The sequence below is a fragment of the Microcoleus sp. S36a_B3 genome, assembly GCF_036700745.1.
In the GTDB taxonomy this organism is placed as follows: Bacteria; Cyanobacteriota; Cyanobacteriia; order Cyanobacteriales; family Microcoleaceae; genus Microcoleus.
In genome coordinates this window covers 215,685-262,555 of sequence record NZ_JAUBPN010000006.1, presented here as the reverse complement: position 1 = coordinate 262,555, position 46,871 = coordinate 215,685, and the positions used below count along the sequence as shown (strand labels likewise).

Here is a 46,871-nt window from a genome sequence, read left to right as displayed (position 1 = left end):
ACTTGATGTCTCACTACCCATCCATGATGATGACTCTAAACGGAAACCATAGTGACAAAGTTGTGGTAAGAGCTGTTACCACCTGTCAAGGTACTTTTAAGGCTTTTTCCGTCCATTGCCATCAATTCTCCTTCGTCTATTGACAATGTTTGTTTACACCACACATTAAAAACAACTGCTAAAATCTCAAAATCTAATGCTTGAATTATATTTCTAAACCTTGAATCTGATCGAAAGCGAATATCCGGCGGGAGAGCCAATAATTTTATGAGGGTTTTTCGATGATTTTTTGTAAATTCTACCAAGGGCTTATACCCCCAATATCCCGTGCAACTACCCAACAAAATTATGGTGAGCATAAGCCAGAGTGGATGTCTAATTCCTCGGTTTTTTCGATGGTCTGGAACTAATTTAATCGCTTCTAATAAATTCATTAATTCTTTGTCCTATAGTGATAGTTTTACCCGATGGTAATATCTGATTGCCTCTTCTATGATACATTATTGCGTTGACAATTAATCCACCCTGCCGAAGAGATTTGCGAAAGGGGGGAAGGTTGACCGTTATTGTGCTTGGTTGACGGATTTCGGTTTTATTGAGATGAAACTGGAATTTTTGGGGGTTCAAGCGTTAATTGATGATTATGATTTGGCGAGGGTTTCTGATGTTTTGTTGTCGGAGGGGCAAAGTCAAACTCTGAGATTGATTCAAGGGGCAATTCGTAAGTCGGCGCAGGTTTTGGATGGGGATAAAACGCAGTTGGCTGGGCAATTGTTGGGGAGGTTGCTGGATTTTGAGGTGCCTGAGATTCAGGGGATGTTGGAACAGGCAAAGCAGTGGAAAGATAGTGTTTGGTTGCGGCCTTTGAAGGCTAATTTAGAGCAACCTGGAGAAGGATGTCTGCGAACTCTCACCGGTCATACTGGCAAGGTAGATGCAGTTGCGATCGCACCAGACGGTAAAACAGCGATTTTCGCTTCACGGAATGAACTGAAAATCTGGGACACCGAGACAGGTACCGAACTTAGAACTCTCACCGGTCATACTGACGGCGTAAATGCAGTGGCGATCGCACCCGACGGCAAAACCGCGATTTCCGCTTCCGGGGATAATACGCTGAAAATCTGGGACACCGAGACAGGCCGGGAACTGAAAACTCTCACCGGTCATAGTTACTCGGTAACAGCAGTGGCGATCGCACCCAACGGTAAAACCGCGATTTCCGCTTCATGGGATAAAACCCTGAAACTCTGGAACACCAAGACAGGTCGGGAACTGAAAACTCTCACGGGTCATAGTAGCGGGGTAACAGCAGTGGCGATCGCACCCAACGGTAAAACCGCGATTTCCGCTTCATGCGATGAAACCCTGAAAATCTGGGACATCGAGACAGGCTGGGAATTGACAACTCTCATCGGTCATACTTTCGGTGTAAACGCAGTAGCGATCGCACCCGACGGCAAGACCGTGATTTCTTCTTCAAGTGATAGCACGCTGAAAATCTGGGACACAGACAGCGGTTGGGAATTGAAAACTCTCACCGGTCATACTGGCTATGTAACGGCAGTAGCGATCGCACCAGACGGCCTAACAGCGATTTCGGCTGCATGGGATAAAACCTTGAAAATCTGGGATACAGACAGCGGCTGGGAACTGAAAAAGCTCACGGGTCATACTAGCGAGGTAAGAGCAGTATTGATCGCACCCGACGGCCAGAGAGCGATTTCCGCTTCAGACGATAAAACCCTGAAAATCTGGGATTTGCTTAATGGCAAAGAAATTGCTAGTTTCAGCGGAGATGCTGAGTTTAATTGCTGTGCAATTTTGCCTGATGGAGTGACAGTTGTAGCGGGGGATTCGTTGGGCAGGGTGCATTTCCTGCGATTGGAGGGAGTTAGCGGCGGGCGATAATCCAAGAAACCGGGTTTTTGCCCGAATCTGTGGGTTGTAGGGAAGTATTTCGGAAAAAACCCGGTTTCTGAACCCCCGCGATCGCATTTTTTGTTGATGGGCGATCGCATTTGATTTGTTAGTCCGTTAGTTAGTCCGCGCAGTCGGGGCTAATTGGTTCGTCGCCGAGTCCGCCAGGGGTTGAAACCCCTGTCTCATAGCGAAAGTCCTCCGAAAGAAGACTGAAGAGTTAGTTGATGTGTATCGGTTTCCTGCGAATCTTTAGTCGGTTTCAACTGAGATCTTGCACCATTCTCAATTAGCCCTGGCATTTTGTGCCAAAATATGAAAAACAGGACGTATAAACAATGTGATAAGTTAATGTCAACCCTTCTTAATTATGCTCAAGCATTAGTCTATACCTTCATGGATTTAATGCCAAGCAAATATCAACGAAAAAGTCTGCGAGCCTTGCTAGGTCTATTTCTGGAAGCAACATGACAAAGTTTACCCGACTCACTCTCAAACAGTAAGTGCCAGCGCGATTAGTCGCTTCCTCAATCATTACCAATGGTCAGTGCGGGCAGTAATTCGAGTTGTGCGAACCAAAATTATCAGGCAAGTCAAAGCCGAAAGACGGGTTGGGAGGCGACCAATTTTGACGGTAATTTTGGATATGACCACCCTCGAAAAAATTGGTAAGTTCTCAGGGTTAGGGAAACTAATTATAGTTTATAATGGTAAATGAGGATTGCACCTGTTAGTCCTCTACATACTTGTGGGAAGAAGTCGAGTACGCTGGGGGTTCCGAGTCTATCGGGGCAAGGGAGAGTTGGTGCCAATAAAACTCGGTCAAAGATTGCTAAAAACTCTGCCAAAAACCTTAACAGCACATTATGAAATCCGAGTATTAGGTGATAGCGCATTTGGCAGTATAGAAATGCTCAACTGGGTAAAAAAACAACCACGTACAAGTGGTATTTTTGGGATTAGGAGCGATCGGAGGTTGGCAGATGCACGGCAGGTAAACCAAGGACTGCAAAGAGGTCAGTAAGTAGTGCTGCAAGGATTAAACTTTCCAGTCACCCTGTCTTGGTATTGGCTCAAACGGGATGATGGCAGTCTCGAAAAATGCTTTGTAATTTCGACAAAACCTTTATCTGCTGTCTACATTACTCGACTCGGTAGAAGACGTTGGCAGATGGAAGGATTCTTTAAAACAGTGAAAAATTGGTTTGGTTTGCATCGGTTTGGACAAAGCACTTTATTGGGAGTTTATCGCTGGCTAGTATTATCTTTTATTGCCTACTTTCTCGCCTTCTGGGCATATCTAGCATCGGGAAAAACTACCTTGCCATATTGGGGAGAGGCGGCGCTACTGGCGAGAGAAACTTTGTTGGCATCTCTAGTAGTTTTGGGGCTGTTAATTAATATCGATCGCACCCAGAGTTTAGATCGTCAGCAGGGTTTTGACATCACTGTTAGTGGTTGGCAGTATGGCTAATTGAGAATGGTGCAAGATCTCAGTTTCAACCGACTTTAGCTATGAGACGGGGGTTTCAACCCCCGGCGGACTGTGCCACAAAGCAGACAAATTTTCGGTCGGTTTCAGGGCGATCGGGTTTTTTTGTGGATGGGCGATCGCACTTTTGGATTGATGGGCGATCGCACGGCTCTCCTGAACTTATGGTTATAAGTTTATCTAATCAGAAAAGCAAGCTAATACGCGATTCCTAAAATTATTAAAATTAGAAAAACCATACCCTTGCCGCATTATCAACTTAATCCGATTGTTGATTCCTTCCATGACTCCACTTGTTATGCGATGAAGAAAGTAGTTGCAAATACCCTCAAAATGATTCTCAATTGTTGATGCAGCTTCTCTAAAAAATACTTGTGCATGATTTAGCCATACTTTGATTTTCTTCTGCCCTTTTTGTACCGTCAAATTAGTCTCATATATTTCTCTAAATTTTTCTTTCATCTCATACGCAATTCGAAAACATTCGGATTTTTCTAGTGTCATTTATGATTTATCAATCTGGTCTTGATTTAATTTTAGTCGACTACATAATAATAAATATTTACTTTACCTATCTGTTATTTCGGCTGCTCTACGTAACTTATTTAAGTCTTTATTAACTACTTCCATCACATGAAAACGATCAATAATAACTTTGGCATTTGGGAATACTTTTTTGATAACTTTAGGGAATCCTCCCCACATATCAACACTGACTTCCTCAACTTGTTCACGAACCTCAATTGCTTGTTGCATCAGGACTTCAATGATTTCTTCACAGCGATCAGAATCAATCATCTCAATTAAATTACCTTCGCCCAGGTCACTCACAACAGTCACAAAATTTCCTTGACATTTTCGCATACTTATCTCATCCAGACCAATTCGTTTAACCCGTTGCCAATTCGTTTTTTTTTAGGGTGTTTACCTGCTCAAATATTCCTTTTATTTCGTCATAACTCAGTCCTTATTCTCTACCAATTTGCTCCAGGCTCGATTGTTTAACACGCTCATAAATATTTTGTTCGTATCGTTGAGTATGCCGTCTTTTAACGTCCAAAAAATCTAATTTTTCTGTTGGATACCGTTGAGTAAGTTAGGACAGTAAAACTGCCGTCGTGGGATTTTTAGATATACAGGACGACCAAAAACCGACAAATTTCTTACTAAAATTGGTCGATTTTGATGCAGTTTTTTGGTAGGATTGTTACAATGATGACAAACAATTCCTTCTGATAAAATGCTCAGTCCCAAGAAAATTTTTCCCTCAACTTGAGTACAAGTTTCAACCCTGACTCCAGGCAAGGCTAATAGATAATCTAGATGGAAGCTCATAACGGTAAATGTATTAGTAGGTACATTTTACACCACAAACTCAGGAGAGCCGATCGCACTTTTGGATTGATGGGCGATCGGGCTATAATACAGAAAACTTGACAACAAATATAACTGTCATGAGAGAGTTAATCCAACAAGAATTAGAAAAGTTCGATCGAGAACAACTCCAACAAGTAGTTGAATTTATTAGCTTCCTGAAATTCCGTGCCAGATTAGTGAGTATTCCTGCGATCGATGAAACTAACTTAGCTGAACTCTACAGCGAATTTGCCGAAGAAGACCGACAGCTTGCGGAACTCGGAATCAGCCAATATTCAGAACTCCTCAAACATGAGGATTTGGCATGACAATCAGAGGTGAAATCTGGATTGCCAACCTCTTTGAGATAAATGTGCGATCGCCTGTAAAATAACACTAAAAACATAGGAGTAATCGCCGTGAGCGTCACAACTGTAAAATGGACGGTTGCAGACTACCACCGCATCATTGAAGCCGGCATTCTGGAAGGGCGAAAAGTTGAACTAATAGGTGGAGAAATCATCGAAATAGCTCCCGAAGGAGAATCTCATGCTTACTGTAGCGATGAGGCTGGAGAGTACCTAATGTACTTGCTGGGCGATCGGGCTAAAGTGCGGCAAGGTAAGCCGATTACCTTGCCACTTAACAACTCCGAACCCGAACCAGATATCGCTGTAATTCAACGTTTGGGACAAAATTATCGAGAACATCATCCCTATCCAGAAAACATCTTTTGGCTGATAGAATACTCCAATTCTACCCTAACTAAAGACTTGGGAATTAAAAGCAAAATTTACGCAGCAGCCGGGATTGCCGAGTATTGGGTTGTCAATTTGCGAACTATGGAATTAATCGTGTTTCGAGATCCTACCGATGAAGGCTATCAATTCAGAGAAACTCTGACTCACGGTAATATTAACCCCCTGGCTTTTCCCGATGTTTCAATTGCGATCGAGCGTTTATTAGGTAATTAGGTAAATGAGTCTGATTAAACCGAAGCATTTGGCTCGATTGCAAAAACGTAAGGATTCAGGTCATGCCAAAAGTAGTAAAACCTATAGGGCATAAGCATTTGATCGAATTATCGTAAAATCTTTATTCTTATTAAGAAACCATGAAAGCTTTTATTTTCGTATTTATTGAGAATCAAGCTATTGATTTAGCGAATTTTTGAATTTTACAAGTCCCTCTGTGACTACGTTTCAGATACCTGAATCCTTACGAAACCGCCAGAAAGTCAAACGATGTCCACTCCAAGCCGACGAAGAGAGTATTCGGAAATGTGAAAATCATCGCCTAAAATCTTCAACCCGCGCAGGCGCGTGAGTGTCTGTGTAGACGTGGTTTCAACCGCCGGGTTTTTTGGGTTTCTTAAGTCAAAATCGAGCCGCTCATCATCCGCTGATATCTCCTCTCCAACTCATCCCGCACCACAGGCCACTGATTCAAACTTTCATCATTCTCAATCACCATTTGTGCGGCAGCCCTCGCCAACTCCAAAACCTCCTGATCTTCCACCAAACTCGCCAAAGCAAAATCCGGCAAACCCGACTGCCGAGTTCCCAAAACCTGACCCGGCCCCCGCAATCTCATATCCATTTCCGCAATAAAAAAACCATCCTGAGATTGTTCTAAAACCTTCATTCTCTGCATAGCTTCCGCCGTCTTAGAACCCGGCATTAACAAACAATAAGAACGGTTGCTGCCCCGGCCGACACGACCCCGCAATTGGTGCAATTGCGACAGTCCAAAACGCTCCGAATTTTCAATCAGCATTACCGTAGCATTCGGCACATCTACTCCCACCTCCACCACAGTTGTAGATACTAAAATATCAGTTTCTTTGTCTCGAAACTTCGTAATTGCCTCATCTTTGTCCGCACTGCTCATCCTGCCGTGGAGCAAACCCACCTTAAACTCAGGAAATACACTGCTTTGAAGTTTTTCTTTTTCTTCAATTGCCGATCGCACATCCAACTTTTCCGACTCTTCCACCAGTGGCAGCACCACATAAACTTGACGGCCGCTCGCCACTTCCCGGCGAATCAAATCGTAAGCCTGGATGCGTTCTTTTGCCGACAGAACCGTCGTTTGAATTGCCTGCCTACCGGGGGGAAGTTCATCAATTTGACTCACATCTAAATCGCCGTGCAGCGTCAGCGCCAGCGTCCGGGGAATGGGAGTTGCCGTCATCGTCAAAACGTGCGGAGATTCGCCTTTTTGCTGCAATTTAGCCCGCTGCTGCACCCCAAATCTGTGCTGTTCGTCAATTACCGCCAAACCTAATTTGTGGAAATTTACTGTATCTTGAATCAGCGCGTGAGTTCCCACTAAAACAGGCAATTCTCCCGTTTCTAACTGGCTGTGAATTTCTCGGCGCTTGGCTACTTTTGTCGAACCAGTTAACAGTTCCACAGACAAGTGCATCAAATTAAACCAACCTACCAATTTACGGTAATGCTGTTCTGCTAAAACTTCTGTCGGTGCCATTAAAGCGGCTTGATAACCCGATTGAATTGCTGCTAGCATTGCGACTACGGCGACTACGGTTTTGCCCGCGCCGACATCGCCTTGTACTAATCGGTTCATCGGTTGCGACGAAGCCAAATCGTTGAGGATGTCATTAATTACTCTTTCCTGGGCATTTGTCAAGGCAAAAGGCAAGATTTCATAGAAATGTTCGATCAATTTGCCGCTAGGAAGAATGACTGCGCTAGCTTGGGCTTTTCTTTGGGTTTGGCGGCGCTTCAAAAGTCCTAATTGCAGGTAGAAAAATTCGTCAAAAACTAGGCGTCGGCGGGCGGCGGACAAGCAATCGCGATCGAGCGGAAAGTGAATATTTGCCACCGCATCGGCTAAACCCATTAAACCGTAACGCTCGCGCAAATCATCCGGTAGCGATTCCGGTAATAGTTTCGCCGCCGGCATCGCAGCCAAAATCGATCGCCTCACCGAACCCGCGTCTACCCCTTCCGTCAGCGGATAAACAGGTATCAGGCGGCCGACTTTCATAGATTCGATCGCACCGCCGGAGTCGTCTAATACTTCCAACTCAGGATTATCTAAAGTAATGCCATATTTACCCTGCTTCACCAACCCCGAAGCAGCCAACACCGCACCAGTACAATACTCGCGCTTTTTGAATTCTTGCCAGCCGCGATTGCTGTAGCGAGGCCCGGCAAAAAAGCGACTAATTTTTATTTCTCCCGTGCGGTCTTTTAAAATTACTTCTAATATCGTTAATTTCTTATTCTTCGGGCTAGAAAAGCAATTGCACCGCTTTACTTCGGCGATTAAAGTCACAGTTTCCCCTGCTACCAACTCGCGAATTTGTACTTGCTTTGCATAGTCGATGTGGTTGCGGGGATAGTAGTAAAGCAAGTCGTATACAGTGTTTAAACCGAGTTTTAACAAGCGGTTGCCGTTGGCGGGGCCGATGCCGGTGACGCGGGTTAAGGGTTGGTCGAGGGTCAAGCTGGGCGGTGGCGGTGCCGCACTCAGCGGTGCTGTTCGGGGAACGGAAACGGCTGGGGCGACCGACTCGGCGGCGTTTGCGGGTCTGACTTGTGTGGTTTGTTCTTCCCAAACTTGCTCCATTTGTCTGAGGAAACTCACTGTAATGGCGATCGAATGCTGGCGCTGTTCGAGATCCTTCTGCGGGTAGATGTCAAATTCCACAGCTAGTTGTCTGGCACGATCGCGCGCAGAAGCCGCCACAACACCGGCTAACTGTCTCAAACTCAAGCCGAGAAACTCGCTGAAGCGGTATTGGGTGCCCTGGATGTCGTTAAATCCGCGATCGGCTTCTACTGAAAGAGCTTTTTGCAATCGCTGCCATTCTGGTTGGTTGTTAGTCATCAGTCATTAGTTATTAGTCATTAGTCATCAGTCATCAGTCATTAGTTGTTAGTCATTAGTTGTTAGTCATTAGTCATTAGTCATTAATCATAGCTCAAGAATCCCAGACAACAACCAACTGCCAACAACCAACTGCCAACTGTCAACGGCCAACTGCCAACAACCAACTGACTAATCTTCAAACCAACTCGATCGCCAAGCCGACTCAGCCTCCACCACAGCAAGTTCCCGCTGCTTTTTCTGGTAATCCCGGCCTAGGGAGTTTAACTTCACAGAGAGGTTGCGAACTTGCTGGCGCCAAGCCGAAGTTCCCGCATCGGCAAACTCTATTTCTGACAACCGCAGTTTAATTGCTGTAATGTGCACGGCCATAGTAACCTGTGCTTGTGCTAAGTTTGGCGGTGCCGAAGAGCTATCGGCTTGAACGATTAAGTTTAATAAGTTAGGCGGCCCAGCAACGCTGTCGCCCGAAGCTTCAGCAGCATAAGCAGCTTCTAGAATAGGTTCTGGCAATTGATTGGGCAAGATTCCCGACTGTTGCAGCAAGCGGTTGGTGTCACGAGAAAGCAGTTTGAGAATCAGGACGATCGACTTTTCAATACTATTTTGCCAGCGCGCCAAACTTTCGGGAGAATTAGCATTTGGCACATGATAATTTGCCACTGAAAATAGATAGTTAATGGCTGAAAGTTGTTTCTTTTCCTCTTCCTCTTCCTCTTCCTCTTCCTCTTCCTCTTCCTCTTCCTCTTCCTCTTCCTCTTCCTCTTCTTCTTCCTCTTCCTCTTCTTCTTCCTCTTCCTCCTCTTCTTCCTCTTCCTCTTCCTCTTCTTCGTTTTTGTCGAAGTCCTCTTCCTCTTCCTCTTCCTCTTCCTCTGCCTCTGCTTCAGTCACTAGCGATCGCAATTTTTCCTCCGACGCAGCAGCCAAAAGCCTTACAGACTGCTGCATTTTTTGCCGCCCATCGAAGGACAACTTGAGAAACGACTCCGGCGCGGATTGAGTGCAAAGGTGATAGCAAGCCAAAATTAACTGCTGCCGCACCGCTTGTCCCAAGGAAGTTAAATAACTGTCGTATGTACTGCGAAACTCCACATTCAAGGCTGCTAAACTCTCTTCTAGTCCTGCCAAATCTTGCTCTATGCGTTCTCTTGCTCCCACCATATCTCCCGTATAAAATTAAAATAGGACATCGTATAAAACTAAAAATTCCTAGGGTGTGTCGCCGTAAACAATCTCTAAATTCAATCGACAATATGAAGGCGACTACCTGACACTTCCGATCCGTGGAAACAAAGCCAACAATTGTTTTCTAGTACAATTTTCGATAAATTATCTTACGTGCGTCACTGTAAGATTGTCGATATTTGTTTTGTATTTTTTGAGGACGACGCACCCTACGACTACTTTAAACCCATTTTGTCATTAAAAATTAAAAATGTGAAAAGCTAATTTTCACATTTTTAATTTCAATTCCCAATCTTAATTGTGAATTACTGAGCACCCATTTGGGCTGCTACTTCATCGGCAAAGTTAGCTTCTACCTTCTCAATGCCTTCGCCTAACACAAAGCGCACGAAGCGGCGCACTTGGACATTTTCTCCGATTTGGGAGATGGTTTGTTTCACCAACTCTTCCACCGAGATATTTTGATCTCGAATAAAAGGCTGATCCATCAAACATAACTCTTTCATGCGCTTGTCAATCCGCCCTTGAACAATCTTTTCTTTGATATTGTCCGGCTTGTTGCCCAAGTCATCCTTGCCCATTTCTATTGCCTTTTCTCTTTCGACAATTTCGGCAGGAATATCTTCAAGGTTCACGTATTCCACATTCGGGCAAGCTGCAATTTGCATCGCAATATTGCGTACTAAACTTTGGAATTCTTCGCGGCGTGCCACAAAATCAGTTTCGCAGTTAACTTCCACCAGCACTCCCACGCGGCCGCCCGTGTGAATGTAGCTGCCTACGAGTCCTTCTGAGGCAACCCGTCCGGCTTTTTTGTCAGCCCCAGCCAGACCTTTTTTCCGCAACCACTCAATTGATGTTTCGATATCGCCTTCGTTTGCAATGAGGGCTTTTTTGCAGTCCATCATGCCAGCGCCAGTCTTGTCGCGCAATTCTTTAACAAGTTTTGCAGATATATCCGCCATCTTCCTTAAGTTCCCAATCAAAATTAGTTATTAGTCATTAGTCATTAGTCATTAGTCAGTAGGGGCGGTGGATGGTGCGTGTCCGCCCTCTTAGTTGTCATTAGTCATTAGTCATTAGTCATTAGTTACTAATCTTAATGTTAATGATTGGACAGGAGTGAAGAAATACCTAGTCGGCATTAGGGCGGACTTTGTACGTGTAGCACCCCAATTAATTTTGGTGCTAACACTAACACAATGAATGCTTTTGCCAGAACTCTACTAATGACTTAGACTCGTGCCATGTACAATTAAAAATCAAAAATATCAAACTAAAAATAATTATTATTTTTAATTTTCAATCTTTAATTTTTAATTGCCTGGTGTCAAATTCCGATCGCAATATTAGCTTTCGGTCTCTTCGCCCTCGGCCTCAGCGGCTTCGTCGGGGTCTACATAATTGGGGTCATCCAATTCTTCGATTTCGCCATCATATTCAGCGCCTTCGTAGCCACCTTCGTAGTCGTCGTCGTAGTCACCGTCGCCACCGGGCTGACCGTGACGACCTTCGTAAATGGCATCAGCCAACTTACCGACAATCAGCTTGATCGATCGAATAGCATCGTCATTTGCCGGAATCGCAATGTCAACCAAATCCGGGTCGCAATTGGTGTCCAACAGAGAGACGATGGGAATTCCCAACTTTTGGCATTCCAACACAGCATTATACTCGCGGCGTTGGTCTACCAGCACCACTCCGTCGGGAATCTTACGCATAGTTTTGATCCCGCCCAGATACTTCTGGAGTTTTGCCATTTCTCGGCGCAGCACCGAAGCTTCTTTTTTCGGCAACAAATCTAGGGCACCGATTTCCTCGCGGCGCTCCAAATCCTTGAGGCGCTCCACGCGGGACTTAATCGTCGTCCAGTTGGTGAGCATTCCCCCCAGCCAGCGCTGGTTGACGTAGTAAGCGCCGCAGCGTTGAGCTTCTTGCGCTACAATCCCGGCAGCTTGGCGCTTTGTACCCACGAACAAAAACTTTTTGCCTTTTTCTGAGGCCACTCTCATGTACTCGTAGGCATCTTCCATAAGCTGAGCGGTTTGCACTAGGTCGATGATGTGAACCCCGTTGCGCTCTGTAAAAATGTAGGGAGACATTTTCGGGTTCCACCGGCGGGTTTGGTGTCCGAAGTGAACTCCTGACTCTAGCATTTGAGCCAAACTGACTACTGGCATTGTATTTTAAACTCCTGTATTCGGGTTAATCCTCCACCCGGTAGTATTTCTCAAGATTTGCACCTTGGAAACACCCGAAAACCCGGATGTGCGAACTTAAACAACTTGTCTAGTTTATCACAGGACACACCAGTTTTGCTGACAATCCGATCGCCATTTGGTTGGGTTATCCGTAGGGTGCGCGCCCCAGGGAGCCAGATGCGGCCTGGCTTGGTGCGTGGGGCGTACCCTACGGTTGCGAGTTACTCGCAAGCGCTGCTTACAAAAACAAAAAATCCATATAACAAGGTTGTCAAAGCCTTAGTTAGGTTGTGAGACAATGGCGTTGTTGGTGCGTGTCTTGCGCCTTCTTTAGTTCGATCGAGCTTTGAGCCATTTTGTTTGATCGGCAATTCTACTGGCTTTACGAGTTCCCTCTGGCACCGCAAAAATCCCAAAGCTAAAAACGCCATGCCCATCCCCATTCTCGTCTTGCTTGAAGTTCTAATTGTGATCGCACTTTCGAGACTTGTCGGTTTAGCATTTCGATCGATCAAACAACCTCAAGTCATTGGAGAAATTGTAGCAGGAATTATGCTCGGGCCTTCTCTGTTTGGCTTAGTTGCACCAGATTTAGCAACAGCACTTTTTCCAGCCGAAGCCGTTCCCTTCCTCAACGTGCTGTCTGAGGTAGGGCTGATATTTTTCATGTTCTTGATTGGTTTAGAACTGAACCCTAAGTATCTCAAAAACAATTTAGATGTAGCGATCTTAACTTCCCACGTCAGCATTTTAGTGCCGTTTTCCCTGGGAAGCATCCTAGCAATGCTGCTGTATCCGATTGTTTCAAATAATACCGTTTCATTTACAGCCTTTGCCCTGTTTTTGGGCGCTGCGATGTCAATTACTGCCTTTCCGGTGCTAGCCCGAATTATTACAGAACACAACTTGCAGAATACAAAATTGGGGACGCTGGCCCTGACTTGCGCTGCAGTAGATGATGTGACGGCGTGGTGTTTGTTAGCGGTGGCGATCGCAGTTACTCGAACTAATTCGATGCTGGGCGCTTTGCCGACCATTATTGAATCTTTAATTTACATTGGTTTCATGATGACTGTAGTCCGCTGGTTCTTGCAGCGGCTTTCCAAGCACTACAACCGCACGGGCAGATTAACGCAGTTAGTGCTGGCGGGAATTTACATGGGAGTTGTAGCTTCTGCCTTAATTACTGAATTGATCGGCATTCATTTAATCTTCGGTGCATTTTTGCTTGGTGCTGCAATGCCAAAAAATGCCGGACTCACCAGAGAATTAGCTGAAAAAACCGAAGATTTTGTCCTAATATTTCTGCTGCCCATCTTTTTTGCTTACAGCGGTTTGCGTACTCAAATCGGCCTGCTCAACAGTCCCGAATTGTGGCTGCTGTGCGCCGCAGTTTTGGGAGTAGCAATTATTGGAAAATATGTCGGCACTTATACGGCTGCTAGAGTCTGCGGTATTAGCAACCGCGAAGCTTCTGCGCTTGGTTGGATGATGAACACTCGCGGTTTGACTGAACTAATTGTATTGAATATCGGTCTTTCTCTGGGTGTGATTTCGCCGGTGCTATTTACAATGTTAGTTATTATGGCATTAGTCACAACTTTTATGACTTCGCCGCTGCTGGAGTGGACTTATCCCAAACGGTTAATTCGGTTAGATATTTCAGAAGTTAGCTCTGAGGATTCAGAATTAGAAGATTTACCAATTGCTAGTAGCAGCGAAGAAACAGTTAACAACTTGCTGAAAACTTATCGAATTTTAGTACCAGTTGCTAATCCTAGCACGCAGAAAGGTTTGCTGCAACTAGCAGTAGGGCTGGCGCTGCCGGCTGCGGGTACGGGCGGTAACGATTTGCAGTCGGCGGCGGTTCATCCTCTGAGTTTGATCGAATTCAATGAGGATTATGCTTTTCAAAGTACGCCTGCGGAAGCCGATCGCATTATTCAAGAGCGCCGCTTGAAATTATCAGAATTAATTGATAGTTTGGAACTGCCGGAGGCGAGAAAATTCGTGCATCCGATCATTCGGGTTACTAAGGATGTGGCGCGGGAAACGGCGCAAATTGCGGAACTAGATCGCGCGGATTTGATTTTGGTAGGATGGCACAGGCCGACTTTTAGCAGCAACCGTTTGGGAGGGCGTGTCGGTCAAATTCTCAGCAGCGCTAAGGTGGATGTAGCAATTTTTGTTGACAGAGGCCGGGAACGGTTGAATAATTTGTTAGTGCCTTACGCTGCAAATATTCACGATGATTTGGGCTTAGAATTGGCGCTGAGACTGTTAGTTAATAGCGAGGAACGCCGTTTGACGGTGCTGCGGGTGGGGGTAAACGGGTTGGAGGACAACGAGCTGAGTTACGAGTTTCAGCGAGTGATGGAACAGTTGCCTATTGAGGTGCGATCGCGCATTGAAACTCCGATTGTGGAGGCTGCCGATCCCATTCAAGCGGTGATTGCGGCTTCTGCTAATGCTGATTTGACTATTGCGGGTACGAGTCGGGAGTGGGGAATTGAGCGCCAAACGTTGGGACAGTATACTGATGAATTGGCGGTACAGTGTCATTCTTCGCTGCTGATTGCGCGGTGCTACGTTAAAGCGCGATCGCACTTGGCTTCGGTACTTCCTCGAAGGTAGTCAGTTGTTAGTTGGCAGTTGGTAGTTGGCAGTTGTTGGTGGTTAGTTGGCAGTTGTTGGTGGTTAGTTGGCAGTTGGTAGTTGGCAGTTGTTGGTGGTTAGTTGTTAGCTTTTAATATCAACTTCTTAATGCCTAATGTTTAATGCCAACTGTCAACCGTCAACAACCAACTGCTAACAACTAAGTGGCAAAAACCAAAAACCAACAACCAACTGTCAACATTCAACTGCCAACTGCAAAAAAAACAACTGTCAACTGTCAACTGCCAGCATCCAACTGTCAACTGCCAAAAACCAAAAACCAAAAACCAACTGTCAACTACCAATAACCAACTACCAACTACCAATAACCAACAACTAACAACTGTCAACTGCTTTCCTGTCAACTGTCAACTGCCAACTGCCAACTGCTTTCCTGTCAACTGCCAACTGCTTTCCTGCCAACTGCCAACTGCCAACAACCAAAATTATGCCTCATTTTAATGTCAAAATGTTATCATTTTATGGTATTTCCCTCGCCATTGTTGCCGTGCTGTTTAAAGTAGTAACTGCTTACGGCGAAACAAATTTAAAGGCTCCTCCGGCACTTGCGGGAAGTTATCGCTTCGATGCTAACAGTTTGCCGGAATGTCTGAAATCTGATGCTTTGGTATTGACAATCGAGCAATCTGGTGTTTATTTGAACGGTAATTTGCGAGGTAGCAGCGAGGCCGATCGCAAAAAAACAGCAGAGGAGAAACCTTCTTTAGGTGGTAAGTGGGAAACTCAAGGATTGAGCTTGTCGGGTGTGGTTCCTAATTTAGAAGGTTGCAGGGATTCCAGTGCGATCGCTCAAAACAGTTCTGTTAAACTGCGAGGAATTTTGGAGGGAGACACCCTTAAGGGAAAAATTAGTTTGAGGGATGGGGCGGCGGCTACTGATTTTACGGCTCAAAGAGAAGCGGTGGCGAAATCGCAGAAGCAGGAACATTGATCGATCGCAATGGGGAATCGAGAAGTGACAACTCTCACCGTTAAGTCGGAGTACCGACTATAACGGGAGCTTCCAATTTCACAATCAGAAATTGCTGCATCGACGGCTGGGCATCCCCTAAGCCTCCACAGCCAGGAAGCGGTAGTCCAACTGCCCCAAGTCCACGAGCTAATAATACAAGTGCTGAGTTCCAATCTCTGTCAATGGTTAAACGACAACTAGGACACTCATGCACTCTATCTTTCAGGGTCTTTTCAACTCTCGTACCGCAACTAGAACACTCAATACTACTGCCACGAGCCGACACTTCTACTGTTTGCTTGCCGCGTTTAACCGCCACTGCTTGCAGAATTTGTAGGAACGCGCCCCAGGCACAATCTAGGATTGATTTCGCTAATCTGGTACGGGCTAAGCCTTTGATATTAAGATTTTCAAATGAAATTAAATCATAAGTTTGGCACAGCCAATGTGCGACGTGATAATGAAACTCTTTGCGGCATCTAGCCACCTTCAAATGTAATAGTGCAATTCTATTTTTCTGTTTCTCCCAATTTTTAGAACCTTTTTCTTGACGCGCTAATTTGCGTTGCGCGCTGGCTAATCTATTTTGTGATGAACGATAAAACCGAGGAACTGCTACGGCTTGTCCCTGTGCGGTAGTCAGAAATTTTTCGCAGCCCACATCAATTGCCGTGACCGACTTAATTTCTTCTACTGGTAACGGCGACGGTACTGTAGAATCCTGCAGGGAAATACAACAATACCAACCATCTGCCTTGCGAATAATCGTACAAGTCTTGAGAATAAAACCATTAGGGATAGGGCGGTGCATCACAACTGGCATCTCACCTATCTTTGATAGCTTCAATACTCCATTACTTAGATACGCTCCTGCCTTAGAACAATTGATTCGTGGATAGACAAATGAGCGTAACTCTCCAGCTTTTTTAAACCGAGGTCGTCCGCCACGCTTGCCTGATTTATCTGGAATTAACCAGCGTTCCCAAGCATGAAGCAGTCTCTGCAAGTTAACTTGTTGAGACTCTGCCCAAATTTTCTTGTATTCGGGGTAAATGAGCTTCGTTTCTTTAAGTGCTGATTGCTGGGTGTAATAATCTACTTTTTCTGGAATATCTCCTATCGGTTCGCTCCGACAGCTACATCGGTCTATTTGACAACGGGTACGCCGCAGCCAATCTAGACGTTGACCTAGCGCATAATTCCAGTGCCGTCTTAGTAACTCCAAGGTATAGAGCATAACGGCTTCCTGTTCGGCACTAGGCTTGATTCTGTAGCAATAGGTGAGTATCATGAGATTTATTATACACTTACCGTCTGCATGACACAAAACTGTTTCTAGTAGGCTACTGAGAAAAGAGTTTGCAGTAGAATTAAAACAAGTCTATACTAAACCTGTTTTCTGGACGGGTTCGTATTTTGTGACTAGCTGTGGCGGTATGACAATTGAGCAGTTAAGAAAGTATGTTGAGCAACAAACAACCCCAGAATAATGACGTTTCGCTATCGCTCAGTTTTTTGTTGGTAGGCATTCCCCACCCGTTAAACGGAGTACCGTTATAACGGGCGACCCCTGCCGACATTAAGTTGGAAATGGTCAAGTTCGATCGTCCACCGTCGGTTTCTCCCCCAGCTTCGCCGGGAAATCACAAAGCTTTAAGGGATCGGCTGGGGAAACGGGCGGCGTTCGATCGAACTCCCGGCACCGTTTCTCGCCCGTGACGGTCGGTTGCTGCTAGATTTAAAAGACACATAAAAGTGATTGATAAAAATAAAGTATCCGAGAGGAGTCTTTGATTGAGAATTTGTCATGCCAGAGACCTCGGATAACCGTATAGTTTGTTTGGAATGGATGTTCCCGTGATCTTAATGCCGTCAGAAACTTTGCTTACCGAGTCAAACCCGTTGATTTTAGACAGTTTGCCAGACTTGTCGCCGAACGATGGCGGATGTCCCCGTCGGGCTAGATTGCAAATTGATTTGATGTTGCTGGCGATCGAAGCCTTGTATCTCGGAGGGGCGGAAGAAATGCTGGCAGTGTCAAAAGACCTGGAATTGGAGTCAATTATCAAAAATCGGGTTGCCTTTTGGATGATGCGGAATACTAACCCGCTGAGACGCTATACCCAGCGCCGATCCCTGACAGTGGTGGAGGCAAAAGCGCTGGTGGCGATCGCCTGTAATATGGCGCGCAAGTTAACCGCGACAATTCGCCAGTTGCTGCTAGATTCGCAGCAGTTGCGATCGAGAAATCTCCCCCTCAGCGAGAACTTGCAGCTTGCCGATTATTTAGAACGCTTTCGAGCTCATTTTCGATCGCGCATGAACCCGAAGCGATCGCTAGTTGCAGCTTACAATTCCGACGAGAAGCTCAACGAACTCGCTTTAAACTTGTTGAGCAAACTGCTATTTTGTACGGGGACGGCCGGAATGCAGCGCTTCTGGGTTAGCTTGTTTGATGGAGAAGTGGAATAAAAATGACTATTAGGCGTCAGTACAGTCTGCCGAATTGCACCCTGGTTCTGGAAGGGTTGAGCGACGGATCGGTATCTAGCCAGTTAGATACACGGCCAGTGCTTTCTATACTAATGAGCGCTGAATGTTATGTGACAGGCATCGGCGAACCCCTCAGCGGGGGACGGGAGTTTTTTGAAAGCTTGGTGAGGGCTGTCAGCAGCTACGCCCAAGAATTTATGAGTGGAGTGCATTATCCCGATCGCTACGGCCCGAATTTGAGTACGGTGCAGTTGCACAGAATAGACGAGAATTCGCACCGTTTGACCGTTCTACCAGCCGAAACAGGCAGCGCTACCCAAATCGATCAAAAAACAGAACTGTCGGCAAAATTAGATTTGACGACGGTACAGCTATTTGACTTAGTGGAGGCGATCGATCAATTTTTTGCCGACACCCAGACGCTGCCAGAATTGTCTCTGCAATTAACCCCAATTTCCAAGCGTTATATCAAGTCCGCCGAACCTTTGGCGAAGCGGAGTTTGCCTGCGGTGGTGGGGATATCGAGTTTGGCTTTGGCGGCGATGGCCTTTTTCTTGGTGCCGGTGCCGCAACTCCAGCGTCCGAGAGATCCGGTGCGACAGCCAAATCCTGCAGGGCAGAATCAGGGAACGCCGAATCCGGGCGGATCGGCTTCGCCAAATCCTACTCCCAGGCCTGCTGACGGTTTGCTACCTGGGGAGAGGACTCCGAATGCTGAACCGAGTTCGCCGACTCCGAGCTCCACCCCGCAATCGGAGGCTTCACCGAGTACCACCCCGCAGTCGGAGGCTTCGCCCAGTACCACCCCGCAATCGGAGGCTTCACCGAGTACCACCCCGCAGTTGGAAGCTTCGCCCCAAAGCACGCCCAGTCCTGTTTCTGAAGCTTTGCCAAGTCCTGATGTTGCAGCCGGGCCGATTACCGATCCGGCAGAAATCGAGCTGTTGAAGGGCAAACTTTCCCAGCAAATTGACGGAGTTTTGAAAACTAAGCCTGCGGTGGATGCGGAGTTGGTTTATCGGGTGAGTGTGGCTAAGGATGGGGCGATTGTCGGTTATAAGTCGGAGAATCCCGCAGCAGTCGATCGATCCGAAGCGCCGTTATCGGAGTTGCTTTACAAACCGATTGGCAGCAGGCCACCAGCAGAACCCCTAGCTGATTTCCGAGTAGTTATTGCACCGGGCGGCACTGTTGCAGTCACTCCTTGGTAATGGTTGATTGTTAACGGTTGACTGTTGACTGTTAACGGTTGACTGTTGACTGTTGACTGTTAACGATTGACTCCAAACACTTAAAATTGCGCCTATCTGAGGGTGGCAACTTGTCAGAATCATTCATGAATTGCCCCCTAGTTTATGATCCCAACGCAACCGGAAACGATGTAATATCAAATCGCGTAGCATCGGAATGATTCAGATATATATTCTCGGACTCTGTGTACTCTGTGTACTCTGCGGTTAAATCATTCCGATCCAAACGGAAACGATATAACATCACACTACAAACCAATTCCTCAACTCTTAGCCTGCGGAGGCAGACTTCGTTTTTGTAGAAGCGATTTCAATCGCCGAATCATCTTCGTTTGACTTTCTGGCGGTTTCAACCGCCGTCTTTTTCTTATATTATAATTTGACTCAAAGTTCTGTCGGCGCACGAGGCTTAATATCTGGATCGAATCCCCCAACTTGATTGGTGCGAATTATCCACAAAAAGGATCCTTGTTTTAAGAGAATTTTGGCGATTTCATCTTGAGTACGTCTGGGAAGCATTGTTCGGTAACTAATAACAGCTTTTAGCAGGTTCGTGATCCCAGAAAAAAAGCTTTTTTTCTGTTCCGAATCAATCCCTACCAATCTCGTATTTTTGCGCCAATCTAGACGGACAATACCGAGGGGAATTAATACTTTTCCTAAACTCTCTCCCAAAACTACTAACTGATGAAATCTTTCGGTTTGTGCGTGGGTAGGATTTGTTTTTAGCCAGTCTTGAATTTGAGAATTTGACTCGACTTCGGCAGTGATTTTTTTAATAGTAGCGTAAATTGCTTGACTGGAATCTTGGACGCAAGAAGTTGCTGGCGTGACTAAAGTTGCGCCGGTGCCGTCTCCGCTGCGGTAGCGCGCCATCATGATATCTAGTTGCTGGTTTAATTCGGTTAAAGGCGACAAGATGATGCCGTCAAAATCGTAGTCGTAACACACGCAGTCTAATTTACAAATGATATCGCAAACCGGGCGATCGCCCAACCAGCCACGCTGCAAGTCTCCCATATAACTTTGCCACTTACTCGAACCGGCGACAATTCCATCGGGATTGTGGGCGTATACTTGTTTGTATTCTATGTCAAAACGCAGTTCGTCGGTAAATCCATCGCGCACTACTTTTGCGATTCCGAAAGCAAAATGTCCGGTGACAATTCCCAGCGGTGCAGATTCGCCTTTTTTGCCGCCAATACCCCCAAAACTGTGAATCACGATACCGATATCTCCTTCTTTCCAAGGGGAGACTAAAGTGTTTTCGGCTACCTCATTTGGCATTAACAATACTCTTTTTGCTTGTCCTTTTTGAGCCGCTGTATTTGACCAGTTTTCGTCTTTTAAATAAGCGAGAGATTTGTTCAGTCCAAAATATGTTTCATCTGGTATTAACTGAGCAATTTTGCGCGGTTCAATTGCTTGGACTACAAAAATACTGTCTTCGTCTCTTTCGCCGTAAATATACCAGCCATCTGGATTTAATGGCGATTGTTCAATCAGGTGATTGGTAGACCTCGCTATACCATTTTTGTCTGGTTGTACTTGGGGAATCCGAATGATTTCGGCTGCGCCGTCAAATTGTTGGGATGTTTTGTTGAAATGCCGGACAATAAATTTGTTGTTGTCGGGTTCTTGGCGCTGTAAAATTGAAACTAAGGCGCACAAACGTCCGATAATTTGTACGGGTTCGCGATCGATAATTAGTTCCTGCTGGCCGCTGCTGTGGTCGATCGCAATCACCGGCCTCCGCAGCATCACAGTCACGCTGTCTTCGAGTCTGCTACCCGCCAAAGTTTCCAAAGGGCCGACATTTCGCCAGCCGTTCAACCTATCTGGATGGATGTTACCAGATTTTTGACTTTTTTTCGTTTGTTTTGTGAAGTTGATATCTTGACTGACTGCGTGGACAAAAAACTGAACTTGGCGGTTGGCGATCCACTTCAAAAAGACTGTTTTGCCAATAAAATTTTGATATTTTTTGGGGGCATTTATTACTTCCAAAAATACTGTATCTTTGGGCGGGCGCTGTTCCTTTGAGGGCAAAATTAAGCGCCCTTGCCAAAGAGCGATCGGCTTGTACAGACGGGCAACTGCTGCTGAATTTTTGTAAATTATTGCCGGTTCAATCTCTTCTAAAATATCGTTTTCTGCTACGGAAATCACAAAATTTCTGTCGGTTTTTACGAACACGGGTTCTAAAAAAACTTTTTCAGGATCTGCAATGTTAGCGGTTGATTTTTCAGCCTTTTTTGGGAACAGCGGTAGATTGAAATGGCGGTTTTTTTCCAATTTCGCCTGGAACCAATTGAGGAAAACTCGAATAAAAATAAAAGCGGTTAAACCAAAAACGACAGCTAAGGCTATCAGCCCCAGAGTCAAAATGAATTGGTCTAAAAATTGACCGGAAAGTAAAATAATTGTGGGCCAGATCGAAGAAGATGCTGCCATAGTATCTAAAAACGAGTTTTAGGTTCGATCCAGTCGGCGCTGGCTTGAGTGCCGAAAACTAGGGGTTTGTCTTCGCTGACAGCTACTGTTTGACCGGTCATATCTACTGCACAAAGAGGCCAATGTCGATCGCCCAAATGACCGGCGCGGAACAGAACTTGTCCGGGGCAAACTTGACTCCAACCCAACAGTACAGCATGAGTGTAAAGACTGCGAGCGGGAGCAACAGTATAAGTGTAATTATCATTTTTATCCCAAATGACCGCGTAGTCGGACATATCGGAAGAGTTGAACAGCGCTTCAAATTCTCGGGCGAGAAGGCGGGAACCCTCTTGATTCCAAGCAACAGGTACTAAAATCGCGATCGTCCCGGACATATCTGTGTCATCGCTAGCATACATTCCGCTTTCCGCCAGCGGCGAAGCAGCAGCCACTGTTTGCAATTCCCCGGTTTTGAGATTTTCCACAAACATAACGCTGCTAACCCTACACTGGGCTAATTCCGGCTGTACTTGCAACTCAATTCGACTGTAAGCCGCGTGTTGGCCGTTAGTTGAAACTAGGGAAGGGCTGCGATAGTAGCGGAGGCTGGTGCCGCCAGTAGAGCTCAGTTTGGCATGAGTGGCGTTAATCCATTCCCAAGGAATCGGATAGGCGCTATTTAAAGGGTCAGTCATCGTTTTTTTTTCCAAAAATTATACAGCATTATCCAACAGAATTAAGGCTTACGCGCCGGGGTACTAGAAACCCGGTTTCTCGCAAGGATGCTGCGCCACTAAACCCCAAATTAGGAGAAACCGGGTTTCTGTTTTAGGTGTTAGATTTGTCTTCCCATCTAAAATATACAATTTCCCATCGGTGCCGGGAAGTAGAAACCTGGTTTCTGGCAAGGATGCTGCGCCGCTAAACCCCAAGTTTGGAAGAACCGGGTTTCTTTTTGAGATAGTATAATTTTCGTCAAATCTCAAATCTAAAAATGGAAAATCTCAAATCTGATAGGTAAGATAGTATCGAAATTAACCTGGTACCTGCACCGAGAGGGAGGCAATATGACGCGATCTTTTAACCAAAAACCTTCAATCCCCCCGACTCGCGTTTCCAAGTCGCGGGGAAAAGGTTTGTTTTTGCTGTCGCTGATTTTTCGACTGCTGCTGCTGGGGGTAGGTAGCGGTTTTGCCTGGGTTTTGGGGATGACGATCGCCCAAATTTACCCTTCTAATAGGGTCCAGATGCCGATCGCCGAGAGATTGCTGCGCCTAACTCAAAATTTGACCCCCAGCCCGCAACGCGCACCAGCAAGGCCAATTCCGGCGCTTCCGGCACCAACCGCTACACCCAGTCCCCAGTCAAAAATCAATCCTGCCTTGAGAGAGAAATTACAGGTTGATTTGAGACAGTTGCAGGGCGAGCTCAACGCGCTGATTGGCCGCACGGCGGCTTTGGAGAGTCAGTTGGGTAGCAGCCGCCCGACGGAAACTTTGGAAAAGCGGTTGCAGTTGATGTCGCGGGAATTGGCTGCGCCGGAAGCGGCGGCGAGCCCTACTCCTGTTTTACCCGCAAGCAGCAGCCAGAGTCTGAACCCTGAAACTGTGAATAATTCGGTGTTTGGAAGGGATGGGCTGATGGTAACTCTGCCCAGCGATGTTTTGTTTAATACTGGCAGCATTTCTTTGCGCGCGGGTACGAGTGCGATTTTGGACAATTTGGTGGCGGATTTAGGCAGTTACCAGGGTGCAACGGTGCGGGTGGCCGGCCACACTGACGACGGGGGGGAAGTGGTAGAAAATCGCAATGTGTCGTTGGCGCGGGCTCAGGCTGTGGTGCAGTATTTGTCTGGCGCGATCGATCGCAATTATCATTGGGTGGCGATCGGCTACGGGGAAAGTCGCCCTTTGGTAGACAATAGTTCTGATATCAACCGGCAGCGCAACCGCCGCATTGAAGTGGCAATTAGTCCTTAGTTGTTAGTTGTTAGTTATTAGTTGTTGGTTGTTGGTTGTTGATAGTACACTGATTTATCAGTATTTGATTGATAGTTCAACCGCAGATTTAAGTGGTAGGGTGCGTCGCTATCAAAAATCCCTGAATTTGACAAACAATACCCTAGCGACGCACCGGACAATCATTGAGGAAATAAGCACAATTTTTGGGTAATAAGATTTGCACTCGTGAATGCTATAAGGTGCGGATATGTGAGATTTTTGATATTTCGTTAAGAATTTTTGAGGCGACGCACCTTACGAGTATGTTCCGCGATCTAGCCATAACCTGCTGTCACGTCAAAGGTGTTATAGGCGGTAAGTCAGAATTATGTTTAGCCTGATTTATTGCCTCTCGATGTTCCCCTCTAAGCTTCGGTTTTAAATACAAGTTTTCCACCAAAGCCGCCACTCCCGCAAACCAAGGTGGCACAATTATTGCGCCGATAATTCCCAATACTTGCACGCCTCCGAGGACGGATAGCAATTGATACAATGGATGCACGCCAACCGAGGAACCAACCAGCAAAGGATCGAGCACGTAAGTTTCCAAGTTTTGGATAATTACAAATAACAGCAATACCCACAAAACTAGCCAGCCACCTTTAGCTAAGGCTACAATTAATGCGGGGACTGCTCCCAATACTGGGCCGATGAAGGGAATCAGGTTGGTAACACCTGCGATCGCACCCAAGCCTAAAGCAAATTCCGGCATTCCTAAAACGCTCAAACCTGTGGTAATAAATATCCCTAAAATCCCCGAAACTAACACTCTTCCCCGAATATAACTCCCCATTTTTTGACCGATGGGAGTTGCTTGGGCGGCTAATTTTTCATCCCAAGGTTTGGGGAAAAACTGCACTAAGCTTTTAATTAATGTGTTGCTATCGGCAACCATGTAACCTGAAATAAATAATGCTAAAATTAAGCTGAAAACACCTCCTAAAATGCCTCTAGTTAAACTGTACGATCGCAAAATTAGTTGTTGGCTAGATCGAATCAGCCAATTCGTCAGCGATTGAGTATCCACCAACTGACCCACCAGCGCCGGGGCATCGTCGGTGAGGCGACTCAATAGATTAGTTGCTAAGGTTTCCAGACTTTTAACATAAACTGGTAGCAGTCGCACCAGTAACTGGATTTGCTCGATGATTGTCGGGCCGATTAACACTACCGCCCCGCTAAATCCGCCGATCAGAGTTAAATAAACCAGAATCACCGCCAGCCAGCGGGGAAGGCGCATGGTTTCGGCCCAATTGACGATCGGGACGATCGAAGCGGCGAGCACGACTGATATCATCAGAATTACTAGCAGGCTCCGCAATTGCCACAGTAGCACTAGCAGCAAGGACGATGCTACAATTAGCAGCAAGTTAGGTATAGAAATTGTAATCCGCTGTTCTGACATGATTATTCTGACAAAATTGAGTAATGATATTGTTGTCGAGCGTATCACTCTCTATTTTATGATAAACAATATGATATAAATAATATAATTAAGATTATGAATTCGCTATTAAAACCCGTTGAATGGAGCGGCAGTTCCCGTGACGACTTGCGCGAGTTTTCTGAAGATGTCCAGCAAATTATGGGTTTTGCTTTGTACCGCGCTCAACTGGGTAAAAAGCATCCTGATGCTAAACCGCTTAAAGGATTTAAAGGTGCTGGCGTTATAGAAATTGTTGAAAATTTTGATGGAGACACTTACCGAGCGGTATAGACCGTAAAATTTGAAGGAAGAGTCTATGTTCTTCATGCTTTTCAAAAAAAATCAAAGCAGGGAATGGCTACCCCCAAGCAAGATATAGATTTGATTGAATCTCGACTTAAGCGTGCCAAAGAACACTACAAAAAATATTTAGAACAGCAAGAATTGGAGGAACAAAATGACTGAAGAAATCAAAGTGCATTCCAGTAGTGGAAATGTTTTTGCTGATTTAGGGCTAGCCAATCCAGAGGAATTACTGATTAAGGCAGAACTAGCTCATCAGATTAGTGAATTAATTTTGGAACGCCAACTAACCCAGAACCAAGCAGCAAAGCTATTAGGAATTGATCGACCTACACTCTCAGCATTGATGCGCGGTAAATTATTAGATTTCTCTACGGAACGCCTATTTCGTTTTCTCAACGCACTCGGCAGCAACGTAGAGATTCGGATTGCCCACTCGCCACCAAATGTTCAAGCTAAAACTCACATTGTCGTTGCATCATAAGTAAACAAACAAGTAAAAAATTAAACGGTTAATATGCAATCACCACCTTCAAATCAAGATTTGTCCGCCATTTCGTCTATTAAATCACCAACGCTATTTTACGAATGGCAAAATTATCGCTGTGCTTACGATGTTTACAACCCAAATACTGCGGTCGAAAATAGCATCCCTTTGTTATTGATTCATCCCATAGGAGTTGGATTGTCAAGAGTATTTTGGCAGAGATTTTGCGAAAATTGGTACAAATCGGGCAACACAAATCCGATTTATAACCCCGATCTTTTGGGGTGCGGAGATTGCGAAATGCCTGCTGTGGCTTGCTATCCTGACGATTGGGCGGCCCAGTTGCAGTTTTTCTTGGAGACTGTAGTAAAAAAACCTGCGATCGTACTCGTGCAAGGTGCTTTACTGTGTGTAGCCTTGGAATTAGCAAAAATTCAGCAGGAAAGCGGCTCAAATTTAATTCGCGGGTTAGTCCTCGCCGGGCCTCCAGCTTGGGCGGTGATGAACAAACATTCGACAGAGAGACAGCAAAGAATTGTCTGGAATTTGTTAGATTCTCCCTTGGGAAACGCTTTTTACCGCTACGCCAGACGCGCTGAATTCTTGCGATCTTTTTCTGCAAAACAACTGTTTGGCGATGCGGCAAAAGTTGACAGCGAATGGTTGGAGGCTTTGCAGGCTGGGGCGGCAAATCCTGACAGCCGTCACGCGGTTTTCTCGTTTTTAGCGGGGTTTTGGCGCCAGGATTATAGTAGCACGATTCAAAAGTTCGATCGCCCCGTACTCGTTGTCATGGGAGAAAAAGCCTCAAGCATCAGTCAATCGGGTAAAGAAGAAAAACCAGAGGAAAGACTAGCGCAATATTTGGCTAACTTTCCCAACGCAGAGGGTTTATTAATGCCGGGGCGCAACGTTTTACCCTACGAATCCACCCCAGAATTTGTCGGCGCGGTTGCCGAATTTGTGAATAAGTTAAATCAATAAAAATTCATTCCTTCGTAGTGAGGAATTCAGTCCGTCCCAGAGGAATGAATTACTCACTACAAACCAGTTTTTTAACCCCGGTGCCAAATAGTTGTACCATCCTTTTGGTCAATCAAAGTAATCCCATTATCCTTAAGTTCATTGCGAAGGCGATCGCCCTCAGCGAAATTCTTAGCTATCCGCGCATCTTTCCGCCGCTGAATCATCACCTCAATCTCCCCATCACTCAAACCGCCAACCGCATCATCGCTGTCAGCTTCCGGCTGAACTTCCAACCCCAAAACCCCCGCCAAACTCACCAAAGTTAGCCACTTTTGCTGCAACAATTCCGGCGAAGTGTCAGTTTTGCCTTGATGCACTAAAACATTACCTTCCTTGCCCAATTCCTTAGCCAATTCAAACAAAACAGTCAAAGCAGCCGGAGTATTGAAATCATTATCCATCGCGGCTTGAAACTGCTGCACAGCATTGGTATCTTGTCCGGTTTTTTCAACATCCCAACTCAGTTTATCGGCATATCGGAACCCAAAAAGCAAGCCTTCGGCGATCGTATTCCAGCCATTTCTAGCAGATGCGATCGCCTCTTCAGTAAAATCAATCTGACTGCGATACTGCGCCATAAACACAAACAGCCTCACCGCCATCGGTTCCACCGCTTTTGCATTGTCGCTATCGCCCGACCAATTCCCCTCCAACAAATCGCGAATTGTAATAAAATTGTGCAAAGATTTCGACATCTTTTTGCCATTGACAGTCACAAAAGCATTGTGCATCCAATAATTAGCCAGAGACTTACCACTCGCGGCTTCAGATTGAGCAATTTCGTTTTCGTGGTGCGGAAAAATTAAATCGGAACCGCCGCAGTGAATATCAATAGTTTCGCCAAAACAATCGCGCACCATCGCCGAACATTCAATGTGCCATCCGGGGCGACCTTTTCCCCAAGATGAATCCCAAGCAGGTTCTCCCGGTTTAGCGCTTTTCCACAGGGCAAAATCAGAGGAATCTTGCTTTTTTTGAGCTTCTCTTTCTGCGGTTTCCAATCTTCCGCTAGCCCCGGCCTGCATTTCTTCCAACTTGCGGCCGGAAAGTTTTCCGTAATCGGAAAACTTTTTAACGCTGTAGTAAACGTCGCCGCTGGAAGCGTAGGCAAAGCCTTTGTTTTCTAACTCGTGAATCAGCCGTTTTATGCCGTCCATTGATTGTGTGGCGCGGGGATATTCATCAGCCCTGAGAATATTTAGTTTGTCCATATCGGCAAAATATTCGTCGATGAAGCGTTCGGCTACGGCTTCCATTGTGGAATTTGTCTCGCGTGCGCGCGCGAGAATTTTGTCGTCAATATCGGTAAAATTCTGAACGTAGCGCACCGAGTATCCCCGCCACATCAGATATCGGCGCACCATATCCCAAACAATGTAAGCGCGGGCGTGGCCGACGTGGCAGTAATCGTATACCGTAACGCCGCAACAGTACATCCGCACCTTTGAGGGTTCGAGGGGTTCAAAAGGTGATTCGCGGCGGGTCAAGCTGTTGTAAAGCGTTAGGGGCATGGGATTTGAGATTTGAGATTGATGTACTGCTATAATTTATTATATTGCTGTTGGTGAATCTTTCGCTGTCGCTACCAAACATCTGTTAAATCTAAGACAAATCCCGGCAATACATCTTCCCCGGACAAAGTGGTGGGATTATCTAATATTTCCACATCCTGACTTGGCCTGTATATCTCAACTTTATGGTTTTTGCGATCGATTAACCATCCCAAAATGGCTCCATTTACCATGTATTCGCGCATTTTTTCCCGCAATGGTTCCATGTTGTCAGATTTAGATCGCAATTCTACAACAAAGTCTGGACAAAGGGGAGCGAAACCTTCTTGTTGTTTGGGTGTGAGAGTTTGCCACCGTTCTAATTTAACCCAGGAAGCGTCTGGGGAGCGATCGGCACCATTGGGCAGTTTAAAACCGCTAGAAGAGTTAAATGCTACTCCCAGCTTGGTTTGGCGGTTCCACAGCCATAGTTGTCCTTCAATATCTAGGTTTCGATTTCCTGTTTCGCTTCCTGTCGGGGGCATAACAATTAATTCTCCTGTAGCAGTTCTCTCTAGCCTTAAGTCACGGTTGACGGCAGCAATTTCCTGGAACTGTTCGTGAGTTACTTTGAAGGTTTGGGGAATGGTAATGGTGGTTTTGAGCATACTGTGCGTTCTCGCGATCGGCTATTACCTATTCTATTGTGTCACAAAAGCTTGCAAGTTTATATGGGCTTTTTTAAGTAACCTTGTACTAATTATACAAAGCTTTGCTATTTCTTCGCTATCAAATAGCGTTGCCTGAAGTCCAGCGACATATCTATTCTCAGAACTTACCCACTCCGCTTGAAGAAACCAGGTTTTTATGAATTTCTGCGTGTTTTGACGAAGTTTTCCAGGGAAAAACCTAGTTGCTGACTACCCGTGCGTAAATCCCAAGCGATCGATAATTTTTCAATCTAGCAGTTATGCTGGAACGATCGCCTTTTGAAGATTGATAATATTTGCCTCGGAATTTAAGATATAAAACCATTCCCTCGGAATGATAGTTTGATTCAGTATTCTGAGATGATGGCTCAACTCTTCAATAGAGAATGTTTCTACATAAGTAACAGTTTTTGTATCGCAGGGTTTGAGGCGATCGTTTTCTCCAATGTAGCGACCCTCACCAACATAGCCTAAATTTGACAAAAGTTCTTCTACTTCGGGTTCGATGATGGGCATACTTAAGTCGTCATCTGGGTAATCGACAAAAATAGCAATTTTACCTGTTGCCGGAACTTCTAGTTCTGGAGAAGTCCAACCCTGTTTATAGTCCCAAACAATTGTACCTTTAGTCTTCATCTTCGCCTCCAGGGAAAATACACTGCCAAACGATCCCCTATATCAAGCAATTATTAACAGATTTTTCATACATTATAGAGATTAGTAAATTCACCTTCAAGACATTTTGAGTCCTGGACGCATCAAAACTAAAGAAACTGGGTTTTTCCGATTTTTGTGGGCTGTGACGAAATGTTCTGGAAAAAAACCCGGTTTCTGGCCACCCGATCGCCCCATCCACCCACCCTCCAAACCCATCAAAAGCCCCCTATCGCCCATTGTCATCAAATCCTGACATTCGCGCCAACACCGAGCCCCCAAATCTCCCATATGTCAAGATTCCCTGACATATTGATCCCCAAACACACGAGAATGCGTATAAGTACCCATGATTGAGGCAAAAGACCCCTTGACCCGATCGCGAATTGTCTGCAACATTGAGTCATGACAAAGCGATCCCAAAGAAATGCTTCAGTTAAGCAGCTATGGGAGTCAAATAGCGCGTGTGCTGGCAGCACAGCGTTGCTAGCAGCACCGATCGCACTCGCAAAATCGATCTTGTCAATCAAGAATCGACAGATAAAGCTTTATTGAGACCGGACGGTGCGCGCGGAAGCCAAAAAGTCACAAATCCCGATCGCAATTTGGGACAAGGCAAGCTAAACACAAGCAAGGCTTCAAAGGTTGGAGAGATGAGGAAGCTCGATTAAATTTGCATTTATAAAGAGTTTCTAACTCAAAAAATCAACACATTATTCAAGTGTTGAAACAAAAAATCTAACCCGCAATCGCAAATTAGAGGAGAACAAACTCATGGCAAAAGAACGCCCACCATTAGAAGAGATGACTTTGCGACAACTCCGCAGAGTCGCTAGCGAATGTGGAGTATCTCGCTACAGCCGGATGCGGAAATCGCAACTCCTGGCATCAATTCAAGAAATTCAGCGCAACAAATTTTCATACAGTCCATCTCGCAAACTAGAGGCACAAGAAGCAGTGGAAGCAGCAAAGTTTGAACTCGGTCAAGAAGACAGAACAGGCGGTTCCTTGTCGTCTGTCGATGAAGGTTTAGCAGATTTGCCCAACGGCTACGGCGAAAGTCGGGTGGTTTTGATGCCGCGCGATCCAGAATGGGCTTACACCTACTGGGATATCTCGAACGATCGCAAACAAGAATTGCGCCGCCAAGGCGGACAGCAACTCGCCCTGCGGATCTACGACGTGACAGATGTTAACCTCGAAATCCAAAGCCCGCACAGCATTCAAGAATATCCCTGCGACGAACTGGCGCGGGAATGGTACGTACCGATCCCCCTTAGCGATCGCGATTATGCGATCGACATCGGCTACCGCTGTGCAGACGGTCGTTGGTTGATCTTAGCGCGATCGGCCGAAGTCCGCGTTCCCCCAATCTATCCCAGCGATTGGATAGAAGACCAATTCATCACCCTCGACTGGGAAGAAGACTTGTCCGGTAAAACCTTCGCCGAACTGGTTCCGCCTGCCAAAAAAATCGCACAAGCAAGCAACGGTAACAGTTTCAACAACACCCGTAACGGCATCTACCAAGAAATCTTCGGCATGGCAGAATCGGCAGAATCGATGCGCGTAGCTGGTTCCATGTTCGGTTCCATGCCGCACGTCGCCGGTTCGGTTCAGCAAGTAGGCATCCACGAACAAGCTTTGAGTTCCTACGTGTTCCCCTCCGGTGTCGGAATGTGGGCAGCCCCCGCCATGTCCGGGCTCACCATGTCCGGTGCGGGTATGTCCGGTGCAGGTATGTCCGGGCTCACCATGTCCGGTGCGGGTATGTCCGGTGTCGGTATGTCGGGACGCACCATGTCCGGTGTCGGTATGTCCGGTGTCGGTATGTCCGGGCTCACCATGTCCGGTATGGGTATGTCCGGTGTCGGTATGTCGGGAGTTGGCTTCGCCGCCCCGATGCGCCCCCGCCAGTTCTGGTTAGTTGCTGACGCAGAACTGATCGTCTACGGTGCCACCGAACCCGACGCTACAGTTTACGTAGGCGGACAGCCGATTAAACTCAATGCTGACGGCACTTTCCGCTTCCAGATGTCTTTCCAAGATGGCTTAATCGACTATCCGATTTTTGCAGTAGCAGCAGACGGCGAACAAAACCGCGCCATCCACATGAAATTCAACCGCGAAACCCCAGAACGGCACACCAACACCAAGCAAGATGCTGTTGTGGAATGGTTGGGCTAACAGTAAAGGTCGATCGCGAGGCGTACAGGCGCGCAGGTTTGTGCCAATTTTTTAACCATCACAAGGCCTCCCCGCAGCCGATCGCGATTTGTTAGGGTTAATCCCAGACAACAACCCATAACACCCCCTATGCACCGTTCTCCTGTTTTGAGGAGCGGTGTTTTTTGTATCCGAAGGAAGAGGGAAGAAGGAAGAGGGAAGAAGAATTATTTATTTTTAGGGTGCGTGAGCGCAAGAAATTTTTAAATCCAGACTCCCAGATTATTACTCACGCACCGGCCAAACGATTTAATCAAGTCAATGCCAAATGCCAGCGGAAACGATATTTGACAAGACTCTCAATATCTGTCTGTAGATAGATGCTTACTTAACTCGCGATCGCACTCGTCCAATCAAAATTAGCACTCTTCACTCAACGATTATTAAGTAAGTTAAAGTTTACTTAAATTTTTATTACACAAACTCGCCAAATCCCGTGAAACATCAGAAAGCGAGTTAAGAGAGAAATAAGGCGATCGCACAGGAACTTCTCCCAAGCAAATGCAAAAAATAAATTTTACACCCCAGCGAAGGCAGAAGCATCCCCGTCTTTTCGCCTTAAGCGCCGTCACATTAGCCACCATCTTGCTGTTATTTATTCTGCCCGCACTGAGTAAGCAGCCAGTAACCCTCACCATGTTAATGCAAGGCCAAGACATTACTAACTGGAAACCCTTTGTCAAAGAATTTGAACAGAAAAACCCCGATATTCGCATCAACCTCATAGAAGGGCCATTTGACACAAACCTCGTAGAAAATCTTTACACATCTGCCTTTTTGTTAGGCGACTCGCCCTACGATATCATCAACATGGATATTGTTTGGGTTCCCAAATTTGCCGCCGCAGGTTGGGTGATGGATTTGACAGACAGAATTCCCCCCAAACAACTATCAAAGTTCATTCAAGGTAACGTCGAAGGCGGCCGATATCGAGGCAAACTTTACCGAATTCCCCACGCTTCCGATGCCGGAATGCTTTATTACCGCAAAGACATTTTAGAACAAGCGGGAATTCCAGCGCCGAAAACCTTTGAAGAGATGGCAAAAATCTCTCAAAACTTGCAAAAACAGGGAAAAGTAACTTGGGGTTATTTGTGGCAAGGCAAACAATACGAAGGAGTATCTGCGATGTTTGTCGAAGTGCTCTCCGGTTTCGGCGGCTTCTGGGCGAACCCTCAAACTTTTGAAGTTGGGTTAGATAAACCGGAGGCAATTCAAGCAGTAGAATTTCTCAAAAATACGATCGCCTCTGGCATTTCTCCACCCGGTGTTACTACCTACGGCGAAGAAGAAACCCGGCTATTGTTTCAAAACGGCAAAGCGCTATTTTTGCGAAATTGGCCCTATGTTTGGAAGCTAGCAAATGCCGAGGGATCGAAGGTGAGAGGCAAAATTGCGATCGAGCCAATGCTCAGCAGTACGGGTAAAACAGGCGGTTCCTGCTTGGGTGGCTGGGGCTGGGGAATTGCCAAAACCTCAAAACATCCAGAACAAGCGTGGAAAGCAATTAAATACCTTACAAGCGAAGCAACCCAGCGTAAATTTATTTTAGAAACGGGTTTAATTCCTAGCTACAAATCCCTATTTACTAACAAAGAAATAGTCGCCAAATATCCTCACTACCCGCAACTGCTAAAAGTAGTGGAACAGCCAGTTTTACGCCCGCCCATAGCACAATACGCTCAAGCTTCTGATATTTTGCAGCGCTATTTGAGTTCAGCTTTTACCGGAAGAATGACTGCAGAAGAAGCAATGAAAGCAGCAGCTAGCGAAACTCGCAATTTATTAAGCAGTTTGAAACAATCGAAAGCTTCGTAAAACAAGGAACCTACCGAAGAGAATTCGCCGAAGAGAATTCGCCGAATACAACCAGAATGGAACCAGCCGAATGGAATTCGGGGCTATACAAACAATGTCCCCCTCTGCGGACTGGAAGAACCATGAACTGGGAAATGAGGAAGAAATTAGAGATTCATATCAATTCCGGTTGCACTCATACATGATGTCAACAGTCAACAGTCAACAATTAACAGTCAACAGTCAACAGTCAACAGTCAACAGTAAATTTACTATTCCGATACTAACGGATTTGATATCAAATATGCAATTAGACAAAATGCGACAGCGCGAACAAAAAACCGGATGGATATTAGTAGCACCAGCATTGATAATTCTGCTGCTAGTATTTGCTTACCCAATATTACGCGCTTTTTGGCTAAGTTTATTCACCCAAAATCTCGGTACAGAATTAAAACTGGTTTTTTCCGGTTTTGCTAACTACAGTCGAATGTTAGGCGACGGGCGTTTCTGGCAAACTTTAAGCAATACCGCAATATTTACAGTCGCCTCTGTTGTGCTGGAATTAATTATCGGCATGGGCATTGCCTTAGTCTTAAATCAATCTTTCAGAGGGCGCGCGATCGTGCGGACAATTTCCTTACTGCCTTGGGCGCTGCCGACTGCATTAATGGGTGTAGCTTGGGCGTGGATTTTTAATGACCAATACGGCGTAATTAATGATATTTTAATCCGCTTGGGATTGATCAAAAATAGCATTAGCTGGTTGGGAGATCCGACTTTGGCAATGATGGCAGTGATTACAGCGGATGTGTGGAAAACTACGCCATTTGTCAGCCTGCTTTTGTTAGCGGGATTGCAATCGATTCCCGGTGATTTGTATGAAGCACACGCCATTGACGGCGCGAGTAGTTGGCAGAGTTTTCGTCAAATTACCTGGCCGCTGCTGATGCCCCAAATTGTGATTGCTATGCTGTTTCGATTTGCCCAAGCTTTTGGCATTTTTGACTTGATTCAGGTGATGACGGGAGGGGGGCCGGCGGGGGCAACGGAGACGGTTTCTATCTACATTTACAGCACGGTAATGAGGTATTTAGACTTTGGCTACGGGGCGGCTTTGGTGGTGTGTACTTTTTTGCTGTTGGTTGCTGCAGTGGCGATCGCCGCTTATCTGTTATCTAGAGCCCGCATCAATTGATTTTAGATTTGAGATTTTAGATTTGAGGATTGTAGATTGTAAATTTTAGATTGCTGAACGGTTTGAATTTTTCCTTTCATTGGTATAAATTATGTCGATCGCCCGCGAACAATCTAACAAAAAAACCTTTGACATCCGGCAACTAATCTTGCCAATCTCAGCGATATTAATCGTCGCATATTTCCTCGCACCCATTGTCTGGCAGGTACTGACATCTTTCAAAATAAATGCAGATATTTCAGCAATTCCCAACGTCTACATACCCAAACAAATCACCTTCGAGCATTACATCTCCTTGTTCCAACGCCGCCCCTTTGCACTTTACATTTTAAATAGCACTTTTGTTTCCATTACTTCCACATTGCTGTGTTTAGCTGTAGGCGCGCCTGCAGCTTACGCTTTGGCTAGGTTGCGGCTGTGGGGCGAGAGAATCATTTTGGCAATTGTAACAATTGTGACGCTATTTCCGGCGGTGCTGCTCTTCTTGGGTTTGTTAGAAATAGTCAAAGCTTTGAGTTTAGGAAATAATTATTTAGCCTTAATTATTCCTTACACAGCTATCAACTTGCCCTTGACAATTTTGGTAATGCGGAGTTTCTTTCAACAACTGCCAAAAGATTTAGAAGATGCGGCAAAAGTTGACGGCTACAACACTTTTCAAATGCTGTGGCAAATCGTGCTACCGATGACATTTCCCGCCTTAGTCACAACCGGAATCTTGACATTTATTTCAGCTTGGAACGAATTTATATTTGCCCTGACATTTATAACTCGCGAATCCATGAAAACAATCCCCGTTGCTACCGCTCAACTCAGCGGGGTGTCAGTCTTTGAAATCCCTTACGGCCCGATCGCCGCCGCCACCGTTTTAGGAACCCTACCCTTAGTTTTCCTGGTTTTGGTGTTCCAGCGGCGCATTGTCCAAGGTTTAACAGCCGGAGCAGTCAAAGGATAGTCAGTTGGCAGTTGGCAGTTGGCAGTTGGCAGTTGGTAGGGGCGATGGATGGTACGTGCGGGCCCTCCGAGTTAGATTCTTCCCTCTTCCTTCGCGCCCTTCGCGCCTTCGCGGTTAGTAATTCTTTCTTCTCTATTCCCTCTTCCTTCTTCCCTCTTCCTTCTTCCTTCTTCCCTCTTCCTTCTTCCCTCTTCCTTATAAAAATCATGGCAAAACTACAACTAAAAAACCTCAATAAAACCTACAGCCCCAAAGTTGTACCGGTAAAAGATATTAGCTTAGAAGTCAGCGAAGGCGAATTTCTCACCTTGCTGGGGCCCTCCGGGTGTGGCAAATCTACCACGCTGCGGTTGATTGCAGGATTGGAACAGCCAACTCGCGGCGAGATTAGAATTGGCGATCGCAATGTGACATCTCTCAGACCGGGCGATCGGGATATTGCAATGGTGTTTCAAAGTTACGCGCTTTATCCGCACATGACAGTATACGAAAATATGGCATCCAGCCTCAAACTTCGCAAAATCTCCTCCGGCGAAATCAACCGGTTAGTGACGGAAGTTGCAACATCCCTCGGATTGACGGAATTAATCGATCGCAAACCCGGTAAATTATCAGGCGGACAGCGGCAGAGAGTAGCCCTAGGACGCGCCTTAGTGCGCCAACCCGAAGTATTTTTGCTCGACGAACCCTTGAGCAATCTCGACGCATTATTGCGGGAAAAAGTGAGGGCAGAACTCAAACAATTATTTACATCACAAAAAGCTCCTGTAGTGTACGTAACTCACGACCAAACCGAAGCAATGACGCTTTCTACAAAAGTCGCAGTTCTCAACAGTGGTACTGTCCAGCAACTAGATCCCCCACACTTAATTTATAACCGTCCTGCCAATCAATTTGTCGCGGGTTTTGTGGGCAGCCCGCAAATGAATTTGTTTGAGCTTAAATGCCAGGGAAATTCGGCGATGTTGGGCGATTTTAAAGTTCCTTTGCCAAATTGGCCTAGTGTGCCGCCACAGATTGTCTTGGGAATTCGCCCGGAACACGTCGGTTTTGCAGATGCAGAGGCCGGCAAGATAGCGGCCCCAGAGGCAATTAAAGGTGAGGTTTATTTAGTGGAAAACTTGGGAATGCAAAATTTGGTTAGCGTCCGAGTTAAGGGTGTGGAGTCGGTAACAGTGCGGCTTTTGGTGCCAAATGACCGCCAGTGGAACTCTGAAATTGTCGAGCTGGTTTTGCCGGCTCAGTTCCTGCACTGGTTTGATGTCAGAACGGGCGATCGGCTGCAATAAAAATCGCTCTTGTATAGCGCGATCGAGCTAAATTTGTCTAACTATGTGCTGAATTTTGGTTGTTCGGCTTCTAACTAACTTATGACTTTAGTAAGAGGTAGAAGCATTTTGATGCTGTTAACGTGATATTTGTGTTTGAAAAAGCTAGTTGACTCACACATGGGTTTGGTGTTGAAGAGATTTTATCGCTCACCTATAACTCTATTGATGTGGCTAATTGCAAGTAACATCATTTCCGGTCGATTGCGGTAAATCGAACGGACAGGATCTAAAAGCTAAGTTCGGCTTAAGCTGGCGTTAGCTGCGGATTTTGGAGCGAGTCAATTAGATGAAAAAATGTTGAAAATTATCGCCAATTAACTGACGGAGTATTACCGAGATGAATTTGATTTCTACAGCGATCGCTCGCATCAATTCCCTGCTGAAGGGCTTTCAAATCAAGAGTTTTTTGAGTGTTGTCTTAGTCGGTTTCATGCTGATGACAACGAATGTTGATGCGGGAAACAGCAACAAAGCTTATAACGCACAAGTCGGTTCAAATGGGGATCTCAACAATCCTGACAGACCTCAAACAACTCGGGAATGGAGACAAGAAGCTCGCGAAACTAAAAACGAACCGGGCGAGAGAGCTCAAAAGATCGGGCAAGAAGCAGGAGCTGCTGTGAAAGAATTTGGGGAAATGTACCAAGACACCGCTAAGAGAAGTATCCGCGAATTAAAGGATTAGGAATAGTTTTTTTGGTGGCAAGGGCCGAAAATCCCGTTCCTAATATAGTGCAAGATGTGCATTTAACCTCACATCTCGCACTATTTTTTTAGCTAAATTTAACTTTTAAATTATTTTAAACGATGTAAGATACAAACTTTATTGGTATTGACAGTTTTGGTGCGTGTATGTTTGCCAGTAGTTTAAGCAACGAAGCGTTAAAAATAATATATAAACAAACATATTCACAGTCTTGGTTTGACTTGTCTGCTGTTAGTCCTGCCTGTGTTTCCGGCGACAATTGCCCGCGCTAAACTGCCGGAAAGTTCCGATCCTAACAGCAAACAAATTGCCTCAAAGATGAACTGTGTTTTGGTTTAACTAAACCGGGAGGCGAGATTGTTTAGGAATCAAAATAGCAGCAGTTTGTCAAGACAGCTATCACCCCTCATTTTCGGGAAGGACTAACTGTATTAGACGGCTCCGGGCAGTCTTTAACATTTCGGAAATTCTGATTATAGAAAAATCAAACATAGTGATTTTAATTTATGAAAATAGCCCGCAAAAAACTAAATCTATTCATGAAATTATCGGCAGCTACAAGCGCAGTTTTCAGCAGGAGTCAGTGCTGCGGACAATCAGCGAAGTTAAGATTTCTTTCTGATGCGATCGGGCAATTACCGTATTTATGATATTATTTATGGTGAGCGAGGTCATATCCTCAAAGATCAGTAGGGTGCGGGTGCAAGAAAAATCAAAGTTTGTGGGTATCGATCGCACATTGCCTGCCAATTGCTAGAAAAACCAGCCCTGGAGAAAACAAAAATATGACGGACGACGGCAACCCAAAAGCACCAGCGCCCGAAAGCGATGATTCCAAAAATTTTGACGGCATTGCCAAAGCTTTTATTGTGAGCGTAGCTTGGTCTTACGCAGAGGCTTTGGAGCGAACTAAACGCTCGGAAAATCAACAGGAAGCAGCGCAACAATCTCAGACACAATCTGAAACAGAACAAGTCGATCGCGCTCCTGAACGCAACTAATGAAATAGCATTAATAGCAGAAGGACAAAATTCTCTGGTGGCGCTCCTGAACGCGACAGTCAGTTAGCTGTTCTGGGTTGAGAACGATCGACTTAGGACAGCGAGCTGTGCCTTTAAAGCCAGCTTGGTATTGGACTTTACCACAAAAAAACTGACAGCCCGTGATTCTTCAACAAGCTCAAGACAAGCTTTAATCTGGGATGAGAACCGCGTTGCAGGTTTGAATATCCACCTATAGCGGTTCTCAAAAAAGTGAGGTATGCCCACGGAGGCCTATGCCCACGGAGGCCCATGCCGCCTAGTACCTCCTATGAGAGCTTGAAAGGCTATATATCTATCTCTAAAAGAAATTAAAGCTAAACAATTTACGCTTTAACCGCTAGAGTGTACAAAAGAATAACCAATTTTTAGATCGGTCTCATGTCTAATTCAAAAATGATTGGCAAAGCGATCGCAAGTGGCATTTGCTTCGGCATCCTCGCCAGCTTCAACGCTTCACCGGGCCCGGCATCCGCAGCAGAACCAACAATTACCGAAGCAGCCCCCCCGGCCGCTAGCAACATCGACCAGCAACTCCTAGGTCAATGGCAAGGTACAGTCCCATCCGGTCAGTCTTTCACCTTCGTCTTCGCCCCAGAAGGCAAATTGTTTCTCATGGCTAAAGGCCCCGACGGAGCAGCCCGCGCCAAAGAAATGAGATACAAAGTGAATCTCGGTGAAAAACCGATGCACCTGGATGTTGGCCTCAGCAGCACAGAAACCGTTGAAACTGTTTTTGAATTGACTCCCGAAGGACAAATGCGCCTTCAGTTGCAAGGCACCAATCCCGGACAGGCGAGACCTAATTCCTTAAACGAGCAAGCAACCGTGTTTAAAAAGGTCTCCGAGGCCACTGCACTGCCTGCTGACACTCAAGTCATAGGTTTTTGAGAAAATTCCTCTCTGTCAGAAGGCACTTAAGTAGTTCCGACTTGTCAGTTTTGAGTTCGATCGCAGTTTTTCATTCTATGAAATATAGTAGGGACACAGCAGTGCCGTGTCCCTACTACCCAAGCATCTATATTTCACTCATCAGCGCGAAAATCGCCATTAGTTAAAAAATTTCTAATTTAAAAATTCAGACTTTCCCCCTGCCTTCTGCCTTGAGCGAGCCCTGCTACAATCCACTTAATCTGTATTTAACTTTTGCCGTAGATATCCATGAGTGAAACCGTCCTCGAAGTTCGCAACCTGCGGGTTGAATTTCCATCTGCCGCCTCCGCCGATGCGTCTGCAACAGTCAAAGCTGTTGACGGCGTTTCGTTTGAGGTCAAGCGAGGGCAAACTCTGGGCATCGTGGGAGAATCGGGGTCAGGAAAATCGGTAACATCCCTGGCCGTGATGAATTTGCTGTCTAGTTCGTCAACGAAGATAGAAGGCGAAATTTGGTTTTCTCCCACCAAAGACGGCGCTAGCCACGGGCCCGTGAATCTGTTGGCCATGCCGGACAGGGAAAAACAAACCTACCGGGGCAGCCAGATTGCGACGATTTTTCAAGAGCCGATGAGTTCGCTAAATCCTGTTTACACGATCGGATTTCAACTCACAGAAGCCATTTGTCTGCACCAAAAAGTATCGCAGACACAAGCGCGGCGCAAAGCTGCTTCGCTGCTGCAAGAGGTGAAGCTGCTACCGGGCGACGAAGAACTCCGGCAAACGTGTTTGGCCCGGCAGCAAGAAGCTGTTCGGGAGGACGATCGCGATTTGATGCAGCTCATCAACGGCCAAAAACAAGCTATGCTCGATCGCTACCCCCACGAACTCTCCGGCGGTCAAATCCAGCGCGTGATGATTGCAATGGCCATTTCCTGCAATCCGACATTATTAATTGCTGACGAACCTACCACGGCTTTAGACGTAACCGTCCAAGCCACAATCTTAGCTTTGCTGCGCGAGTTGCGGGACTCTAGAGGCATGGCAATGATTTTTATTACCCACGATTTGAGCGTCATTGCTGAAATTGCCGATACGGTGGCGGTGATGTACCGAGGCAAGATTGTTGAGTGCGCTGCGATCGAACAAATTTTCAGCAATCCCCAACATCCTTACACAAAAGGTCTGTTAGCTTGCCGCCCAACTCTCGATCGGCAAAGGCGCCGCTTACCGACGGTTTCCGATTTTATGGATGTCAGCACAAATGCCAACGGCGAATTAGTAATTGTCGAGAAAAATATCGATTTAGACGGCGACAGTAGCGGCGGACTTTCCGCTTTTGCCACCGGAAAACCGCCCAGGCTGCCGAATATTTCCCAGCCTTTGTTAGCTGTTAATAATTTGCGAGTCGGTTTTCCCGTGCAGGGAATGTTTGGCGAAACTAAACGCTTGTTTATGGCGGTAAACGATATTTCTTTTGAGGTTTATCCTGGGGAAACTTTGGGTTTGGTGGGCGAATCCGGCTGCGGAAAATCAACTTTAGCAAGAGCTTTGTTGCAATTAATTCCGATCGCCAGCGGTAAAGTATTTTTTGAAGGTCAAGAAATTACTCCTCCTGCGAAAAGTAGTGCGAGAGGGCAGTGGATCGCTAATTATCAAAGGCAAAAAGAGTACGATCGCAAATTGCGGTGGCTGCGGCGCGATTTGCAAATTATTTTTCAAGACCCTTTTAGTTCTCTCGATCCGCGCCTGAGTGTTGGGGCGGCGGTGATGGAACCGATGGTGATTCACCGCTTTGGCAAGAACCAGAAAGAACAGCGCGATCGCGCGGCTTATTTGTTGGATAGAGTGGGTTTGAATCCCGATATTATGCGGCGCTACCCCCACGAGTTTTCTGGCGGACAGCGGCAGCGAATTTGTATTGCTAGAGCTTTGGCTTTGAATCCAAAGTTTATTATTTGCGATGAGTCGGTTTCTGCCTTAGATGTGTCGGTACAGGCGCAAGTTTTAAATTTGCTCAAGGAGTTGCAAACAGAGTTTGGACTGACTTATATTTTTATTTCTCACGATTTGAGTGTGGTTAAGTTTATGAGCGATCGGGCGATCGTCATGAACAAAGGTAAAATCGAGGAAATTGGCACAGCCGATCGCATTTACCGCCAACCGCAACAAGCTTACACCAAGCAACTTATAGCTGCTATTCCGGCGGGCAATTTGGAACGCATTCGCCAACAGCAATTAGGTCGCAAAGCAGCAGACAAGAGTGCCTAAATCTTCGATCGCGAGGCTGACTGCAGATTAAGACCCATTTACACTTATGGACGCAGATTATTTCAATATCTGTCCGCGATTGGCAATTTTATCCGGAATTGCTCGCCCGCGTACCTCGATAAGATTTGGTTCGCACGCGCGAACCCTTTTTGTTTTGGCAATCGGCCGGACATGATATCATTTAACAATGCGCTTCTAATTTACTGTAGATAATTAATTTTTGTGTCGGGACTAGCTAGATTAGGCCAAATGTCCAATGACTGACAGCAATGTTTAGTGCATTATAAGAAATAAACCCTCTAAGCCTGTTGAAAAAAAATCATAAAATAGGTGCGTTAGCTATCAAAAATCACTGCTAATTGCGTAAATATACTTAATTCGCTTGTGGGAATGCTGAGATTTAGGTAGGACTTACAATGCTAAAACTCGCAAATTTAAAATATTTTACACTATTTAAACATTTTTATTGTAAGTTTTCAACAGCCAATATTCCTCTTGATTTTGGAGTGAACAAATGACAGATTCAGTTCATATCAGAAAAAGAAATAATAAATTGTTGCACTTTCTGCCAATGCGGTTGAGAGAAATCACGGCTGCAGAAGTCAACAGAAAACAAAAGACTAAATCCAGAATGCTGTATAAAAAAAACATCAACTTAGAGACGATCGCCCGCAGCAGCCAATTCTCAGTTTTGATAGTCGTACTGCTGCTACTAAACGGGTGGCTGGTAGCAAGCGGTGCCTATGGTTTGTACGATCGCCCGATCGCCCTGGCATTTTTGGTAATAGCAAATATTGTCCTGCTGGCTGCAGCAGCGGGATGGAACAACTCTGCTGCTAAGAAAAACGATCGCCAATCGGGCAAAACTGACGAGGGCGATCGCTTTTTTAGTCTCTCGCCAGATATGTTGTGCGTCATTGGTTTTGACGGTTATTTCAAACGCATCAACCCAGCAGCAGAAAAAATCCTCGGCTATTCCCCAGCCGAAATGGTTGGCCAACTCTTCATTGAATTCGTGCATCCAGACGATCGCGAAACTACTTTAAAACAAGCTGAAAGCATTGCTACGGGAAACAATACCGTTGGGTTTGAAAACCGCTGGCGGTGTCAAAATGGGTCTTACAAGTGGATAGCCTGGAATGCTAGCCCTTTCTGCGAGGAAGAATTGATGTACGCGATCGGCCGCGACGTTACCGATCGCAAACAAGCCCAAGAGTCTCTCCAACACAGCAATTCTATTTTGCGTTCCGTGATAGAAAGCACGCCGGATCTCATTTTTGTCAAGGATATTCAAGGCCGGTACGCGATCGCAAATTCTGCAGTAGCTCAATTTTCTGGAAAACCGATCGAGGCCATTATAGGCAAAGACGATTCAGCATTATTTCCGGGTGAAATACCCGCTCAAGTTATCGAAGGAGACCGCAGAGTGACTGCTACGGGAGAATGTTTTACTTATGAAGAAGACATACCACAAAACGGAGTTGTGCGAACGTTTCTCACAGCAAAATACCCTTGGCGTGACTCGGAAGGAAAATTTATCGGCGTTGTGGGCATATCTCGCGACATCAGCGATCGCAAAGAAATAGAAGCCGCGCTACTAGAGAAAAACATCCTCTTGGAAAGCGTCATCGAAAGTACAGGTGACAGCATTTTTGTCAAAGATATTCAGGGCCGCCACCTATTGGTAAATTCTCAGGCTGCAGCCATTATTGGCTTGCCAAAATCGGAAATTATTGGCAAAAAAGATGCAGAATTATTTCCGCCGGAGATTGCAGATATGCTGGTGGAAAATGACCGCCGGGTGTGGCAATCTGGGATTGAGGAAACGATCGAGGAAGCAGGAAAAGATAGCGAGGGTAACATCCGAACATTTCTCTCTACCAAAAGTCCTTTGCGCGATCGACTCGGAAACATCATCGGTGTAGTCGGAGTTGCTCGCAATATTAGCGATCGCAAACAAGCAGAAAAAGCCTTGGAAGAAAGCGAGGAACGCTATCGCTGCTTAATTACAGCCACATCCCAAATTGTTTGGGATACTCAAGCAGCAGGCGAATTTGTCACCGAACAAATAGGATGGAGTGCATTCACAGGAGCGACTTACCACGAACTTAAAGGCTGGGGGTGGCTCAATCACGTCCATCCAGACGACAGAGAATATACTGCCAGGATGTGGTCTGATGCAGTTGCCAACTGCATCTTATTCGCAATAGAACACCGCTTGCTGCGGCACGACGGCGAGTACAGGTACATGAGCGTGCGCGCTGTGCCCCTATTGAACGCAGACGGCAGCGTTCGCCTGTGGGTGGGAATACACTCGGATATTACAGAGAGCAAAATCACAGAACAAGAAATACAGCAGCAAAAAGAATTTTTGGGCAGCATTTACGACGGCGTAGACTACAGCATTTTCGTAATAGATATCGGTGCAGATGGAGAGTTTCGCTACGCCGGCTGGAACCCAGCATCCGACTTACTCAGTGGCATCAGCAGCGAATTCGGGCGTGGCAAAACTCCCCAAGAGCTTTTCGATCCATTTACAGCAGCAATGTTCCGGCAGAATTTGATCGACTGTTTGGAAAGAGGCAGCTCGCTTTCCCGCGAATATCCCGTTAGTTTTGACGCTAGAGAAATGTGGTCGATCGTAACTCTGACTCCGCTGCGGGACGGATCGGGCAAAATTTATCGCGTTGTCGGCAGTTGCAGCGACATTACAGAACGCAAAAAAGCCGAAATCCAATTGCGCGAACAAGAAGAATTTTTAAACAGCATCTATAACGGCTCTAATCAACCTATTTTCGTAATAGATGTCGGCGCAGAAAGAGAGTTTAGCTACGCTGGCTGGAATGCTGCTGCAGAAGCGTCTACAGGTATTTTGAGTGCTGATTTCAAAGGCAAAACCCCAGAAGAAATTTTTCCCCCGCCAATAGCAGCAATTTTTCGACAAAGTTACGTAGATTGTTTGACAGCCGGCAGCTCGATTGCTTACGAAACCAGCACCGAGTTAGAAGGCGCAGAACGCTGGTATATCGTCACTCTGACACCGCTGCGGGATGCCTCTGGCAGCATCTACCGCATAATTGGTAATTCGATCGACATTACGGATCGAAAACTTGCAGAAGCAGCGCTGCAAGCCAGCCAGCATTTTGTTGAGCGAATTGCCAATACCAGTCCGAATATTCTCTATGTTTACGACGAAACTGAGCAGCGAAATGTCTACAGCAACCGCAAAATCACTGACATCCTCGGCTATACGGCCGAAGAAGTTGAACAAATGGGCAGCAGTCTGTTATCTACCATTATCCACCCTGATGATTTAGCTAAATATCCCGAATATTTGCAGCAATTAGAAAATGCTCCCGACGGCGAGGTTGTTGAGTACGAATATCGGCTGCGCGATCGACAGAATTGTTGGCACTGGTTAGTCGGCCGGAATGTTGTATTTAGCAGAACAGAGGATGGAAAAATTCACCAGCGTCTCGGTGCTGCTACGGACATTACAGAGCGCAAAATAGCAGAACAAGCTTTAGCAGAACAATTGAAACTTTCTTTGTTCACAGCAGATGTGGGAATTGCTCTCACTCAAAACCAGACTTTGCCTGCAACTTTGCAATATTGCACCGATGCAGTTGTGCGCCATTTGGATGCTGCGTTTGCTCGGATTTGGACGCTGAATGAAGAGGGAAATGTCTTGGAATTGCAAGCAAGCGGGGGGATGTATACTCACATTGACGGCGCTCATAGCCGCATTGCTGTCGGCCAGTTCAAGATTGGTTTAATCGCCCGAGAGCGAAAACCTCACATCACTAATTCTGTGGAAACAGATCCCAGAGTCAGTGACAAAGAATGGGCGAAACGAGAAGGAATGGTAGCTTTTGCTGGATATCCCCTAATTGTTGACAATCAGTTGCTGGGAGTAATCGCGATGTTTGCTCGCCACGAGTTGCAGGAATCAATACTAATTGCTTTAGCATCAAGTGTTGATTCGATCGCCTTGGGAATCAAGCGCAAACAAACAGAAATGGCTCTCGCCGCCCAAAAGCAAACTATGAGGACAATTATTGATAACGCTCCGATCTGGGTGTGGATGGCAAATCCTAGCGGGCGGATGTTATTAGTTAACAAAACTTTCTGCGAAGATGTCGCTGTATCCGAAGATCAATTTTTGGCAGCTTCTCACTATTCCGAAGTTTTGGGATTAGAAGCATCTGCTAACTGCATGGCATCTGACGCGCAAGCGTGGAGCCAAGAGACTCCCTGTTATTCTGAAGAATTGCTCCAGTTGGCTGACGGCGAGTATCACCAGGTGGAGACAATTAAAACTCAAATCAAAGATGATTGTGGCAGGGCGATCGGGTTGATAGGTTTAGGTTTGGACGTTACAAAACAAAAAGAATCTCAAAGACAGTTGCAAGAGTCGGAAGCAAGATTTCGCAAATTAGCAGAGCAGGAAATATTGCTGAACCAACTAGCTAGCAATATCCGCAAATCGTTGGATTTAGATACTATTTTGGCAACAACTGTGCAGCAGATTCGCGATTTGCTGATGCTCGATAGCTGCC

39 protein-coding genes and 4 pseudogenes (1 of these 43 only partly in view) are annotated in these 46,871 nt (G+C 45.9%); 27 read left to right on the top strand and 16 right to left on the bottom strand.

Features of this window, described 5'->3' with window-relative positions; translation table 11 throughout:
• Positions 1 to 35: 35 nt before the first annotated feature.
• Complete coding sequence (locus tag QUA01_RS09815; RefSeq protein WP_333089251.1) at positions 36 to 434, bottom strand: transposase family protein; 399 nt, start codon at positions 432 to 434, stop codon at positions 36 to 38.
• A 166-nt stretch (positions 435 to 600) separates the two neighbouring features.
• On the opposite strand from QUA01_RS09815, the gene QUA01_RS09810 reads away from it, so the two are divergent.
• Positions 601 to 1,911, top strand: coding sequence for a WD40 repeat domain-containing protein (locus tag QUA01_RS09810; protein WP_333089253.1), 1,311 nt, complete (start codon positions 601 to 603; stop codon positions 1,909 to 1,911).
• A 360-nt stretch (positions 1,912 to 2,271) separates the two neighbouring features.
• Positions 2,272 to 3,394, top strand: a pseudogene (locus QUA01_RS27380) (transposase).
• A 198-nt stretch (positions 3,395 to 3,592) separates the two neighbouring features.
• Here QUA01_RS27380 and QUA01_RS09795 read toward each other — a convergent pair.
• Positions 3,593 to 4,291 (bottom strand): annotated as a pseudogene (locus tag QUA01_RS09795) (ISL3 family transposase).
• 186 nt (positions 4,292 to 4,477) lie between these two features.
• On the bottom strand, positions 4,478 to 4,747 hold the full coding sequence (locus QUA01_RS09790) for a transposase family protein (protein ID WP_333089256.1): 270 nt from the start codon (positions 4,745 to 4,747) through the stop codon (positions 4,478 to 4,480).
• 119 nt (positions 4,748 to 4,866) lie between these two features.
• On the opposite strand from QUA01_RS09790, the gene QUA01_RS09785 reads away from it, so the two are divergent.
• Both QUA01_RS09785 and QUA01_RS09780 read left to right on the top strand, forming a co-directional pair.
• The gene (locus tag QUA01_RS09785) at positions 4,867 to 5,097 is read left to right on the top strand and encodes a hypothetical protein (RefSeq protein ID WP_333089258.1); all 231 of its coding nucleotides are present in this window, start codon (positions 4,867 to 4,869) and stop codon (positions 5,095 to 5,097) included.
• Positions 5,098 to 5,187: 90 nt separating this feature from the next.
• Positions 5,188 to 5,742: a Uma2 family endonuclease gene (locus QUA01_RS09780; RefSeq protein WP_333089260.1), complete on the top strand. Its 555-nt coding sequence runs from the start codon at positions 5,188 to 5,190 to the stop codon at positions 5,740 to 5,742.
• 397 nt (positions 5,743 to 6,139) lie between these two features.
• Here the strand turns inward: QUA01_RS09780 and recG are convergent, their stop codons facing one another.
• The 4 genes from recG to rpsB form a co-directional block, all read right to left on the bottom strand.
• Positions 6,140 to 8,626, bottom strand: a complete 2,487-nt coding sequence (gene recG / locus QUA01_RS09775) for an ATP-dependent DNA helicase RecG (RefSeq protein WP_333089263.1) — start codon at positions 8,624 to 8,626, stop codon at positions 6,140 to 6,142.
• A 171-nt stretch (positions 8,627 to 8,797) separates the two neighbouring features.
• Positions 8,798 to 9,787 carry a hypothetical protein gene (locus tag QUA01_RS09770; RefSeq protein ID WP_333089265.1) on the bottom strand — a complete coding sequence of 330 codons (990 nt, stop codon included), beginning with the start codon at positions 9,785 to 9,787 and terminating at the stop codon, positions 8,798 to 8,800.
• A gap of 329 nt (positions 9,788 to 10,116) precedes the next feature.
• Positions 10,117 to 10,776: a translation elongation factor Ts gene (tsf, locus tag QUA01_RS09765; RefSeq protein ID WP_194070394.1), complete on the bottom strand. Its 660-nt coding sequence runs from the start codon at positions 10,774 to 10,776 to the stop codon at positions 10,117 to 10,119.
• A gap of 384 nt (positions 10,777 to 11,160) precedes the next feature.
• Positions 11,161 to 11,991 (bottom strand): 30S ribosomal protein S2, encoded by an 831-nt coding sequence (gene rpsB, locus QUA01_RS09760; RefSeq protein ID WP_333089269.1) that lies wholly within the window; start codon positions 11,989 to 11,991, stop codon positions 11,161 to 11,163.
• Positions 11,992 to 12,372: 381 nt separating this feature from the next.
• Here rpsB and QUA01_RS09755 point away from each other — a divergent pair, with 381 nt between their 5' ends.
• Both QUA01_RS09755 and QUA01_RS09750 read left to right on the top strand, forming a co-directional pair.
• Positions 12,373 to 14,646, top strand: coding sequence for a cation:proton antiporter (locus QUA01_RS09755; RefSeq protein ID WP_333089270.1), 2,274 nt, complete (start codon positions 12,373 to 12,375; stop codon positions 14,644 to 14,646).
• Positions 14,647 to 15,115: 469 nt separating this feature from the next.
• Positions 15,116 to 15,619, top strand: coding sequence for a hypothetical protein (locus QUA01_RS09750; protein WP_333089272.1), 504 nt, complete (start codon positions 15,116 to 15,118; stop codon positions 15,617 to 15,619).
• Positions 15,620 to 15,659: 40 nt separating this feature from the next.
• Here the strand turns inward: QUA01_RS09750 and QUA01_RS09745 are convergent, their stop codons facing one another.
• Positions 15,660 to 16,931, bottom strand: coding sequence for an RNA-guided endonuclease InsQ/TnpB family protein (locus QUA01_RS09745; protein ID WP_333089274.1), 1,272 nt, complete (start codon positions 16,929 to 16,931; stop codon positions 15,660 to 15,662).
• Between the two features lie 34 nt (positions 16,932 to 16,965).
• Between QUA01_RS09745 and QUA01_RS09740 the strand changes: the two are divergent.
• From QUA01_RS09740 to QUA01_RS09725, 4 genes and pseudogenes are all read left to right on the top strand, one after another.
• Positions 16,966 to 17,130, top strand: a pseudogene (locus QUA01_RS09740) (IS200/IS605 family transposase); the annotation flags it as partial.
• Between the two features lie 100 nt (positions 17,131 to 17,230).
• Entirely contained in the window at positions 17,231 to 17,359 is a 129-nt protein-coding gene (locus tag QUA01_RS09735) for a hypothetical protein (protein WP_333089276.1), read from the top strand.
• 126 nt (positions 17,360 to 17,485) lie between these two features.
• Positions 17,486 to 18,112, top strand: coding sequence for a DUF3038 domain-containing protein (locus QUA01_RS09730; RefSeq protein WP_333089278.1), 627 nt, complete (start codon positions 17,486 to 17,488; stop codon positions 18,110 to 18,112).
• Positions 18,113 to 18,114: 2 nt separating this feature from the next.
• The gene (locus QUA01_RS09725; RefSeq protein ID WP_333089280.1) at positions 18,115 to 19,344 is read left to right on the top strand and encodes a DUF4335 domain-containing protein; all 1,230 of its coding nucleotides are present in this window, start codon (positions 18,115 to 18,117) and stop codon (positions 19,342 to 19,344) included.
• A 423-nt stretch (positions 19,345 to 19,767) separates the two neighbouring features.
• Here QUA01_RS09725 and QUA01_RS09720 read toward each other — a convergent pair whose 3' ends face one another.
• Positions 19,768 to 21,837, bottom strand: coding sequence for an abortive infection protein (locus tag QUA01_RS09720; RefSeq protein WP_333089282.1), 2,070 nt, complete (start codon positions 21,835 to 21,837; stop codon positions 19,768 to 19,770).
• Positions 21,838 to 21,842: 5 nt separating this feature from the next.
• On the bottom strand, positions 21,843 to 22,514 hold the full coding sequence (locus tag QUA01_RS09715; RefSeq protein WP_333089283.1) for a hypothetical protein: 672 nt from the start codon (positions 22,512 to 22,514) through the stop codon (positions 21,843 to 21,845).
• 372 nt (positions 22,515 to 22,886) lie between these two features.
• On the opposite strand from QUA01_RS09715, the gene QUA01_RS09710 reads away from it, so the two are divergent.
• Positions 22,887 to 23,798 carry an OmpA family protein gene (locus QUA01_RS09710; protein ID WP_333089284.1) on the top strand — a complete coding sequence of 304 codons (912 nt, stop codon included), beginning with the start codon at positions 22,887 to 22,889 and terminating at the stop codon, positions 23,796 to 23,798.
• 313 nt (positions 23,799 to 24,111) lie between these two features.
• Here the strand turns inward: QUA01_RS09710 and QUA01_RS09705 are convergent, their stop codons facing one another.
• A complete protein-coding gene (locus QUA01_RS09705; RefSeq protein WP_333089286.1) occupies positions 24,112 to 25,224 on the bottom strand; it encodes an AI-2E family transporter in 1,113 nt (370 codons plus the stop codon).
• Between the two features lie 96 nt (positions 25,225 to 25,320).
• Between QUA01_RS09705 and QUA01_RS09700 the strand changes: the two are divergent.
• The 3 genes and pseudogenes from QUA01_RS09700 (at position 25,321) to QUA01_RS09690 (ending at position 27,019) form a co-directional block, all read left to right on the top strand.
• A pseudogene (locus tag QUA01_RS09700) lies at positions 25,321 to 25,710 on the top strand (type II toxin-antitoxin system RelE/ParE family toxin).
• Entirely contained in the window at positions 25,703 to 26,032 is a 330-nt protein-coding gene (locus tag QUA01_RS09695; protein ID WP_333089288.1) for a helix-turn-helix domain-containing protein, read from the top strand. The pseudogene QUA01_RS09700 and the gene QUA01_RS09695 overlap by 8 nt, the downstream one beginning before the upstream one ends.
• A 33-nt stretch (positions 26,033 to 26,065) precedes the next feature.
• The gene (locus QUA01_RS09690; RefSeq protein ID WP_333089289.1) at positions 26,066 to 27,019 is read left to right on the top strand and encodes an alpha/beta fold hydrolase; all 954 of its coding nucleotides are present in this window, start codon (positions 26,066 to 26,068) and stop codon (positions 27,017 to 27,019) included.
• Between the two features lie 71 nt (positions 27,020 to 27,090).
• Here the strand turns inward: QUA01_RS09690 and cysS are convergent, their stop codons facing one another.
• From cysS to QUA01_RS09670, 4 genes are all read right to left on the bottom strand, one after another.
• On the bottom strand, positions 27,091 to 28,572 hold the full coding sequence (gene cysS, locus QUA01_RS09685) for a cysteine--tRNA ligase (protein ID WP_333089290.1): 1,482 nt from the start codon (positions 28,570 to 28,572) through the stop codon (positions 27,091 to 27,093).
• A gap of 71 nt (positions 28,573 to 28,643) precedes the next feature.
• Positions 28,644 to 29,219 (bottom strand): Uma2 family endonuclease, encoded by a 576-nt coding sequence (locus QUA01_RS09680; protein WP_333089291.1) that lies wholly within the window; start codon positions 29,217 to 29,219, stop codon positions 28,644 to 28,646.
• A 300-nt stretch (positions 29,220 to 29,519) separates the two neighbouring features.
• Positions 29,520 to 29,897 carry a hypothetical protein gene (locus QUA01_RS09675; protein WP_333089292.1) on the bottom strand — a complete coding sequence of 126 codons (378 nt, stop codon included), beginning with the start codon at positions 29,895 to 29,897 and terminating at the stop codon, positions 29,520 to 29,522.
• Positions 29,898 to 29,993: 96 nt separating this feature from the next.
• Positions 29,994 to 30,206: a hypothetical protein gene (locus QUA01_RS09670; protein ID WP_333089294.1), complete on the bottom strand. Its 213-nt coding sequence runs from the start codon at positions 30,204 to 30,206 to the stop codon at positions 29,994 to 29,996.
• A 173-nt stretch (positions 30,207 to 30,379) separates the two neighbouring features.
• Here QUA01_RS09670 and QUA01_RS09665 point away from each other — a divergent pair, with 173 nt between their 5' ends.
• The 5 genes from QUA01_RS09665 to QUA01_RS09645 all read left to right on the top strand — a co-directional run bounded on the left by QUA01_RS09665 (position 30,380) and on the right by QUA01_RS09645 (position 36,091).
• The gene (locus tag QUA01_RS09665) at positions 30,380 to 30,586 is read left to right on the top strand and encodes a hypothetical protein (protein WP_333089296.1); all 207 of its coding nucleotides are present in this window, start codon (positions 30,380 to 30,382) and stop codon (positions 30,584 to 30,586) included.
• Between the two features lie 103 nt (positions 30,587 to 30,689).
• The gene (locus QUA01_RS09660) at positions 30,690 to 32,102 is read left to right on the top strand and encodes a DUF4912 domain-containing protein (RefSeq protein WP_333089298.1); all 1,413 of its coding nucleotides are present in this window, start codon (positions 30,690 to 30,692) and stop codon (positions 32,100 to 32,102) included.
• 540 nt (positions 32,103 to 32,642) lie between these two features.
• The gene (locus tag QUA01_RS09655) at positions 32,643 to 33,959 is read left to right on the top strand and encodes an ABC transporter substrate-binding protein (RefSeq protein ID WP_333089299.1); all 1,317 of its coding nucleotides are present in this window, start codon (positions 32,643 to 32,645) and stop codon (positions 33,957 to 33,959) included.
• 283 nt (positions 33,960 to 34,242) lie between these two features.
• Positions 34,243 to 35,136, top strand: coding sequence for a carbohydrate ABC transporter permease (locus QUA01_RS09650; RefSeq protein ID WP_333089516.1), 894 nt, complete (start codon positions 34,243 to 34,245; stop codon positions 35,134 to 35,136).
• A gap of 91 nt (positions 35,137 to 35,227) precedes the next feature.
• Positions 35,228 to 36,091: a carbohydrate ABC transporter permease gene (locus tag QUA01_RS09645; protein ID WP_333089301.1), complete on the top strand. Its 864-nt coding sequence runs from the start codon at positions 35,228 to 35,230 to the stop codon at positions 36,089 to 36,091.
• Here QUA01_RS09645 and QUA01_RS09640 read toward each other — a convergent pair.
• A complete protein-coding gene (locus QUA01_RS09640; protein ID WP_333089304.1) occupies positions 36,081 to 36,299 on the bottom strand; it encodes a hypothetical protein in 219 nt (72 codons plus the stop codon). The genes QUA01_RS09645 and QUA01_RS09640 overlap by 11 nt on opposite strands.
• Here QUA01_RS09640 and QUA01_RS09635 point away from each other — a divergent pair.
• The 8 genes from QUA01_RS09635 to QUA01_RS09600 form a co-directional block, all read left to right on the top strand.
• Positions 36,298 to 37,380, top strand: coding sequence for an ABC transporter ATP-binding protein (locus tag QUA01_RS09635; protein ID WP_333089306.1), 1,083 nt, complete (start codon positions 36,298 to 36,300; stop codon positions 37,378 to 37,380). The two genes, QUA01_RS09640 and QUA01_RS09635, sit on opposite strands and share 2 nt — an antisense overlap.
• 379 nt (positions 37,381 to 37,759) lie before the next feature.
• Positions 37,760 to 38,107: a hypothetical protein gene (locus tag QUA01_RS09630; RefSeq protein ID WP_333089309.1), complete on the top strand. Its 348-nt coding sequence runs from the start codon at positions 37,760 to 37,762 to the stop codon at positions 38,105 to 38,107.
• Positions 38,108 to 38,526: 419 nt separating this feature from the next.
• The gene (locus tag QUA01_RS09625) at positions 38,527 to 38,601 is read left to right on the top strand and encodes a hypothetical protein (protein WP_333089517.1); all 75 of its coding nucleotides are present in this window, start codon (positions 38,527 to 38,529) and stop codon (positions 38,599 to 38,601) included.
• A gap of 20 nt (positions 38,602 to 38,621) precedes the next feature.
• Positions 38,622 to 38,750 carry a DUF3574 domain-containing protein gene (locus QUA01_RS09620; RefSeq protein ID WP_333089311.1) on the top strand — a complete coding sequence of 43 codons (129 nt, stop codon included), beginning with the start codon at positions 38,622 to 38,624 and terminating at the stop codon, positions 38,748 to 38,750.
• Positions 38,751 to 38,913: 163 nt separating this feature from the next.
• Positions 38,914 to 39,129, top strand: a complete 216-nt coding sequence (locus QUA01_RS09615; protein WP_194008835.1) for a hypothetical protein — start codon at positions 38,914 to 38,916, stop codon at positions 39,127 to 39,129.
• 420 nt (positions 39,130 to 39,549) lie between these two features.
• Positions 39,550 to 40,059 carry a hypothetical protein gene (locus QUA01_RS09610; protein WP_333089312.1) on the top strand — a complete coding sequence of 170 codons (510 nt, stop codon included), beginning with the start codon at positions 39,550 to 39,552 and terminating at the stop codon, positions 40,057 to 40,059.
• A 270-nt stretch (positions 40,060 to 40,329) separates the two neighbouring features.
• On the top strand, positions 40,330 to 42,312 hold the full coding sequence (locus tag QUA01_RS09605) for an ABC transporter ATP-binding protein (protein WP_333089315.1): 1,983 nt from the start codon (positions 40,330 to 40,332) through the stop codon (positions 42,310 to 42,312).
• A gap of 514 nt (positions 42,313 to 42,826) precedes the next feature.
• Positions 42,827 to 46,871, top strand: partial view of a PAS domain S-box protein gene (locus tag QUA01_RS09600; RefSeq protein WP_333089316.1) — the 5' portion only. The gene runs 1,271 nt beyond the window's last position; the window shows 4,045 of its 5,316 coding nt (coding positions 1–4,045); its start codon is at positions 42,827 to 42,829; the stop codon falls past the right edge of the window.

Bases quoted from the DNA above. Each gene is read 5' to 3' on its own strand.
- QUA01_RS09815 (WP_333089251.1), bottom strand. From the start codon at position 434: ATGAATTTATTAGAAGCGATTAAATTAGTTCCAGACCATCGAAAAAAC.
- QUA01_RS09810 (WP_333089253.1), top strand. From the start codon at position 601: ATGAAACTGGAATTTTTGGGGGTTCAAGCGTTAATTGATGATTATGAT.
- QUA01_RS09790 (WP_333089256.1), bottom strand. From the start codon at position 4,747: ATGAGCTTCCATCTAGATTATCTATTAGCCTTGCCTGGAGTCAGGGTT.
- QUA01_RS09785 (WP_333089258.1), top strand. From the start codon at position 4,867: ATGAGAGAGTTAATCCAACAAGAATTAGAAAAGTTCGATCGAGAACAA.
- recG (WP_333089263.1), bottom strand. From the start codon at position 8,626: ATGACTAACAACCAACCAGAATGGCAGCGATTGCAAAAAGCTCTTTCA.
- QUA01_RS09770 (WP_333089265.1), bottom strand. From the start codon at position 9,787: ATGGTGGGAGCAAGAGAACGCATAGAGCAAGATTTGGCAGGACTAGAA.
- tsf (WP_194070394.1), bottom strand. From the start codon at position 10,776: ATGGCGGATATATCTGCAAAACTTGTTAAAGAATTGCGCGACAAGACT.
- rpsB (WP_333089269.1), bottom strand. From the start codon at position 11,991: ATGCCAGTAGTCAGTTTGGCTCAAATGCTAGAGTCAGGAGTTCACTTC.
- QUA01_RS09750 (WP_333089272.1), top strand. From the start codon at position 15,116: ATGCCTCATTTTAATGTCAAAATGTTATCATTTTATGGTATTTCCCTC.
- QUA01_RS09745 (WP_333089274.1), bottom strand. From the start codon at position 16,931: ATGATACTCACCTATTGCTACAGAATCAAGCCTAGTGCCGAACAGGAA.
- QUA01_RS09735 (WP_333089276.1), top strand. From the start codon at position 17,231: ATGGTCAAGTTCGATCGTCCACCGTCGGTTTCTCCCCCAGCTTCGCCG.
- QUA01_RS09730 (WP_333089278.1), top strand. From the start codon at position 17,486: ATGGATGTTCCCGTGATCTTAATGCCGTCAGAAACTTTGCTTACCGAG.
- QUA01_RS09725 (WP_333089280.1), top strand. From the start codon at position 18,115: ATGACTATTAGGCGTCAGTACAGTCTGCCGAATTGCACCCTGGTTCTG.
- QUA01_RS09720 (WP_333089282.1), bottom strand. From the start codon at position 21,837: ATGGCAGCATCTTCTTCGATCTGGCCCACAATTATTTTACTTTCCGGT.
- QUA01_RS09715 (WP_333089283.1), bottom strand. From the start codon at position 22,514: ATGACTGACCCTTTAAATAGCGCCTATCCGATTCCTTGGGAATGGATT.
- QUA01_RS09710 (WP_333089284.1), top strand. From the start codon at position 22,887: ATGACGCGATCTTTTAACCAAAAACCTTCAATCCCCCCGACTCGCGTT.
- QUA01_RS09705 (WP_333089286.1), bottom strand. From the start codon at position 25,224: ATGTCAGAACAGCGGATTACAATTTCTATACCTAACTTGCTGCTAATT.
- QUA01_RS09695 (WP_333089288.1), top strand. From the start codon at position 25,703: ATGACTGAAGAAATCAAAGTGCATTCCAGTAGTGGAAATGTTTTTGCT.
- QUA01_RS09690 (WP_333089289.1), top strand. From the start codon at position 26,066: ATGCAATCACCACCTTCAAATCAAGATTTGTCCGCCATTTCGTCTATT.
- cysS (WP_333089290.1), bottom strand. From the start codon at position 28,572: ATGCCCCTAACGCTTTACAACAGCTTGACCCGCCGCGAATCACCTTTT.
- QUA01_RS09680 (WP_333089291.1), bottom strand. From the start codon at position 29,219: ATGCTCAAAACCACCATTACCATTCCCCAAACCTTCAAAGTAACTCAC.
- QUA01_RS09675 (WP_333089292.1), bottom strand. From the start codon at position 29,897: ATGAAGACTAAAGGTACAATTGTTTGGGACTATAAACAGGGTTGGACT.
- QUA01_RS09670 (WP_333089294.1), bottom strand. From the start codon at position 30,206: ATGGGAGATTTGGGGGCTCGGTGTTGGCGCGAATGTCAGGATTTGATG.
- QUA01_RS09660 (WP_333089298.1), top strand. From the start codon at position 30,690: ATGGCAAAAGAACGCCCACCATTAGAAGAGATGACTTTGCGACAACTC.
- QUA01_RS09655 (WP_333089299.1), top strand. From the start codon at position 32,643: ATGCAAAAAATAAATTTTACACCCCAGCGAAGGCAGAAGCATCCCCGT.
- QUA01_RS09650 (WP_333089516.1), top strand. From the start codon at position 34,243: ATGCAATTAGACAAAATGCGACAGCGCGAACAAAAAACCGGATGGATA.
- QUA01_RS09645 (WP_333089301.1), top strand. From the start codon at position 35,228: ATGTCGATCGCCCGCGAACAATCTAACAAAAAAACCTTTGACATCCGG.
- QUA01_RS09635 (WP_333089306.1), top strand. From the start codon at position 36,298: ATGGCAAAACTACAACTAAAAAACCTCAATAAAACCTACAGCCCCAAA.
- QUA01_RS09640 (WP_333089304.1), bottom strand. From the start codon at position 36,299: ATGATTTTTATAAGGAAGAGGGAAGAAGGAAGAGGGAAGAAGGAAGAA.
- QUA01_RS09630 (WP_333089309.1), top strand. From the start codon at position 37,760: ATGAATTTGATTTCTACAGCGATCGCTCGCATCAATTCCCTGCTGAAG.
- QUA01_RS09615 (WP_194008835.1), top strand. From the start codon at position 38,914: ATGACGGACGACGGCAACCCAAAAGCACCAGCGCCCGAAAGCGATGAT.
- QUA01_RS09610 (WP_333089312.1), top strand. From the start codon at position 39,550: ATGTCTAATTCAAAAATGATTGGCAAAGCGATCGCAAGTGGCATTTGC.
- QUA01_RS09605 (WP_333089315.1), top strand. From the start codon at position 40,330: ATGAGTGAAACCGTCCTCGAAGTTCGCAACCTGCGGGTTGAATTTCCA.